Here is a 55,517-nt window from a genome sequence, read left to right as displayed (position 1 = left end):
AAGACGTCGGCGTAGTGGGTTGCATGCTCTATTACCCTGATGGCACGGTGCAGCATGCGGGCGTGGTCCTGGGCATCGGTGGCGTGGCAGGGCACGTGCACGTGCGGCAACCCAGGGGCACCGGTGGTTATATTGGGCGCGCAGGGGTCACCCAGAACTACACTGCCGTAACCGGTGCCTGCATGGTGGTCCGCCGCCAGGTCTTCGAGCAGGTTTCCGGGTTCGATGAAGGGCTGGCCGTTGCCTTCAACGACGTCGACTTCTGCATTCGGGTATCCGTCGCCGGGTACTTCAATGTCTGGACGCCGTTTGCGGAGCTCTATCACCACGAATCCGCAAGTCGTGGTTCCGAAGATACGCCCGAGAAGCGCATGAGGTTCGACAAGGAAGCGAGCACCATGAAGCAGCGCTGGGATCGGCTGCTGCTCCAGGACCCGGCTTACAACCCCAACCTGACGCTTGATGGCGCCGATTTCGGATTGGCTTTCCCGCCAAGGGCAGCTCCGAATGGCGCGTTTGCGCGGGTTGGCGTACCAGTCATCTAAAAAAGGATAGTGAACGAAATGAGTTCCTTGTTCGGAGATCTGGCGACAAGTTTTCGCCGCCCAGACCACTGGTTGTATTCCGCCTGGCTGGGTGTGATCACCAAATACCGCAAGACGGCGCTGGGACTGTTGTGGGTCCTCGTGCCGCCGATCGTCTACATCTGGGGCATTGGCTGGTTCGTGGGAATGATCAATCCGGTGAGCGTGCGACCGTTCATGGCGCACGTGGGCATCGGCTTCATCGCGTTCCGGTTGATCACCAGCGTCATGACTGACTCCACTACGGTGTTCTCGCAGTACCAGTCGTACATCAACGACGGGCACATGCGCCTGACCGACTACCTGCTCGGCGTGGTCGCGCGGGCCACGATCTATTTCGTGCTGGCCATGCCGGTTCTGGCCGTGGCGATGATGCTGTCGCCGGATTTCGACCCTTCCGGGATTCCCGGCTCGTTCGCCGGACTGGCGGTGGTGCTGGTCATCCTGTTCCTGTTCTCGGTGTCGTTCGGGCTGCTGGGCGCCCGCTTCCCGGACTTCGGCGAGATCGTGGGCAGCGCGATGTTGTTCCTGTTCCTGGTGACTCCGATCGTCTGGTATCCGACGTCGGCGCCCGCCGACACCATGCAGGGCGTGCTCATGCGCGCAAACCCCCTACATCACCTGATAGCGCTGATCCGGGCGCCGCTGACGGCGGAAACGATCGAGCCGGTCACCTACTACTACGTGGCGAACATGACGCTGGTAGGGCTGGTACTGGCAGTGACGGCCTATCGAAGCTTCGCGCGACGCGTTCCGGTCTGGATTTGAGAAAGACATGACGACATCCATCAAGGTCAGCGGTCTTTCGCTGGAACTCCCCTATGAATCCCAGGGCGGCGCCGGCACCGCCTCGCATGGGTTGCTGGCGACGTTCGCCTCCGCCAAGCGCCGCTTCAGCACCGTCCTCAACGGCGTGGATTTCCTTGCCAGCGAGGGCGATCGCATCGGCATCATGGGCCTCAACGGCGCGGGCAAGACCACCTTGCTGCGCGTGCTAAACGGCGCCCTCCCGCCCACGCGCGGAAGCGTCGACACCCAGGGCAGCGTGCAGTCGCTGCTCAGCACCACGCTGGGGTTCAACGAATACGCCACGCTCGTGGAGAACATCGTCCTGCGCGGCACCGCAATGGGCCTGCGCTACCGCCAGGTGGATGCGGCAGTTGAGAGCATCCTCGAGTTCGCGGGCCTCGCCGACCGGGCGAACCATCGTCTCTACACCCTCTCTGCAGGCCAGCGCATGCGGCTGGGTTTCGCGATCTCCACGTCCGTGCAGCCCGACATCCTGCTAATGGACGAATGGCTCGGGGCGGGCGACGAGGCCTTCATTGCGCGTGCGAAGGAACGGATGCTGAGCCGGTTCCACGGCAGCCGCATCGTCGTCCTCGCCAGCCACAGCACGACCCTGCTCCGTTCGATGTGCAACAAGGCGCTGGTACTGGATCGCGGTCGCATGCGGTTCTTCGGCGATATCAATGATGGTATCGAGGCATACCGGACCATGGTCGCGGTCGCTGGTGAAGAGGTGAGACGCGGCGCGCTGCGGGATGATCCGCTGCTGTTCGGAAACTCAACCGGGTTGGTGGAGCGGATTCGCATCACCGGAACCGAGATCCAGCTGGAGGGTTGGGCTATCGACGAGGAGGGTAAGGAGATAGGCGCTGTCTGTGTGGAAACCCAGGAAGGACGCGCGATATGCGCGCCAGAGCGGGTCGATCGTGTTGACGTGCGTCTCCATTTGGCGAAGCGAGTTGGCAGCTTCGGGTTCCGCGTTTCATTGCCGCGTTCTGGCGATCGCTCGAGCGAGGATCTGTTGGCTGATCTGAAGGTCTATGTCGGCCGCGCAGACAACCGACTCGGGTCGACATTGCCAGTGGCAGTTGCAGCCGTGATCGATGCGGATTGACAAATGGGTTTGGCGAGGCTTCGTCCAGTGTGCGAGAAGCGCCAATTCTGCCTTTTGAACCGATTGAAATTGAATAGCAAAGAGAGTTGAAGATGTCTGGGATGCCTAGTGAGATGAAGTCGGGACTGTCGGTCTGTCTGGTCACCGAAGAACTGTCGGGCGTAGGAGGTTCCGGTGGCATTGGAGCGGCCTTCTTCGAGCTGGCCGTGCTCCTGGCGTCAAAGGGGGCGCTGGTCGACGTCCTCTATTGTCCGGTTGCGCCACTTCCGAGTGCCGAAATTGAGCAGATCCAGGCGCGCTTCAGCGCCAAGTCGATCAAGTTCGTGATTCTGGACGAGAGCAAGTATGTCGATGGGTCGCCTTCTTACGAGAAGCGCTCCTATGCGATCTGTAGGCACCTTGAGGAGTGCCCCGCTTACGACTACGTACATTTTCACGACTACAAAGGGTTGGGCTTCTTCGCAACGAGTGCGAAGAAGCAGGGTCTTTCCTTTGCCGACTCGACCCTGGTCGTGCAGTTGCACGGCCCGACGCGTTGGACAATGGACGCAAATTCCGCCTTCTTCTGCCATGAAGATCAGCTGGTTATCGACCACCTGGAGCGCGGGGCCATACGCAATGCCGATCATGTGGTTAGCCCGAGCGCCTATCTTGTCGACTGGCTCAATCAGAACGGCTTCGAATTGCCTGCACCCGATAGGGTCCACGTAATCAAGAACGTGTGCACTGAGATTGTGCGCGAGGGTGGTCGACTCGGCCCGGTGCCCGTTCGCAAAGCGGATCAAGTTACGGATCTTGTACTGTTTGCTCGCCACGAGGATCGCAAGGGGTTTGCTACATTCTGCGATGCGCTGGACATTGCAAACGATGTGCTTGCCGGGAAAAACGTAACCGTTTCCTTCATGGGGAAGATGGGTGCAGTGGATGGCCAGCCCTCTGGCGTCTATCTGGTGGATCGCTGCAAACGCTGGACGTTCAACTATCGCACCCGCACCGGGCTGGATCGCTCAGGTGCAGCCCAGTACATCAGGTCGCTTGGTGCTCCCGTAGCGGTCGTTCCCTCCCCATATGAGAACAGTCCGTATACGGTCCTCGAAGCCGTTGTCATCGGTGTTCCCTTGATCGCCTCGAACGGAGGCGGTGGTCCTGAGCTCGTGGAGCCGGGCTATGCGGGGTTGTGCGAGATAACAGCGGATGCGCTGGCAGAAAAGATCGTGTGGGCAGTGCAAACGGGTGAGCTGCAGGCGCCTCTCGCAGGAGAGACGTTGAAGCAGATCGAGGAAGCATGGATTGATTTCCATGTTAGCCATGGCGCCACGGCTCCCAGTTCGAGCCAGGGTGCGAAGCCGAAGGTGGCTTTTGCAATCACTCATTTTGAGCGCGCTGACAAGGTCGTGGATGCGATCATTTCGGCTGCCCGACAAACCTACAAGAATATGGAGATCCTCGTCGTCGACGATGGATCTTCCAAGCCGGAAACGCTGGAAGCGTTGGCGCAGGTAGAAGTTTTTCTCTCCCGGATGGGAGGGCGCCTCATTCGGAGGACGAACGGGTATCTGGGCGCGGCGCGCAACACGGCGCTGGCGGCGACTGACGCGGAGTACATCTGCTTCCTCGATGATGATGACTATGCGTTCCCGGAGCTGATCGAAACATTGGTTGGTGCAGCGCTGGCGACTGGTGCCGATGTCGTCAACTGCATGAATGTATTCATGCCGGAAAGTCGTCGCGCAAAAATGACCGCCACCCGGGATCGAAGCGGCCTCAAAGTTTCGTACGTGCCTAGCGGCGGGCCCTTGTCTGTGGCGGCGACGCAAAACTGCCTTGGTGCCGCGACTGCGCTGATACGTACTGCAGCCCTGCGCGACGTCGGGGGATATACGGAGCTCAAGGGCGTCGGTCATGAGGACTATGAGTTGTTCCTGCGCATGGTGCAGGCGGGCAAGTCGCTTCAGATTGTTCCCAGGCCCCTCTATTTGTATGAAGTAGGGCGGCCCAGCATGCTGTCGAAGACAAGCATGCAGAAGAATTTTCGGCGTTGCTTTGACTCCACGGACCTCTCGAACGATTCGCGCGCGACCAATGACCTTCACTCGCTGACTCTTGGCAAGAAGCTGCAGGTAGATATCCATAACCGTCAGTGGTGGCTCTATTCCCAGCAGAAGACTGCAGAGCTCAGGCATCAGGTTCTGGCCAATCCGCATAAGCCCCGTCAGGAGCTCCTGCCAACCTTGATCAAGCTGGCACAGGCAGAGGGTTGCGTGCGCATGGCGACGGCCTTCGTCGAGGATCTCGGAGCTTCGGGCATGTCCGCGGAGCTGGACGAGCTTGTTCCGGTCATCTCAAGAGTGCAGGTCCAAATTGGACTTGGCGCGGATGCCGCATTGGCGGGGATCAAGTTGGAGGGTGCACTGGGTCGTGCGGAGCGCGCCATGATGGGGCTGAACAGCTACGTCACCAGCACCCCGGCGCTAGGCGCTCGCTTTTTTGAAGTCGCGAACGAAATTCTGGCGGTCACCAACGCCGCACAGCATCGTGAACTCTATGCGTCCCTGCTGAATACCTTGTCGACGGCAAGGATGTCCCGCAGCGTCCGTCCTATGGCCCAAGTCTTCATGACCGCACTCGAGATTGCATCCGGCAGTGCCGTCGACATGGCGCGGATTGGCGAGATGCTGGGCGAAGACGAGCGGTCCTATCTTGCCTTGAACGAAGATGTCGCACGCGCGTTCGATGCAGGCACTGTGAAAAGCGCGCTCGATCACTACCGGGAGTTTGGCGTGTCAGAGCGGCGCCGTGGATTCGAACGCCTGTCTCAGATTGCAGGAATGCTGGGCGGGTGCAATGCCGGTGTCGGCGAGTTTGAGTTGATCGAGATGATGGCGGAGGCTAAGGCTGCATGAGTCAGCTGGTGACCCGATGACTACCTACTTCCTACAGACAGTTCCAGGTTCGGATCATTCCGGTCTGTCGGCACGCGAGCGCCTGAAAATCTCGGTGCACAACACAGGGAACTATTTCTTCGAGGCTGCGCTTGCCCGGCAGCTCCGGAGTTACGACAGCGTGACTGATCTGGAATATCTTCCGGCAGACGCTGAGACGCTCGTATTGTCGATGTCGAACTTCATCAGTCCTGCAACTGATCTGGGCTGGCTCGCCGAGGCAATCGAGAATGGCCCTGCCAAGCGTGTCGTAATGGTCGGCGCGGGCGCACAGGCGCCCTCGTACTCGCATGACGTCGATGTAACTCCGGGAACGATGCGGTTCCTCTCGCTGCTTTCTGACAGGAGCGAATCAATCGGGGTGCGGGGGTACTTCACTGCTGAGGTTCTAGGCAAGCTCGGAATCAAGAATGTCGAGGTCGTTGGTTGTCCCTCGATGTTCTACCAGTGCGATCGTGCGTTTCGGGTCCAGAAGCGCCCATTGGAGGGCCGGGATCCCCGCGTCGCGATTCACTGCACCCCGCTTGGGTACTACCGCGATGCCATATCGCATCTCCTCGGTTTTGGAGTGGAGCATGGGTACGACTATGTTGCGCAAAGCGAGACTGCATTGCTCTTCGACGAGGAAGATCTCGAGCGACGCCGCTACTTCTTCCAATATTTCAAGAGCCCTGATCACAGCGTAGAGGAATGCGAAGCGTGGATGCAGGCGCATGTCCGCTGGTTCTTCGACCTTGAGTCCTGGTTTGACCACATGCGTCGCATGGACTTCGTGGTCGGTTCACGCTTTCACGGAAACATGGCCGCTCTTCAGGCGGGGGTTCCGGCGCTCAACCTGGTGAGCGACTCCCGTACGCGTGAGCTGTGCGAGTTTCTCGGTCTTCCCTTTGAGTTCCTCAAGGACTTCGATGGGCGCAGTAGTGCGCAGGACATCTATGACCGCACGGATTTCTCCTATTTCAACGCCAATTTTTCCCGAAAGTACGATACATATGGTCGGTTTCTCGAAGCAAATGGTCTCGTTCACGGCCTCGGGGGATCAAGCGAGAACTTCGACGATGCCTCTGGGTCAGTGCGCTTGGCCGGAGTCGTCGATGTCCTGAAGGGGGTCGGCGCGGGCGTGCCGATGGATCGTGTCGTCCAGGAGCTGCTTCGACGCATCGAACTGGATCGTAGTGACCGGGTGATGAAATTGGCTGAAAGCGGAAGGTTCGACATTCGTCACGAGGATGGAAGTGGGGTATGAGCCGTGCTGTTCTCGTTACTGGTGGCCTGGGTTATATCGGGTCCCATGCCGTTGTCGCTCTGTGCGAAGCAGGTTACGAACCGGTAATCGTTGACAATCTGTCCAACGCGTCCAGGTCGGCGCTGACACGCATAGAGTCCTTGGGTGGACGCGCGGTCCCCTACTTCGAAATGGATGTCCGCGATACAGCCGGTATGGAGCTCATACTGCGCGAGCATCGCATTTCTGCAGTCATGCATTTCGCGGGAAGCAAGGCGGTAGGGGAGTCGGTTCAAGACCCGATCGCCTACTACGACAACAATGTTTCCGGCACGATTTCGCTAGTTGCGGCGATGAAGGCTGTTGGCATCAACACCCTCATTTTCTCCTCTTCCGCCACTGTCTACTCGGAATCCAACTCGATGCCCGTGGACGAGACTGGGGATCTTTGGGCTTCGAACCCGTACGGCCGTAGCAAGCGGTTTGTCGAAGAAATACTGACTGACCTGCATGCCTCCCAGCCGGGGTGGGGTATTGCCTGCTTGCGGTATTTCAATCCGGTCGGGGCTCACGCCAGCGGCCTCATTGGAGAGGATCCGAGAGGGACGCCGAACAATCTTGTGCCCTACATAGCGCAGGTCGCGGTGGGACGCCGCGCGCGTCTAAGCGTCTTCGGCAATGACTATGAGACGTCGGATGGAACTGGCGTGCGCGATTTCGTGCACGTGTTGGACTTGGTCGAAGGGCATTTAGCGGCGTTGCGCTACGTTGAGAACAACAGCCATTTGATCACCGTCAACCTGGGAACGGGCAAGGGGACTTCGGTGCTCGGGATGTTGCGTCAGTTCGAGCTCGTATCTGGCCAGACAGTGCCCTACGTGGTCGAAGGTCGGCGTCCTGGTGACGTTGCCAAGTGCTGGGCCGATGTATCAAAGGCTCGCGATTTGCTTGGATGGTCGGCCACCCGTTCGGTAGCTGAAATGTGCGCGGACACGTGGCGCTGGCAGCAGATGAACCCGAAAGGCTACAGCCAGTAGCGTTGTTGATCGGAAAAGGCTATTCCACGTTGGAGTCCGCCATATTTTCCGAAGATCGCCCAGTAGACCCAGGCGATCTTGGCGGAGGCGAAATTCGCTTGGTCAACCCGCCTGCGCAGCTTCGGCTCCCCGCCCATTCGTGAGCACACACACCGACTGCCCCAGGTTGCCCATTCCGTGCATCTCCTGACCGGAGTCCCAGCGCACGGTGCGGTCCAGTGCGATATGCGGGATGTGCCCGTCGTGGATCTCCTCGATCTCCAGTCCGAGATGGCTGGCGAATTCGCGGATCATGTCGCGGTCGATGAACTGGTTCAGGACCTTGTCGGGCCGCGTGTCCTTCACCGAGTGCTCGAAGATGAACCAGTGCGAAGGAATGCGGAACTCGAGGAAAGAGAACACGATCTTTCCGCCGGGCTTGAGCACGCGCTTGGCTTCCGCCAGGTAGCGATAGGTCTCCTCGTGCTGAAGGTGGGTGAACACCGAGAAGAACGTGACGAAGTCCGCGCTGGCATCGCGTTCCGGAATGGTGGTGCCGGGGGCCTGGTAGAACTTCCAGTCGCTGCGTCCGCAGGCCTGCTGGGCATAGCGGAACAGTTCCGGCACGACGTCCAGGCCGACGTAGGTGCCGGTCAGGTAGTCCTTGAGCTGGGTCGCCAGTCGGCCACTGCCGCAGCCTGCATCGATCACCGTGTGCTGCGGCTGCAGGCCCTGCTGCTTGAGCAGGCAGAATTCGAGTGCGCCGACCGCTTCGTAATCGCCACCGACGGCCAGCGACATGGCACGCGATTCGTCGTGGGTTTCGAGCAGTTCCTTGCTTTGCTTGAGGTAGCTGCTCAGGAAATGGGGAAGCTTCATCTTGCAGTTGTTTCCAGGTGCGGCGTCGGCGACGCCTTCAGTGGGGTTTGCGGGCCGACAGGGCGTGCGCCGATGCCAGTTCAGTGCGCGCGGCCTCGGAGAGCGCCGTGGCGATGGTTTCCAGTTCGAGCGACGATGGGGACGCCAGCAGCTGGGCAACCGTCATGGCGGCAAACTGCCCGCGCTGCTCCTGCGGCAGTCCTGCGTGGTAGCTCGCCAGGATCCAGTTGAGGGCCCAGATCGGGTGCATGGCGCCGTACACTTCGGTCCGCTTGTCGGTCATCGGCTCGAACAGCGACAACAGGCCCTGGTGGGTCATGTTGAAGTAGTGGTGCGGGTAGCCGTGCAGCGGCTGCAGCAGCGGCGCCACGCACAGCAGCTCGCCGCCCGGCTTGAGCACGCGCATTAGTTCGCGGGCCACCTGGAAGGGGTCCTTCACGTGTTCCAGGACATTCATGCAGACCACGGCGTCGAAACTCGCGTCCTTGAATGGCAGGCGCTCGGCGACGCCGAGCACGTCGGTGCTGTCGTAGGCGACGATCTCGTAGTTGACGACGTTCGCGTAGTACGTGTTGCGCTGCCCGGCGCCACAGTCGAGCACCAGGCCATCCGCGTGCCGTTCGAGCAATGCCAGCGTCGGTGGATCGTATTCGTGGGCGCTGACGTTGTCGGTGGGAATCACGCTGAATTCCTCGCGCAGCGCGTCCGTCAGGCAATCGATCGACTGCAGCGTCTCGCGGTGCGGGATGTCCGGTCCCAGCAATGGGCGCACGCGATGCAGTTTGCGGTGCTTCCACTCGATCGGCAGCGGGACGCGTAGCGACCGCGATTCGGTCGCGTTGAACGCGTCGAAATGGGCGCGTGCCGAGGAGACGGTACCCGCCTTGACGGCTTCGGCGATGTCGGGATTGGCTGCGAGATAGCCCGACTCGTCGAAGTTTTCGACCGTGGCGGGCACCAGCAGGCGGAACTGCTCGGGATTCATGCGGTTCAGTATGCCGGTGCCGAATGCCAGTTCCATGCCGTCCGGATGATCTGGTCGATCTGCGGGAAGCGTGGTTGCCAGCCCAGGACGTCATGGGCGGAGGCGCTGGAGGCCACCAGCACCGGGGGGTCGCCCGCGCGGCGCGGGGCCTGTTCGAACGGAATCTCCCGGCCGGTCACCTCGCGTGCCGCGTGTATGACTTCCATCACGCTGAATCCGGTGCCATTGCCGAGATTGAAGGCGTGCGCGCCTTCGTGCGTGCCCATGTAGTCCAGCGCGCGCAGGTGCGCATCCGCCAGGTCGAGGACATGGACGTAATCGCGAATGCAGGTGCCATCCCGGGTGGGGTAGTCATTGCCGAATATCTTGAGCGCGGGACCGGTTCCCAGCGCCGACCGCAACACATTCGGGATGAGATGGGTCTCGGGCGAATGGGACTCGCCGATGCCCGCATCGTTGGCTGCTCCGGCCGCGTTGAAGTAGCGCAAGGCAACGGACCGGAGTCCATGGGCAATCGCCGCATCGGCAAGCATGCGTTCGACCATGAGCTTGCTGGCGCCGTACGGATTGATGGGGGCCTTGGGGTGTTCCTCGTCGATGACATCGTGGACGGGATTGCCGAAGACCGCGGCGGTGGAGGAAAACACGAGCTTGTCCACGCCGTGTTTCCGCATGGCGCGCAGGAGGTTCAGCGTGCCAGTGACGTTGTTGTCGTAATAGTCGTATGGCGCGGCGACGGATTCGCCCACCAGCGAGCGGGCGCAGAAGTGCATGACGGCATCCACCGGCTTGCGAAACGCCTCATCCAGGGATCCTGGCTGCAGGAGATCGGCTTCAACGAGACCGCCCCAGCGAATGGCTTGCCGGTGGCCAGTGCTGAAATTGTCCAATACGGTGACTTCGTGGCCCGTAGTGGAAAGCGCGTAGGCGGCATGGGCTCCTACATAGCCGCCGCCGCCACAAACCAGGATATGCATGAGCCCATCGGCAAGTTGATCAATCCCGGGATTTTAACTTTCGGATGCGGCGGGATGCGCGCATTGGACTGTGCGGGACCGGTCAATTGGTGATTCGTCGGGATTGCGCTCCGGCATCCACGGCCCGGTCCGGAGCTTGAGGTCGAGTCCGTGGCCGCCGGTGAAGAGGCGGCACCGGACGTCCTGCGCCGTTGTGTGACGGGTTTTTCAGCCGCGCAGGCGCACCACGAGCCCGAACCGTGCGAGCCCCGTGTTGCCGCCCGCGTCGTCGTGCACGCCACCGAGGCCGAATTTCAGCGTGACCGCTTCGTTGGGTTCCCAGTACACGCCACCGAGCAGTTCGCGGCCCTCGGCGTGGTCGAACGCGCCCTGCGCTTCCGCGCCGAGCGCAACATGCGCGCCGACGGCGCGACGCAGGCCGAGCGCTACGCCGAATTCGTCTTCGCCGCCCTGTTCGCGGCTGTAGATGAGGTTGCCGCCCCACTTGTACGCATCGACGCTCTGCTCCAGCGACAGGCGCATTTCGAGGCGGTTGGCAGCGTCGGCCTCGCGGGCGATTTCGTATTCGGCGCTGAGGCCGGCCTTGAGGCCGTCGTGGCGTTCGGGATCGGTAAACAGGACATGCACCGATGGCGCGGTGGCTTCGTAACTCCAGCTGTCGCCGGCGAGTTTTTCGGTGTGGGCATGCAGTTCCAGCGCGACACGCGGGGCTACGCCGACCAGGAGCGCGGGTTCGAAGCCAGCCTGCTCTTCCGCGTCCGACTCCAGCGCGGCTGCGGCGTTGGCGAGGAAGTAGACGTTGCCGGGATGTGTGACCGAGGGGCTCTCGACGATCAGGAAATCCTGGCCGTGGTGGGCAAGGGCGGCGAGGGGGGCGAGAGCGAGGGAGGCTGTGAGGGAAGCTGCGAGGATCGGGCGGCGAACGGACATGGGGCGGCGCTCTGTAGGGGACGTAATTGTCCCATGCTCCGCGACCGCACACGCATCGCTGCTGTCTTAACGCAGCGGCGTGCCGTCCGGCTCGTGTTCGAGCATCCACAGCCCGGCCCAGAGCTTGAGGTCCAGTTCGTAACCCTCTCGCTGCTTCTGCATCAGCCACGCCGGCGCGCGGGTGCGCTGGACTTCGTGCACGACGATGCCCTCGCCGTCCACGCCGCCACCCTCGCCGACCCGGGTGAGCTGGGTGGCGCGGACGAAGGCGATGCGCTCGTTGCTCATGCCCGACGAGGTCGGGCCGACCAGCAGGACTTCGACCTTGGCGGCTTCCCAGCCGGTTTCCTCGATCAGTTCGCGGCGCGCGGCGGATTCGAGCGTGTCGTGGGCGTGGTCGTCGCCGACGAGGCCGGCGGGCATCTCGATCGTGCGCTTGCCCAACGGCACGCGGTACTGCTCGACGAAAAGCACCCGGTCGTCGGGCGTGGCGGCGATGATGATGACGGCCATGCCGTTGCCATGGCTGCGCTCGGCATATTCCCAATGCCCGCGGCGTTTCATCCGCAGCCATTGGCCGTCGTACAGCGTTTCGATCGGGTGGTCTTCGGCTTCGTGGTGTTCTTGGCTCATGTGCCGATGCTACCGCGCCCGGGTGGCATTCACGCGCCGCGCGCCGCGATCACGACACCGCGTAAACGAGCCCGGCCGCTTCGTGCAGGCGACGGCGTGTCATCGGGCCGAAGCGCAGGACCTCACACAGCGTGCCGAGCATCTGCGCATCGGCGGTGCCGCGCGCGAAGTGGCCGTCGTCGAGCGGCGCGTCCAGCGGGGCGTCCAGGGCAATGGTGGTGAGCCGGCGCCACAGCAGCGCCTGTTCACGGTGCTCGCGCAGCTTCGCCGCGACCCCGGCGGCGCCGCGCAGGCGCAGGTACGGCACTTCATCGACGCGAGCCAGCAGTTCGTCGAGCGAGCCGAAGTGGGCGAGCAGCACCGCCGCGGTCTTCGCGCCCACGCTCGGCACGCCGGGAATGTTGTCGACCGCGTCGCCGGTCAATGCGAGGTAGTCGGCGATCTGGTGCGCGTGCACGCCGTGGCGCGCTTTCACGCCGCTTGCGCCCCAGCGCTGGTCGCGGGCGTAGTCCCACTGTTCGTCGTGGTCGCCGAGCAACTGCGAGAGGTCCTTGTCGGCGGAGACGATGATGCTGCGGAAGCCGTGCGCGCGCTGGCGCACCAGGGCAGAGCCGATCAGGTCGTCGGCTTCGTAATCGGTGTGCGCGAGCACGGCAAAACCAAGAGCGATGCACAGGGCCTTGCAATGGGCGAACTGGCGCTTGAGTTCGTCCGGCGCGGCATCGCGGTTGGCCTTGTAGGCCGGGTAGAGCGCGTTGCGGAAGCAGGAATCCAGCGCCTCGTCGAAGGCGATGGCGATGTGCTGCGGCCGTGTGCGGTCGAGCAGTTCCAGCAGGAAGCGCGCGAAGCCGTGCACCGCGTTGGCCGGCCAGCCATCGGCGTCGGTGAAGTCGTTCGGCATCGAATGCCACGCACGAAACACGTACATGCTGGCATCGACGAGATAGAGCGGACGCGGCGCGGCTTCCATCGTATTCACGGCGTCCACTCGCTCAGCAGTGCGCGTGGATCGGGGCGCTCGCGTTCCGGTGCTTCCAGCCTCGGCGTGCCGATGTGGATGAAGCCGACGATGTGCTCGTGCTCGGCCAGGCCGAACCAGCGTCCGACTTCGGCATCGTAGGCGGGCCAACCGGTCAGCCACTGCGCGCCGAAGCCCGCAGCCTGCGCCGCCTGCAGCAAGGCGAAGCAGACGCAGCCGGCACTGAGCAGGCGTTCCTGTTCGGGAATCTTCTCGTCGGGGCCGAGTCGCGCGATCACCGTCACCACCAGCGGCGCGTGCGCGAACCGCATGCGGTCCTTCTCAATAGCGGCTTCGCCCGCGTCGGGGTCGCGTTGCTGTCCGCGCGCGGCCAGGCGATCGCCCAGCACCTGGCGGGCGTCGCCACGGATGGCGAGGAAGCGCCAGGGCGTGCGCTTGCCGTGGTCGGGCACGCGCACCGCCGATTGCAGCAGGCGCAGCAGGGTGGCCGCATCAGGGCCGGGGTCGCCCAGCTGCTTGGCCGGGACCGAGCGCCGTGTGTCGAGTGCGACCAGGTGGGGTGTCACGTCATCGGGGGTGTTTTGGGACATGGGTCACAGATCGAAGGGTTGGGGCGCAAACTGACAAATTCCGACACTATCCTGCGGAAAACTGACGCAAAGTGTCGTCGTGTAAGTGCAAAACCGGGGAAGGTGGTTCACATGTCCGATTATCCTCCTGGCATGACCAAGATCGCACTGGGCGCTTCGGGGAGAAGCGATCCGGCGCGCGTGCTCGAAGAGATCAAGCGCATTTCGGTCGAACTGCTCGGGGCCGTGCCCAACGGCCTGTATTCGCCGGTTGAGTTCACCCTCCAGGATTCCTCGGCACGCGGTGGCGCGACCCGCCACGTCGAGCTGCAGGCGCTGGTGAAGCTGCGCCAGCAATCCTCGGGCTTCGTGATGCGCTATCGCCAGCAGATCGCGCAGGGCTTCGATGACTTCCGCTCGCTGCGCATCCGCAACCGCGGCGACCTGCCGCTGTCGCTGGTGGCGGAAAACCAGCTCGCTTATCACCTTGCCGGCCAGCAGCTCGCCGATGCCATCGAAACGCGGTTCGCGCCCGCGCTGGAAACGATGGGTGCGCGGCTGGACAAGCTGGCCGACGACCTGCAGATGCAGCCCGGTTCGAATCCGATCGGTGCCGGCCGCCTTGCCGGCGCCTTCATCGAAACCTTCCGCGACGCGCAGATGCCCAATGACCTGCAGCCGCTGATGTTCCGTGCCTACGAGCAGGAACTCTCCCGCGTGCTCGGCGATCTGTATTCGCGCGTCAACGCCCTGCTGGCGACGGCGGGCTACGGCCGGCCCGCGCAGGGTCCACGCCCGCTGCCGCCGACGAACGTCGAAGTGGCGCGTCGCGACCAGGAACACGAACTGGTCCAGCAGATCCGCCGCCCGCGCGTGGTCGATCCCGCCATCGCCGCGCAGTTCGCCCAGTTGCGTGCGGAGCTGCATGCCTGGCGCCAGCAGATGCCGGAACAGGCTTCGGCACGCGACCAGCTGCCGCGCCGCGAGTTGCGCACCGAGGAAGTCGCGAGCGTGGTGTCGTTGCTGCAGCCGGAATCGCCCGACGTCTTCGTGCGCGCGCTGGGCGGCGAGTCGGGACAACTGGCGTCAGCGATCCGTGGGCAACTCGCCGAGGGTGCGCGCCGTCTCGGACACAATCCCGACCACACCCGCATGAGCGCGGACCAGGACGACGCCGTCGACCTCGTCGGCATGCTGTTCGAGTCGCTGTTCCAGAGCTACGCCTTGCTCGACCATGCGCGCCGCCTCTATGGCCGCCTGGTGATGCCGTACGTCAAGGTCGCGATGTCGGACCAGGGCGTGTTCGTGCAGCGCGAGCATCCGGCGCGCAAGCTTCTCGACGCCATCACCGAGGCCTGCGAGGGCAACGCCGCTGCCACGCCGCAGGATCGCGAACTGATCGAGCGCTGCGCGGCCATCTCCCAGCGCATCGTGGCCGATTACCAGGAGGACCTTGCAGTGTTCGCGCTGGCCCATGCCGAGCTCGAAACACTGCTCGAACAGCATCGCCGCCGGGTTGAACTGCAGGAAGCGCGCGCGGCCAAGGCCACCTTCGGCCGCGAACGCCTCAACGAGGCGCGTGCCCAGGCCGACAACACCGTGCTTTACCTGTTCAACGAACCGGTGACGGGTCCGGTCGGCGAGTTCCTGGCGCAACCCTGGCGCCACCACCTGGTGCAGACGTTGCTGCGCGATGGTCCCGGCTCGTCCGCATACACCGAAACGCTTGCCTTGGGCGATTCCCTGCTCGAAGCGGACCGCTTGGCGCGTACCGGCCGCGACGGGCGCCGGCTCGCCGATCGCCTGCTGTCGCTGCAGGACGCCATCACCCATTGCCTGGCGAGTTCGGGCCTCGACGAGGACGCGGCCACCCAGCGTCTCGCCGGCCTGATCGGCGCGCTGGCCCTGCCGGATGCGCCGCGCAACCTGCAAGCCGTGCCCGCCCCGGTGACGGACGAGGAAGGCGCGATGGAAGACGCCTCGCTGTGGCTGGCCGGTGGCACCGACACGCTCGACCACGATCCGGAGACCGCCGCGCGCATGCGTCGCCTGTTGCCGGGCGAATGGCTGCGCCTGCTCGATCCGGCGGGCCAGGCCGTGGCTGTGAAGGTCGCGTGGATCAGCCCGATGACCGGGCGCTTCCTGCTGGTGAACCGCCGTGGCCTGCGCGTACTGGTGGCTTCGGCTGCCGAACTCGCGTCGCTGGCCCAGGCCGGACGCCTGCAGGTGGGGGCGGAGCGCGCACCGACCGACGAAGCCATGCGTTACCTGCGCGACCGGCTCGTGCGCGCGGCATAACGCTCGCATCCAGATCGGCTGCGGACCACGAATGGAGCGACATGTCGCTCCATTCGCTTTTTCGGCGCTGGAATCCCGGCACCGCGCGGCTGCACTCACCGGCCTTTGCTACGATGCCGGCGATTCTCGAACGTGGAGCGCGGCATGACGGCAGGAGCGGTGCAGGGGATTACCGTTGCAGTGGCGCGCGAAACCGCGGAGGGCGAGCGCCGCGTCGCCGCCACGCCGGAAACGTGCAAGAAGCTCGTCGCGCTAGGTGCGCAGGTGAAGGTGCAGCGCGGCGCGGGCCTCGGTGCCGGTTTCACCGATGAGACCTACGTAGCCGCGGGTGCGCGCGTCGCCGATGACGTGCCCGCCGCGCTGGGCGACGCCGACCTCGTGCTCTGCGTGCAGCCGCCACCCCCTTCGACCCTGGCGCAACTGAAGCAGGGCGCGGCCCTGGTGGGAACGCTGGCGCCGCAGGCGGATGCCGCACGTGGCGACGCCATCGGCGCGCGCCAACTGGTGGCCTTCCCGCTCGAGCGCCTGCCCCGCACCACGCGGGCGCAGGCGATGGACATCCTCAGCTCGCAGGCGGGCATGGCCGGCTACAAGGCCACCCTCATCGCCGCGCAACTCGCGCCGCGCTTCTTTCCGATGCTGACCACCGCGGCGGGAACGATCCGGCCGTCGAAGGTGCTGATCGTCGGCGCCGGTGTCGCCGGCCTGCAGGCCGTTGCCACGGCCAAGCGCCTGGGCGCGCAGGTGGAAGGCTTCGATGTGAGGCCGGAAACGCGCGAGCAGATCGAATCGCTGGGTGGCAAGTTCCTCGACCTCGGCGTCAGCGCGGCCGGCGAAGGCGGTTACGCCCGCCAGTTGACCGAAGAGGAAAAGGCGCTCCAGCAGCAGCGCCTCGCCGATCACCTCAGGACGGTCGACGTGATCGTCTGCACGGCGGCCGTGCCGGGGCGTCCGGCGCCGAAGATCGTGACCGCGGCGATGGTGGGCGGGATGAAGCCGGGCAGCGTGATCGTCGATCTCGCCGCCGAGACCGGCGGCAACTGCGAGCTGACGCGCCCGGGACAAACCATCGACAGCAACGGCGTCGTCATTGCGGGTCCGCTCAATCTCGCCAGCATGGGCGCGGTGCATGCCAGCGAGATGTATGCACGCAACGTGCTGAACTTCGTCAGCCTGTTCGTGAAGGATGGCGCGATCGCCTTCGACTGGAACGACGAACTGTTGGCGAAGACGGTATGGCCGAGCCCCCCGGAAGCTTCCGCCGCGGCACCGTAGAACGCGTCGCAGCGCGCGGGGCAGGCCAGCGCCCCGGTGTCGCCTGAATTGGCTCCTTCCAGCCACGGGGAATTGGTGCTGTCCTGGCCGCCACGCGCGGGCACGATGGCCTGCGCCAGGTAGAAACTGCCCTTCCTGCTGCCGCTCAAGGAGACATCCCATGCAGGCAAGCACTTCGATTTCGCGCTATCCCGGCCTCGGCCAGGTGTCGTCCATCGCCTGGCCGATGATCCTGTGCGGTGGCCTGGCCATCGCCGCCACGGACTTCATCTATTGCCTGCTGTTCTGGTCGCCGCAAGGCGTGGCACCGGCGCGCCTGCTCCAGGGCATCGCCGCGGGCGCGCTCGGCAAGGCCGCCTTCCATGGCGGGATCGCCACCGCGCTGCTCGGTGCCGGCCTGCAGTGGTTCATCGGCTGCTGCTTCGTGCTCGCCTACGCAATGGTCGCGCCGCACCTGACGTTGCTGCTTCGGTACCCACGGCGCTACGGCGTTGCGTATGGCCTGCTGCTGTACCTCGTCATGAACGCGATCGTCGTGCCGTTGTCGGCGGCGCCGCCACCGCGGCACCCGCAGGTGGCGTGGATGCTGACCAGCATCCCGATGTTCGCCGTGTTCGGGACCATCGCCGCACTGTTCGCGCAGCGTGCGCTACGGCGCGCATGACGGCGGGACAGGGCTGCCCAAGACACCGCAGCCAACAAAGATCTACCCGCCGGGGGTCGCGGCGAGCATCATCATGCGCGCCGTGTCCGGCATGATGCGCACGCGGCCGCTGAGCATTCCGGCATTCGCCACGATGGGGTCCCGATGTCCACTCTGAATACCGCGCAATCCCGCCCGGCTGCATTCCATGTCATCGCCGGCGGCCTCACCCTCGCCACCATCGACCTGGTCTACGCCTGTTCGTTCTGGGCGTGGTTGCGGCACGTGTCGCCGGTTCGCCTGCTGCAGTACATCGCTTCGGGCGCGATAGGACAGGCCTCCTTCGATGGCGGCATCGCGACCGCGCTGCTGGGCGCCGGATTGCACTATTTCATCGCCACCATGATGGTCCTGACCTATTACCTGGCCAGCCGCCGCTACCGCGCGCTGGTGCAGCACCCCGTGCTCTACGGTGTGCCCTATGGCCTCCTGCTCTGGGCGGTGATGACCCATGTGGTGGTACCGCTGTCGCAGGCGCAGCCATCCGCGCATCCGCTGATGCTCGCGATGGTCACCAATTTCCTGATGCACCTGCTGTTTGGCGTGATCTGTGTCCTGTTCGCGCGGCGGGCGCTCGGCCTGCGCTGAGCGCAGCAATGGGAATTGGCTTCCCGCAATCCAAGGACATTGGCGCTTCCGGTCCTTCATGCCGGCACTAGCCTGAACCTGAAGCGTGCGATGGCGCGCGCTGCGGGAGCTGCGCTTGAAGCTGGAATTTCGCCCGTTGCGGCCGGCCGAACGACTCGATCTGACGCGCCCGGACCCCGCGCGTCCGCTCGGCGACGGCCTGCATCTGTTCTATGCCGCCCATCGCGGTTCCCAGTTGAGCCTGCCGACGGGATGGCTGTCGCTATGGCTGCCCCTGCGCGGCGACCTGCAGCTGGAATCGCCCGTGGGGGGCTGGACGTTGCGGCAGGACCTGCTGATCGCGCACGAGGGCGCCCTGCACGCGAGCACGCACGCCACGGCCCGGTGGCTGGCCCTGGCCGGGCCCCACGCCACCTGGCGGGCGCTGCTGCAGGCGGCATCGAACGGCCATTGCAATGAATTGCTGGTGCGGCAATGGCGCTGCCCACGCGAATTGCGCCTGCAGCTGGTGCGCCTCGCCCGGATGCAACGCGACCAGGGCCCTGCCGCCGATTGCGGAGTCGCCCTGCGCGAACTCTGCGCCTGCCTGCTCGACCAGCAACGCGACCTGCAACTGCTGGTCGAACGCTGCAACGGCCGCACACTGCAGCGGCGTGTACTGACCCTGCAGCGCCTGCTGCGCGTGCATCAGTTGATCGAACGCGGCAACGACGGCCATCTCAATCTGGCCCAGTTGGCCCAGCGCGCGAACTACTCGCCCTGGCACCTGATCCGCATGTACCGCGACGTCTTCGGCGAGACCCCGAGCGAGCACATCGGGCGCCTGCGCCTTTCGCGCGCCTGGTCGCTGGTGTGCGACAGCGGACTGCCGGTTTGCGAGATCACCGAGAAACTCGGTTTCGAAAGCGAGAGCGCGTTCTGCCGTGCGTTCAAGACCGCCTACGGCCTCACCACCACGCAGGTGCGGCGCATGCCGGTATCCGGCCTGCGCCAGGCCAACCCACGTCCATCGCATGTCCGGCCACGGGCGCGGATCGGCACGAGGCCGCTGAGCGCGCTGCGCTAGCGGCATCGTGCAGCGGCGGGTCTAGTGGCCGCCGCCGCTGTCCAGCGCCTTGAGCTCGCTCACCAGCGCCGCCACCATGCCGGCGCCGTCGCCGAACAACATGCGCGTGTTGTCGGCATAGAACAGCGCATTCTCGATGCCGGCGAAACCGGTGCCCTTGCCGCGCTTGATGACGATGGTGTTCTTCGAGTTCACGACGTCGAGGATCGGCATGCCGTAGATGGGCGAGGCCGGATCGGTCTTCGCCACCGGATTGACCACGTCGTTGGCGCCGATCACCAGCGATACATCGGTGTTGGCGAATTCGGGATTGATGTCGTCCATGTCGGCGATCAGGTCGTACGGCACGCCCGCCTCGGCCAGCAGCACGTTCATGTGGCCCGGCATGCGGCCGGCAACCGGGTGGATGGCGAACTTCACCTTCACCCCGCGCTCGATCAGCTTCTGCGTGAGCTCCCACACCTTGTGCTGCGCCTGCGCGACGGCCAGGCCGTAACCCGGCACGATCACCACGCGCTCGGCGTAGGCCATCATCGCGGCGACGTCGCCGGCTTCGATCGGTTTCTGTGCGCCGCCGATTTCCTGCATCTGCCCGCCGCCGCCGAAGTTGGAGAACAGCACGCCGCGGATCGGGCGGTTCATCGCCTTCGCCATCAACTGCGTCAACAAGGTACCGGCCGCGCCGACCATGGTGCCGGCGATGATCAGCGCCTGGTTGCCGAGCACGAAGCCCTCGAACGCCACGGCGAGGCCGGTCAGCGCGTTGTAGAGCGAAATCACGACCGGCATGTCGGCGCCGCCGATCGGCAGCGTCATCAGCACGCCCAGCGCGAGTGCGGCGATGAAGAACGCGATGATCGCCGGCACGCCCAGCGAATGCACGACGATGCCGCCGAGCACCACGGCCGCGATGGCGACCGCGGCATTGAACAGCTGCTGGCCCGGGAAGGTGTAACGCTTGTCCATGCGCCCGTCGAGCTTGGCCCATGCGATGACCGAGCCCGACAGCGATACCGCGCCAATCAGTGCGCCAGTCACGCCCAGCACGAGAGTGACCATCGAGGGCGGACGGCCTTCCGACGAAAACCGCAGCAGCTCGACCGCACCGATCGCCGCAGCCGAGCCGCCGCCCATGCCGTTGTACAGCGCGACCATCTGCGGCATGTCGGTCATCGCGACCTTCTTGCCCGAGATCCATGCCAGCGCGGTACCGATCACCAGTGCGGTGATGATCAGCGCCAGGTTGTGCAGGTCCGGCAGGAGGAACGTGGCGAAGGTGGCGATCAGCATGCCCACGCCGGCCCACTGGATGCCACTCCGCGCGGTCAGCGGCGAGGCCATGCGCTTGAGGCCAAGCAGGAACAACGTGGCGGCGATGAAATAGCTGGCCGCGGCAATTCCGGTCAGGAGTGTCATGCCTTGCTCCCTTCGCTACCCGCATCCTTCTTCTGCGACGGCTTGAACATCTCGAGCATGCGCTCGGTGACGACATAACCGCCGGCGGCGTTGCCCGCGCCCAGCAGCACGGCGAGGAAGCCGATCACTTTCTCCAGCGTCGTATCGGCATGCCCCAGCACCACCATCGCGCCGATCAGCACGATGCCGTGGATGAAGTTGGAGCCGGACATCAGCGGTGTGTGCAGGATCACCGGCACCCGCGAGATGATCACGTTGCCGGCGATTGCCGCCAGCATGAAGATGTACAGCGCTACCAGTCCGTCCGTCATGCGTGTGTCCCAGGATCGCGTTCGTTCCCATCATAACGATCCCTGAATGCAACGGCGTCGTGTCAACCGGCGACCGGGTCGCGCGTTTCCCCTCATGCAGGCCGTCATCCACCGCGCATCCCGCGCCCGCCTGCCCGAGGAGACGCACATGAAGGCATGGCTGGGGCAGGCATGGCGGGGGCAGGCTTGGCGAGGAGCGGCACTGGGTCTGGGGCTGCTCGCTGCAAGCACGGCGGCGAGCGCGAGCGACTTCGGCGACCGCGTCGATCACCGCCTGGACCGCAAGGGCGATCGCATCGAGCACCGCCTGGACCACAAGGGGGATCGCATCGAGGGCCGCTTCGATCGGCGCGCCGCGCACGCCGCGACGAACGGACACGACCGCAGGGCGCGTCGCCTGGAACGCGAGGGCGCCCGTATCGATGCCCGCCTGGACCGTCGCGGCACTCTTGCCGATGCGGGCTGGGACCGCCGCGGCGACCGCTTCGACCGCCGCTGGGATCGGTATTCGGACCGCAGACACTGAGCCCGGTGCATGCTTGAGCGCATGACCACTACCGCGGAAATGCCGCACGCGTCCGCTCCCGCCTTCGCGGGAGCCGCGATGACGCTGGAGGAATTCCTGGCCGGCATCGCCGCGCGCGCGTTCCGCTTCGCGGAGATGGGCCTGCGCCATCGCGAGGACGCCCGCGATGCGGTGCAGGACGCGATGACGAAGATGCTCGCCTACCGCGACCGGCCGGCCCCGGAATGGACGCCCCTGTTCTGGAGCGTCCTGCGCAGCCGCATCGTCGATGCGCAGCGCCGTGGATTGTTGCGCTTGCGCTGGTTGTCGCCCCAGCACGACGGCGAGGACGCGGTCGACTGGGCCGACCCGGTCGCGGACCCCGCGCGACGGCAGGAGGGACAGGAGGCCTGGGGCCGGATCGTTGCTGGCCTGCGCAAGCTGCCGCGACGCCAGCGCGAGGCCTTCAGCCTGCGCATCTTCGAAGACCTGGACGTCGCCACCACCGCCCGCGTCATGGGCTGCAGCGAAGGGGCGGTAAAGACGCACCTCTCGCGGGCGCGGGAAGCACTGCAGCAACACCTGGAGGATTTCCGATGAACACCGGCCACGACCAGGACCCTGGAACCACCGGCTTCGACGCGCAACTGCGCCGGCTGCATGCACAGGCCGTCGAACGCGTGTCCCCGCGCACGCTGGTGCAACTGCGTGCGCAGCGCGCGCCGTCGCCCCTGCCATCCCCGCGGCACCGGCACGCCTGGCCACTGGCAACCACCTGTGCGATCGCGCTGGTCGCGGGCGGGCTGCTGCTGCGCCATCCCGGTTCCACCCGGCCGGACGAAGCCGCGCCCGAGCGGGCCGCACCGGCGGCCGCTGCCAGCGACAACGAATCCGGCGACGTCTACGCCACCCTCGACGAATCGCCCGATCTGTACCTGTGGCTCGCATCGAACGACACCGCCAACCTTGTTACGGAGTGATCCCATGAAGCTGCTTCGCCACGCTTTCGCCCTTTCCCTGCTGTGCAGCGCTCCCGTGCTGGCGCAGACGGCGCCGTCGGGTGGCTACGCCAAGCCGAGCGCGCAAACCATGCCGGCCGCGCCCGCCGCGCCCGCCCGCACCTTCCCCGCGTGGGAACAGCTCAGCACCGCCGAACGCGAGATGCTGGTCGCACCGGTGCGCGAGCGCTGGAACAGCAACCCGGAAGCACGCGCACGCATGATGGATCACGCGCAGCGCTGGCAGACCATGACGCCCGAGCAGCGCCAGCGCGCCCACCACGGCATGAAGCGCTGGGCAACCATGTCGCCGGAACAGCGCGAATACACCCGTGCCCTGTTTGCCGAGATGCGCAACATGACGCCGGAACAGCGCCAGGAGCTGCGCGCGAAGTGGAAGGCGATGACGCCAGCCGAGCGCGACGCGTGGATCAAGGCGCACCCGGCGCAGCCGCGCTGATCGCAACGGCATCTCCAGCCGCTTCTGGTCGTAGCGTCAGCGCGAAATGATACCGGCCAGTACCAGCGCAACCAGGATCATCACCAGCTCGAACATTCCGTTGGCGAGCTTGGCCAGCATCCAGGCATGCTGCAGGCCGAGGCGGAAGGCAGAAGCCAGCGGATCGAACCCCATCACCTCGCCCAGGTGCACGGCGATGATCCACCAGTTGGCGAGCGCCACTATCCCCGCGGTTGCGACCACGCCCACCAGCGCGCGCCGTCCACCGGAGGGCCAGCCCGAAAGTCGCAGGATCCAGGCGACATCCAGCGCCCCGAGCACGGCCATCCAGCCGAACTGGCTGCCGTTAGCCCAGGCCAGTACGACCCAGAGCGCGGCGAATCCCGCGCACGCGCCCCCCAGCATCAGCAGCCGGTAGGGCCACGTCAGCCAGCGGGCGATCGGGGAGGGCGGGTGTTCGGGAGCGGGGGGCATGAAGGCGGCAAGGATACCGGCCCGCGGACAAACCCGCAGTGCGGCAGCATTCGAGCCGCACTCGATGAACGTGGACGACGGGCGCTACCCGCCGCGATGCGCGGCAAAGCAGTCCCCGCAGCGCTCGGCACAATGAGATTGTTTTTCGCGGAACCGGTCGTTGCGAAGAATCAGCGGCGAGGGGCCGACCGTTTGCAAGCTCGCCACTGGAACACCGCGTCTTGCGATTCCCGGGCCGCAGGCGCGGCCTGGGCAATATTGTTGCCCGGGATGAGCCACGGGCCGGCACCACGGCGCCGCAACCCGTAAAATTCAACGCCTTGTACCCCCGCGGCTTCGCCCCGATCTTCCTGATATGTATTCCCGCAGCAGCGAACCTGTCCGATTCGAGCGCGATTGCGCCGCCGTCCTCGTGCCGCAGGGCGAAAAGGTAACGCTGCCCGCGGGCAGCGTCGGTTACATCACCCAGGCGCTGGGCGGCAGCTGGACGGTGTTCGTCGAAGGCAACCTGTTCCGCATCGCCGGTCCCGATGCCGACGCGATCGGCAAGGAACCGCCCGAGCCGCTGGAACTTCCCGTCGATGCCGACGACGATGCCGTCGAGCAGATGGTGTGGCGCCAGCTGCGCACCTGCTTCGATCCGGAAATCCCGATCAACGTCGTCGACCTCGGTCTCGTCTACGAGGCCAGCGTCAAGCCGCACCCGGAACAACCCGGCCAGCGCCGGGTCGAGATCCGCATGACCCTGACCGCACCCGCCTGCGGCATGGGCGACATCCTCGTCGCCGACGTGACCGACAAGCTGGAAATGATCCCGACCGTGGCCGAGGCCGATGTCGAACTCGTATTCGACCCGCCGTGGACCCGCAACATGATGTCGGAAGTGGCGCGGCTGGAAACCGGGATGCTGTAGGTAGGCCGCGGTTCGCCTTGGTGGCGAACCCGCTGTCCCGCCCGCGCGGGCCGCGCCCTACCTGATGTTCCGCTGCAACAGCAGCTTCGTATCCAGCTTCGCCGGCACCACCAGCCAATCCAGCGTCGCGCCGCGCAGGCCGCTGCTGGCGACGAGTGCCGCCTGGCAGCGTTCGTTGCATTCGCCGATGGGCATCCCCGGTGGCAACAGGCTCTGCACTTCCAGCTGTGACACCACGTCGCCATTGCGCACCGCCTGCGCGTGGATCGCGGCGAGGATGTGCAGCGCGCGCTTGCTGTCGCCGTCGACCATCGTGGCGAGGGCGTCCAGGGTGTCGATGCGGTTGCTGAGCGTCCAGATGTCGGCCAGTTCCAGCTTGCGTGCCGCGGCGATATGCGTACGCACGGCATTCCATTCGCCGCGCGTGGCGGCGGTTTCGGCCAGCCCGGTTTCGGCGATCGCGATGATCCATTCGTACTGCGTGTTCCGCGCCAGCGGCAGCACGCGCTGGAACATGCGTTCGGCGGTGGCCGGATCGCCGGCGCGGGTGAGGGCGGTGGCGATCCACAGCTCGGTGCTCCAGCGGTCGGGACCGTCCTCCATCTGCGCGCTTTCTTTCTGCGTTTCCAGCAGCCGCTTCATCGCGGCGTTGCGATCGCCGGCGACGAGGTCGACGGTGGCGTTGCCGATCGCAGCCTGCAGGCGCGAGGACGGCGATTCCAACGCGCTGCACTGCTTCCAGCCCGCGCGCGAGCCCGGGATGTCGCCCATGACCAGGTCGAGGTCGGCGCGAATGCAGGCAATCTGGGATGCCGCGCTCGACGGTTGCGTGCCGGGATTTCCCGCGCGGGCGCGCTTTTCCGCCTGGTCCAGCACCTTTCCGGCCAGTGCGAAGCGGCCGCGGTTGGCGAGGATGGTCGCTTCGAAAGACGACAGCCAGACGGCATCGTCGCCTTGCAGCGGAGCATTGCTGAGGCTGGCCATGCGGCGGTCGGCCGAGTTGAAGCGGCCGCGCAGGAAGTCCTCGTTGAGCAGGTCCAGTTCAAGCACGTGCTGCTCGGACGTGTCGCCGGCGGTGAGTGCGGTCGCCAACGCCTGCTCCAGCCGCGCACGGTAGGCGGGCATGTCGCCGCGGCTGTAATGGCGGAAGGCGACCATGCGCAGCATGGCGATTTCCAGCCTGCGGTAACCGCGCTCGCGCGCCTGCACCAGCAACGGGTCCAGGCCGCTCTCGGCGGGCTGGTCGCGGCGATTGCTTTCGGCGAGGAAGCGCGCGTACAGCGCATCCATGTCGTCGCCGGCGAGTTCGAACTGCTTGGCTGCTTCCTCGTAGCGCGTCAGGTCTGCCTTGTCTTCGTACTGGAAGCTGTCGGTCTGCGCGGCCAGCAGCAGGGCATCGCCCAGTTCGTGCTCCCATCCCTTGCCAGCCGCTGCGGCGATGCGCTCGGCGGCCAGCGCGTTTTCGCGCGCGTGCTGCGGATCGCCAAGCGCGAGATAGGCGGCGGCGAGATTCAGGCGCTGGCGCAGGCGGATGCCGGCGGCTTCCTGGTCCCAGTCGGGGCGGTTGAGCAGGGCCAGCGCTTGCGTGGGCTGGTTGGCGACATTGAGCTGGGAGGCCTGCTCGAGCGCGTACGCGCGCTTTTCCGGATGTTTTGCGGCGAGCTCGCCCCAGGCCTTGGCGGCTTCGTTGAACTGTTGCGGGTTGCGGGAGAGCCGCTGCGCATCCAGCACGTCCGCGACATCGGCGGGTACGGGCTGGAGCAGGCGGATCGCGGTTTCGGTCTGTTCGATCGCGGGTGCGGCGAGCGACAGGCGCGAGAGCGCGTAGCCCAGCTGCATGCGCGGCAGGCCGAATTCGGGCGCGAGCCGGGTGACGTCCTGCAGGATCTCGGCGGACTTCACCCAGTCGCGATGTTCCATTGCGTCGATCGCTTCGGCGTAGCGGCGCGCCGTGGCGGTGTCGATCGCGAGCGGCGGCCAGTGCTCCTTCGCACGCGCGGGGACAAGGGCAGCGAGCAGTTCCCGCGACAGCGCATCGGCCATTGCCGGCAGTTCGGCGCGGGCGCCCTGCTTCTCGATGCGCTGCTCGATGCCGCCCTGGTCGAAGCGGGCGCGCAGGAAGACGCGACTGGGGTTGGCGCTGTCGGTGCCGGAACTGAGGAACACGATGCGCGGCGAGCGTCCCGCGGAATCAGCGGCGAGATGCGCCTCGGTCAACAACGTTACTTCGGGGAGGCTGTCGAGCTTCCACTCCAGCCATGTGTGCAGCAGGGTAACGGGCCAGCGCGAGTCCTCCGGCGCGGCTTCATCCTCCACGTCGATCAGGGCGATCGCGAGCTGCGGCGCGGCTGCCGTCGGATGCGGAGGCTGATGGCCCCGCCACCACGCGGCGCCACCGATCAGCACCAGCCCAACGGCTGCAGCGGCCACCCAGCGCCACCAGCTCCGGCGTGAAACGGACGACGGGATCACCCCGCTCGCAGCCGGAGTGACCCCCGATACGGGCTGTTCGGCCGCCGGTGCCGGCGACTCCTTAGTAATAGCGTCCCTTGTCTGCGCGCCCGGGGCGGCTTCCACGACGGCTTCGATCGGACCTTGCGGCTCGAACACATAGCCGCTCTTGGCCACCGTGCGGATCCAATGCTTGCGCGATTCCCCCAGCGCCTTGCGCAGCATCCAGACGCTCTGCGAGAGGTTGGCGTCCTCGACGATCACCCCGGGCCACACGCGCGCGAACAGTTCGGCGCGGGTGTGCAGCACCTGGGGTTCGGCGAGGAAAACGAGCAGCAGGTCGAACATGCGCTGTGGCAGTTCGGCCTCCTGTTCAGGACGTATCACCCGGCGATAGCGCAGGTCGATCTGAACATCGTGCACCTGCAGGCGCCGCGTCCCGGCGGGCCAGGGGTGCTGTGTCGGGTCAGCCAAGCGCGTGTTCTCGAACCCTCGGGAGGCGGAATCCTATCGCCCTGACGCGCCGGCTCGTGTTGCAGTGCAGCGAAAAATGAACAGGCTTACGCCAAATTCGGCAAATTGCCGATGCCGGCCAGCCACGGCGGCGTTTGGCGGCGTTGGCCAGAAGCGTCGTTTGCGCGGCCCAAGCCCCGGATTTGGTTACAGAACAGTTAATCCGGGCGACTCCGGCCACGGTTCGAGGCCGATTTGAGAACTTTTTGAGGTTCCGGACGAGGTCTCTATGACCTTTGGCACCCTTTCATCGTCCCTGTCGAACGGAGGCCCACCGATCGGCCGCCCTCTGCCCCCGGACGCAAGTCCGGGGGCAGGGTGCAGTAAAGGCCTACCGGGCTCGTGCATCGCCCGGCGGGGTCGCCCGGTGATTTCCCGCGCCAGGTTCGCGCGTACCGGCCACCCACTCGTTTCACACCCAATTCGTTTCAACGGAACCGCGCCAGCGGAGCGGGGGCAGGAGACCCCGGCAAGGAGCATCGTTTCAGGGACGAAACACCCCCGGCGCCAGCCGGGGCCTTCCGGGGTCGGGCTGCACGTGGGGATGCAGCGACCCGGAATACCGCAGCGACACGCGGGAAGGACGAGCGGCGCCAGGGGGCCGTCGCGCGTCATCCGTGAAGGTCGGTCCGAAGTCGCAGCGGTCCAGTCCATGGAGCGTGGTTGGTCCTTCGTCAGGGAAGGCGAGGGTGTTTCGCATGTCGGTGGCAACGCGCGGGGAAGTGGTCGCGGGCTACCCAGGCAGCAGTGTTGTTGAGTCTCCATCCGCAGCGATGGAATCCATGCAAACCAGTCCAGAGGGAATCAACTGATGTCCGTCGTGTCCCACCCCCGCATGCGCCTGCATGCGCTGGCCGCCGCTACCGCGGTCGCCGTTTCCGCCCTGGCCGCTCCGGCTTTCGCCGCCGAGCGCCTGAACCTGTCCGGCCTCGAATCCGGCGCCCAGTACGACCGCTTCATCGTGAAGTACCGCGGAGGCTCCGCCGAAGGCGCTGACGTCAGCAAGGCCAAGGCCGCGCTGGTGCGCGCAACCAAGGCCGGCGTCGCCGGCAAGGGCCTCGCCCTGGGCCATCTGCGCCGCATGTCGCTGGGTGCCGACGTGGTGAAGTCGGATCGCAAGCTCGACCGCGCCGAAGCCGAAAGCCTGATGCGCGAGATCGCCGCCGACCCGAACGTCGAATACGTCGAACTCGACAAGCTCAACAAGCCGTACCTGACCCCGAACGACACCAACTACAGCCAGCAGTGGGGTTACTCGGGCACCTACGGCATCAAGGCCAACCAGGCGTGGGACGTGACCAACGGCGCCGGCAGCGTCGTGGCCGTGCTCGACACGGGCATCACCAACCACAGCGACCTCAACGCCAACATCCTCCCGGGCTACGACTTCATCGTCGACACCACCGTGTCGAACGACGGCAACGGCCGCGACAGCGATCCGAGCGATCCGGGCGACTGGACCACGGCCGGCCAGTGCGGCACCGGCTCGCAGGCATCCAATTCGAGCTGGCACGGCACCCACGTCGCGGGCACGATCGCCGCGGTGACCAACAACGCCAAGGGCGTTGCCGGCGTCGCCTACGGCGCCAAGATCGTCCCGGCACGCGTGCTGGGTACCTGCGGTGGCTACGACTCCGACATCGCCGACGCGATGATCTGGGCATCGGGCGGCACCGTCACCGGCGTCCCGGCCAATGCCAACCCGGCCGAAGTGATCAACCTCAGCCTCGGCGGCACCGGCGCGTGCAGCTCCACCACGCAGGCCGCGATCAACAGCGCGGTGTCGCGTGGCACCACGCTGGCCATCGCCGCCGGCAACGACAACACCAACGTGTCCAATGCCTCGCCGGCCAACTGCGCCAACGTCATCGCGGTGGGTTCGATCACCAGCACCGGCGCACGTTCGAGCTTCTCCAACTACGGCGCCGGCGTGGACATCGCCGCACCGGGCTCGACCATCATGTCGACGATGAACGCTGGTACGACCACGCCGGGCGCCGAGACCTACGTCAACTACAGCGGCACCTCGATGGCGACCCCGCACGTCGCCGGTGTCATTGCCCTGATCCAGGCCGTGGCCACCACGCCGAAGACCCCGGCCGAAGTCGAAGCGCTGATCAAGGCCAACGTGACCGCGTTCCCGTCGACCCCGTCGCAGCCGATCGGCGCCGGCATCCTCAACGCCAAGGCCGTGGTCGACGCGACCAACGGTGGTGGCGGCGGTGGCGCCGGGACGCTGACCAAGGGCGTCGCCGCGACCGGCCTGTCGGCTGCGGCCGGCGCCTATGTGAAGTACACGATGGTAGTGCCGGCCGGCGCGACCAACCTGACCTTCACCACCTCCGGCGGCACGGGTGATGCGGACATGTACGTGAAGTTCGGCAGCGAGCCGACCGACACCGTGTACGACTGCCGTCCGTTCAAGACCGGCAATGCGGAAACCTGCACCTTCGCCGCACCGTCGGCCGGTACGTACTACGTCAACCTCAAGGCGTACTCGGCGTTCTCGGGCGTGAGCCTGGTCGGTGACTACGCCACGGGTGGCGGTGGCACGCAGACCTACACCAACACGAGCGACTACACGATCAGCGACAACGCGACCGTGGACAGCCCGATCACGGTGTCCGGTCGCACCGGCAACGGCCTGAGCAGCACCCAGGTCGCGGTGAACATCGTGCACACCTACATCGGCGACCTGAAGGTCGACCTGGTGGCTCCGGATGGTTCGATCTACACGTTGCACAACCACACCGGCAGCAGCACCGACAACATCAACCAGACCTACACGGTCAACCTGTCGACCGAAGCGCTGAACGGCACGTGGAAGCTGCGCGTGAACGACAACGCCGCGGGCGACACGGGTTACATCAACAGCTGGAGCGTCACCTTCTGATCGCCTCGCGCGACCAGACGCAGCATCAGGACCCCGGCCATGGCCGGGGTCTTTTTTTGTCCTGCCCCGTGCGTGCGGTGCGAGCGGGTGTTGCAGCGCAGCAGCCCGTGTCCGGCACCCCGCGGATCGGGGGCGAACGGGGGCCTGCATCGGGCTTCACAGTATTCAAAGGTCCCCGCCCCTAGCGTCGCCCGGTCGCTGACGCTTGGGCCCGTCGCGATCCCCCGTTTCGACCTGCGTCATCGGACGACCGGTGCGCATGGCGGTTACGGAGGGCAAACGGAAGTTGCGCGGCCGCACTGCGGCCATCTACTCACTGCTCGGGGGTACATCGTGAACAACTCAGTACGCATGAATGCGCTTGCTGTCGCTACGCTGTGGGCGCTCGCAACGGGATCGGCCGCGGCTGCCGGCCGCGTGGACACCAGTGGCCTGCAGTCCGGGGAAAGCTTCGATCAGTTCATCGTGAAATACCGCGACGGCAGCGCGCCGCGCAGCGATGCCGCGACGTTGCAGCGATCCCTGGACACGGCCGCCAACGGCGCCGCCAACGGCCGTGCGCTTGGCCTGAAGCAGGCGCGCCGCCTCGCCGTCGGCGCCGACGTGGTGCGCGCGGGCCGCAAGCTGGATCGCGTCGAGGCCGAAAAGCTGATGCGCCATCTGGCCGCGGATCCGGCGGTCGAGTACGTCGAAGTCGACCGCCTGTTGCAGGCGGTGCTGACGCCCAACGACCCGCAATATCCGCAGCAATGGGGTTACCAGGACGCCGACGCCGGCATCCGCGCCAACGAGGCGTGGGACAGCGCCACCGGCACCGGCGTCGTGGTCGCCATCCTCGACACCGGCATCACCAGCCACAGCGAACTCAATGCCAACGTCATCGCCGGCTACGACTTCGTCAGCGACGCGACCGCCGCGCGCGACGGCAACGGCCGCGACTCCAACCCCGCCGACCAGGGCGACTGGTACAGCGCGGGCGAATGCGGGCAGATCAGCGGTTCCAATTCCAGTTGGCATGGCACGCACGTGGCCGGCACGGTGGCGGCGGCTACCAACAACGGTGTCGGCGTTGCTGGCGTGGCGTTCAACGCGAAGATCGAGCCGGTGCGCGTGCTGGGCAAGTGCGGCGGCAGCATTTCCGATATCGCCGATGCGATCGTCTGGGCTTCGGGCGGCACCGTCAGCGGCATCCCCGCCAACGCCAATCCCGCGGAAGTGATCAACCTCAGCCTCGGCGGCAGCGGCACGTGCAGCGCGACCATGCAGTCGGCGATCGACGGCGCGGTCAGCCGCGGCACGACCCTGGCGATCGCGGCCGGCAACAGCAACGCCAACACCTCCGGGTTCACGCCGGCCAACTGCAACAACGTGATCGCGGTGGCCTCGATCACCGACACCGGCCAGCGGTCGAGCTTCTCCAACTACGGCGCGCTGATCGACATCGCCGCACCCGGATCGTCGATCGTCTCCACCCTCAACGCCGGCACGACCACGCCGGGCGCCGAAAGCTATGCCACCTACAGCGGCACCTCGATGGCGACGCCGCACGTCGCCGGCGTGATCGCGCTGTTGCAATCGGTGTCGCCTACGCCGAAGACGCCGGCCCAGGTCGAGAGCCTGATCAAGGCGAATTTCCGTCCGTTCCCGGTGACGCCGAGCCAAACCATCGGTCCGGGCATCCTCGATGCGAAGAAGGTCGTCGATGCGGCCGGCGGCGGTGGCGGCAACGTCGCGCCGACCGCGAACTTCAGCTTCACCACCAGCGGCCTGACCGCGAACTTCACTGACAGTTCCACTGACAGCGACGGCACCATCGCCTCGCGCAGCTGGAACTTCGGCGACGGCACGACGTCGACCGCGACCAACCCCAGCAAGACCTATGCGGCGGCGGGTACCTACAGCGTTGCGCTGACCGTCACCGACAACGGTGGCGCCACCAACACCAGGACCCAGTCGGTCACCGTAGGCACCACCGGCAGCGTGCTGCAGAACGGCGTGCCGGTCACCGGCATCAGCGGCGCATCGGGCAGCCAGCAGTTCTGGACGATGGCCGTGCCGGCCGGCGCCAGCGGTTTGAAGTTCACCATCGCCGGCGGCACCGGCGATGCCGACATGTACGTGCGCTTCGGTTCGGCGCCCACCACCACCGTCTACGACTGCCGTCCTTTCCTCAGCGGCAACAACGAGACCTGCAACATCGCCACCGCCCAGGCCGGCACGTACCACGTGATGCTGCGCGGCTACACCGCATATACCGGTGTCAGTCTCACTGGCAGCTACACCGTCGGCGGTGGCGGGCAGACGTATACCAACGACACCGACTTCACCATCAACGACAACGCCACGGTCGACAGTCCCATCACGGTGTCGGGCCGCAGCGGCAATGGCTCGAGCAGCACGCCGGTGGCCGTGGACATCCGCCACACCTACATCGGCGACCTGAAGGTCGACCTGGTGGCGCCGGATGGCACGCTCTACAACATCCACAACCACACCGGCGGCAGCGCGGACAACATCATCAAGACGGTCAACCTGAACCTGTCGAGCGAGGCGCTCAACGGCACCTGGAAGCTGCGCGTCAACGACAACGCCAGCCTCGACACCGGCTTCATCAACAGCTGGAGCATTACGTTCTGAGGCTGCTGTCTTACCTGCGAGCAAGAAAAACCCGGCTTCGGCCGGGGTCTTTTGCCTTTGCTCGTCATCCCAGCGAAAGCTGGGATCCAGCTTGTTTTTTGCTTTCGCTGTTGCCTTGAATAAGCAAAGGCAACAGAAAAATGGATCCCGGCTTGCGCCGGGATGACGGCAAAATCAAATCGGCTCGAAGCGGTTTGCCGCCACGTTCTTGCGTACTTTCGCGGATCCCACACGTGGACGTTCGTTACGTTCTGAGGCTGCTGTCTTACCAGCGAGCAAAAAAAGACCCCGGCTTCGGCCGGGGTCTTTGCTTTTGCTCGTCATCCCAGCGAAAGCTGGGATCCAGCCTGTTTTTGCTTCCGCTGTTGCCTTGAACAAGCAAAGGCAACAGCAAAATGGATCCCGGCTTGCGCCGGGATGGCGGCAAAAATCAAATCGGCTCGAAGCGGTTGGCCGCCACGTTCTTGCGCACCTTCTGCGGATCCCACACGCGGCCGTTCATGGCGATATACACGCCGGGCGGCAGCGATTGCACCGCACCCACCGCGCAGCCCACGTTGAACTCCGCATCCGAGCCGCGGAAGCGGGCCGGGCTGAGCGCGCCGGTGAGGACGATGGTCTTGTCGGTGAGCGAGGCCAGCACCTTCGCGGTTTCGACCATCGTGTCGGTGCCGTGCGTGACCAGCACGTGCTTCGCCGGTTGCGCGGCGATGGCGGCACGGATCAGTTCGCGGTCGTCGGCGGTGATGTGCAGCGAGTCCTTGCGGATGATCGGGATCACGCTGAACTGGAACGCCACGCCCAGCTCGCGCAGGATGCTGCCGATCTGCGGTTCGCCGATCTGGTAGTCGGACTTGTCGTCGAAGTAGATCTTGTCGATCGTGCCGCCGGTGGTGACGACGCAGAGCTGGTCCATGGGTCTTGGGAGTGCGCAATGGGGACGCCCATTGTAGGGGCCGCCGGCCCGCGGCCAAACCGCAGCAACGACACCGTTGAAGCCGCGCCGGCGGCTGGTGTGGGCGAACTACAAGGCCTTTGTTCCTGGCCCTGACACCCGTCCAGCGGCGTGCCGGTCGCCCTACGCCTTCTTCTTCGCGAACCGTGCGCGCAGGCCGGGAATGCTCGCCGCGAACACGACCGCCAGCGCCAGCACGATCTCGACCGTGGCGAACAGCCGTTCCGGGGGGCGCGTCCACGCGACCATGACGCCGTGGCTGAACCACGCCAGCGCGAGCACGCCAGCCCAGAAGCCGGCCAGTCGCCAACCGCGCAGCGCCGCCATCGCCAGTGCCGCGGGGGGCAGCGCGAATACCGCCAGCGCCACCCATGGGCCCGGCGTTCCCCCGAACCACACCAGGTACAGGCCGGTGAGTGCGATCAGGGCGACGATCAGCACACGCCGCGACAGGTTGCCACTGAAGACGCTCATGCCAGCTTTCCTGCGATGGTGGCGAGGCGGCGGCCAAGCGCGCGGGCCAGCGTGGCCTCCTCGTCGCTGGGCTGCGGATCGTCCTGCAATCCCGCGTAGTGGCTGGCGCCATAGGGCGTGCCGCCACTGCGCGTCGTGTTGAGCGCCGCTTCGGTGTATGGAATCCCGACCAGGACGCAGCCGTGGTGCAGCAGCGGTACCTGCATCGTCAGCAGGGTGGCTTCGTTGCCGCCGTGCAGGGTAGAGGTCGAGGTGAACACCGCCGCGGCCTTGCCGACCAGCGTGCCGCTGGCCCACTCGCTGCCGAGGCCATCGATGAAGTGCTTCATCGGCGCGGCCATGTTGCCGAAACGGGTGGGGCTGCCGATCGCCAGGCCCACGCATTCGGCCAGGTCCTGCTTCTCGACATAGGGCGCGCCTTCGTCCGGGACCGGTGGCGCCGCCTGCTGTGTCACCGCGGCCACCGGCGGCACGCTGCGAACGCGCGCGCGCATGCCGTCCACTTCCTCCACGCCGCGCGCGATCAGGCGCGCCAGGCGTGCCACCGAACCACCGCGGCTGTAGTAGAGGACGAGGATGTCGGGCATTGCGGCGTTCCTTCGGGAGTCGGAGAAGGGTACGCGCTGCGCATGCCGCGCGCACGCAACGCGCGCTGGGGCAGCCGGTGCTGCTCATGCGGCGACGCCATCGCATCGGTTACCCTCCGCCGGATGGAGCCGCTTGATTCCCTCAATCGCTGGACCGACCGGATGCGCGATCCGGCGCGGGCAAAGGCGTTCTTCCGGTTCCTGGGCAAGCGTTTCCTCGACGACACCCTGTTCCAGGCAGCGGGTGCGCTTTCCTACACGACCGTGTTCGCGCTCGTGCCCCTGTCGATGGTGGTGTTCGGCGTGCTGTCGGCGTTCCCGGTGTTCGGCGTATGGAGTGACCGGCTCAGCGACTACATCTTCGCCAACTTCGTGCCTTCCGCCGCGCGTTCGGTGGAGACCTACCTCAAGCAGTTTTCCGCCAACGCCGGCCAGCTCACCGCGGCGGGCGTGATCGCCCTGGTGGTGTCGTTGCTGATCACGCTCAACGGCATCGAAACCGCCTTCAACCGCATCTGGCGCGTCAAGGCGGCACGGCCCAAGGTCGGCCGCTTCCTCGTGTACTGGACGGTGTTCACCCTCGGCTCGCTCGTGGCCGCCGCGAGCCTGGCGGTCTCGGCCAAGTTCTTCGCGATGTCGGTGTTCCAGACCACCGCGGGCGGCGTCCTGCAGGCGTTCCTGTTGCGCCTGGCGCCGATGACGATCGAGCTGATCGCGATCGCGGCGATCTACAGGATGGTCCCGCACCGCACGATCCAGTGGCGGCATGCCTTTGCCGGTGCGTTGCTGGCGACCCTCGCCTTCGAGGTCGTGAAGTGGGGCCTTGGCCTCTATCTCGCCAGCTTCGGTTCCTACTCCAAGATCTACGGCACCCTGGCCGCGGTGCCGATCTTCCTGCTGTGGATCTACCTCAGCTGGGTGGCGGTGTTGCTGGGCGCATCACTGGCGTCGTCGCTTTCGGCGTTCCGCTACCAGCCCGCATCCATGCGGTTGCCGGTGGGTTACGAGATCTACGGCCTGATCCGCCTGCTCGCGCGCTTCAACGAGGCGCGCACGCAAGGGCGCGGCCTGCACAGCGATCAGATCCAGCGCCTGGAGCCCATGCTCACCGACAGCCTGGTGCAGCAGATGCTCGCGCAGCTGTGCGAGATCAACGTGGTGCGCCGCGCCGAAGATGGCGAATGGCTGCTCGCGCGCGACCTCGACGAACTGACCATGGCCGAACTCTACGAGGCCTGCCAGCTGCGCATTCCCATCGCCGAGGCGCACCTGCCGTGCCGCGAGGACTCGCTGGGCCACGCCGCGGTGGCCGTGATGGACGAGTTGCGCCTGCCGTTGCGCGACCTGCTCAAGCGCCGCGTTTCCACCATCCATGCCGATCACAAGGATTGAATCGATGCGCCTGCATCATGTCGCCATGTTGCCGCTGATGTCCGTGCTGCTCCTGGCCGCCTGCAAACCCACGGCGGAATCGCCGCAACCGCAGCCGGCCGCGCCGCCGCCCGCGCCCACCGCCGCGAAGCCGGCCGCGGCGACCGCGGAGGCCGCGCCGGCCGACGCCGAATTCCCGGTGCTGAAACTCACCACTCTCGATGGCCAGCCCTACGATCTCGCCGACCACCATGGCAAGTGGGTCGTGGTGAATTACTGGGCCACGTGGTGCAAGCCCTGCGTCAAGGAAATGCCCGACCTGTCCGCGCTGGATGCGATGCGCGAGCACATCGAGGTGATCGGGCTGGCCTACGACGATTCCGATCCCAAGGACATCAAGGCCTTCCTCCGCGATCATCCGGTCGTCTATCCGATCGCTATAGTGGATCCCTACGATCCACCCAAGTCCTTCGCCACGCCGCGTGGCCTGCCCACGACCTATCTCATCGCGCCCGATGGCAAGCTGGCGAAGAAGTTCATGGGCCCGATCACTGCCGCCGAGATCGAAGGCGCGATTGGCGCCGCCGGCGGACCGAAGCCGAAGGCCGGCTGAGGACGATGCCATGACAGCCGCGCGCTTCTTCGTCGGTGGCAGGGTGCAGGGCGTGTGGTTCCGCGCCAGCGCGCGCGAACAGGCGATCGCGTTGAACCTGCGCGGCTTCGCGCGCAACCTGCCGGACGGGCGCGTGGAAGTGCTGGCCATCGGCGCGGACGATGCGGTCGAGCAACTCGCACAATGGCTGCATTACGGTCCGTCGCGGGCGCAGGTGGACGAACTCGAGCGCATGGACGCCGAGGACGACGCTGCCATCGAGGGCTTCGAGATCCATTAGGCTTGCCGGCGCGTGATCCACGCTTTGGAGCAGCGGCCATGGCCATCCACGTAGTGCGGCTGGGCAGCGAGCGCGCCCGCAACGAGGGCCTGCGCATCGGCACGGTCCGGCGTCCGCCGCGCGGCGTACCGAAGGAGAAGTTCGCCTCGGAGAACTGGTACGACGTGTGGTTCCCGAACCTCGCGCCCAGCCTGGAAACGATGAAACAGGCGCAGGCTGCGGAAACGCCGGCGCAATGGAACGCCTTCGTCCGCAAATACCGCGCCGAGATGGCGACACCGGAAAACAGCCACGCCATCGCGCTGCTCGCCGCGTTATCGCAGCACACCAATTTCTCGGTCGGTTGCTACTGCGAGGACGAGGCGCATTGCCATCGCTCGATCCTGCGCGCGCTGCTCGCCGCGCAGGGTGCGAAGTTCGCCTAGCCGGCGGACGTGGAGGCCACGGCCTTTCCGCGTACCTCGAGCATGAAGTAGGTCACTCCGGCCAACAGCAGTGGCGCCAGGAAATAGATCGCGCGGTACGCCAGCAACGCGGCGAGCACCTGCGTCGGCGGGATGCGATGCCCGAACGCGGCCACGAACACGGCTTCGATCACCCCGATGCCCGCCGGTATGTGCGTCAAGGCTGTCGCCACCGCGGCAAACAGCAGGGCACCGAGCACGGTCGGGTAATCGGCCGATGGCGGCAGCATGATGAAGATGATCGCCGCCATCAGCGACCAGTTCACCATCGCCAGTGCGAACTGCGTCAATGCCAGCGGCACCGACGGCAGGCGGAAGTGGTGGCCGCGCACATGGAATACACGGCCATGCAGGCGATGGCAGGCGAACACGTACAGCAGCGCCGCGGTCACCATGACCAGGCCTGCCGCCTCTAGCACGCTGGCATCGGATACCAGCCGCGGTGGCAATGCCACGCGTCCGCTTGCGAACAGCGCGCCTGCCAATAGCAGGTAACCCAGCCAGTTGGTGGCGGCGCTGAATGCGACGATGCGGCTGATCGTGCCGATACCCAGCCCTGCGTGCGAATACATGCGGAAGCGCGCGCCGGTGCCGCCGATCAGGGCACCGATGTTGAGCGCAAAGGCGTAGGCGATGCCCGTGATGAGCATCACCCGCCCCGTGGACAGCGAATGGTGCGCGTAGCGTCGTGCCGCGAGGTCGTAGCCGCAGTAGGTGAGATAGCTCGCCACCGTCAGCAGCGCGGCAACGGCGAGCGTGCCGGCGTCGTAGCCCGCCATGGACTCGGCCACGTGCTTCCAGTCGATCGTGCGCGCCGCTTGCGCCAGCAGGGCGAGCACGGCCAGCGGGAACAGCCACAGAGCGATGCGCCATAACCGATGCAGCAGGGGATGGCGGTATCTCATGGCGGCGCAGTCCCGGCACCCGCCTCGTCGGGCGGTCTGGCCAGCGCGACCCTGGGGGTGTGCGCCGGCAACCACCCGGCCCAGTCTGGGAAGCGGCGCAGCACATGGAACAGCAGCGGCCGCGTCAGCACCTGCCAGAAGCGCCCGCGCGGCACCTGCGCCGGGTCGACGGATTGGCAATGGTGCTGCAGCAGGTTCTGGAGGTTGCCGCGCAACTCGGCGACGAAGGACGGGTCGCGGATGAAGACGTTGGCTTCCAGGTTCAACGACAGGCTGAGCGGATCGAGGTTGCTGGAGCCGACCGTGGCCCAGTCGTCGTCGACCAGGGCCACCTTGCCGTGGAACGGCCGCTCGCAGTATTCGTGCAGTTGCACGCCCGCTTCGACCAGGTGCCGGTACAAGCTGCGGGCCGCCACCAGTGCCACCTGCATGTCCGGCTCGCCCTGGAAGATCAGCGTCACCTTCACCCCGCGCCGCGCCGCATGGCGCAGGTCGCGAAGGAAGCCATAGCCGGGAAAGAAATACGCATTGGCGAGCAGGATCTCACGCCGCGCGGCGCGGATGGCACGCCGGTATTCGCGTTCGATCGAACCGCGCCGACGATGGTTGTCGCGCGGCACGAACATTATGTCGGCGGCGCCCGCCTGTGCGGTGGACCCGGCCTGGCGCGCGGGGCGCCAGGCATTGCCCACTCCCTGCGAAGCGAGCGCCGCGCGCAGGAAATCGTGGATATCGGCAACCGCCGGGCCTTCCACTTCCACTGCGTAGTCCTGCTTGGCCTCCGCGCCGAAATCGCGCACGTGGTCGGCGGAGAAATTGATCCCGCCCACCAGCGCGATGCGAGCATCGGCGACCAGCAGCTTGCGATGCATGCGCCGGAACACATGCAGGCGCACGCCAAGCCAGCGTGGATGCGGATCGAATAGGCGCAAGTGGACGCCGGCCTCGGTGAAGCCGGCGAGGAATTCCGGCGAGAAATGCGGCGAGCCATAGCCATCGACGGTGAGTTCCACGCGCACGCCGCGCCGCGCCGCGGCGATGAGTCGACGGTGCAGCTCCAGGCCGATCTTGTCTTCGAACAGGATGAAGGTTTCGACCAGGATCTCGCGCTGCGCGGCATGGATCAGGGCGAAGGCACGCGCGAAGAATTCCTCGCCGTTCTCCAGCAGCGCCACGCGGTTGCCGCCGCGCCATGGGAACTCGCTGGCGCCGAAGTTCCTCATGGCGCGCCCCTCACCATTCGATCCTGGCCAGCAGCGGGGCGTGGTCGGACAGGTGCGACCAGGGGTGTGTCGACAGCACCCGCGGTTCGACGCCGCGGACGTTGCGCGCATAGATGCGGTCGACGGGCAGCAGCGGCCAGCGCGCGGGAAACGTCCTGGCCAGCGCGCCGCGGTGCTGCATGAATACTTCCTGCAACCCGCACTTCGCCACCAGTGAATGCCCGCGCCGGCGCCAGTCGTTGAAGTCGCCGGCGACGACCAGGGGCGCATCGTCGGGCACTTCGGCCGCGACGATGTCGCAGAGCAGGGACAACTGTTGCCGGCGATGCGACTCGAGCAGGCCCAGGTGCACGCAGATCGTGTGGACTTCCACGTTGGTGCCGGGCAGCGCGAGCACGCAGTGCAGCAGGCCGCGCTCCTCGCTGCCATGGATGGAGATGTCGCGGTTCTCGTGGCGCACGATCGGGAATTTCGACAGCAGCGCGTTGCCGTGGTGGCCGTGCGGATACACCGCGTTGCGGCCATAGGCGAACTGCGGCCACAGCGTGTCGGCGAGGAATTCGTACTGCGGCCCTTCCGGCCAATCCAGGCGTTTCTGCGCGTGGCGCGCGTGTTCGCCCAGCACTTCCTGCAGGAACACGACGTCCGCCGATACCGAACGTATCGCCTCGCGCAACTCTGGCAGCACGAAGCGGCGCTTGAACAGGTTGAAACCCATGTGGGCGTTCAGGGTCAGGACGTTGAACGCGGGCATGCGGCGATTGTGCGCAGGGGAGAGGACGGGCGGGTGAAGTCGTTTCGTAAGGTCGAACCGCCGGCACGAACCGTCGGCACGAACCGGCCAGGGGTCAGTCGTTAATCGGCTTCAGCATGCCGAAGCGTTCCTTCCTGGGCTTTCCCGCCAGCGGTTCGAAGCTGATCTTCGCCGGCGGCACCTTGGTATCGGGCAGTCGTGCCAGCAGGTCACGGATCAGCGCCAGGCGGCCACGCTTCTGGCTGTTGAAGTCGACCAGCGTCCACGGCGCATGCGGCGTGTGCGTGGCCTTGAGCATGGCCTCGCGCGCACGTGTGTAATCGTTATAGTGCCGGCGCGCCTCGACGTCGATCTGCGACAGCTTCCAGCGCTTCAGCGGGTCCCTCAGGCGCTCGGCGAAGCGTTCCTCCTGCTCGTCCTGGTCGCAGCACAGCCAGTACTTGAACAGCAGGATGCCGTCGTCGGTGAGCATCTTCTCGAACGCAGGCGCCTGTTGCAGGAAGGCCTTGACCTGGGCGTCGCTGGCAAAGCCCATCACCTTCTCGACGCCGGCGCGGTTGTACCAGCTGCGGTCGAACAGCACGATCTCGCCGGCGGCGGGCAGGTGCTGGACGTAGCGCTGGAAGTACCACTGCGAGCTCTCGCGCTCGGTCGGCTTGGGCAGCGCGACCGCGCGACACTGGCGCGGAGGCATGCGTGCGGTGATGGCATTGATCGCGCCGCCCTTGCCGGCGGTGTCGCGGCCTTCGACCACCACCACCACGCGCCGGCCGCAATGCTGCAGCCAGCGCGCCATGCCGACCAATTCCTCCTGCAGCAGGGCCAACTGCTCCTCGTATTCCTCGCGCTTGAGCTTGGCCATTACCTGCTCCTGCTGCGTGGGGTCCGTGTGGTCGACGTCCGGGCGGGCGACGGCTGCATGCTGCGCGCGACTTCGAGCAGCGCGCCCTGCTGCTTCGTGTTCAACCCGCGGTACGCGGCGAGCAGGTCGTGCTCGCCCTTGGTGCGCGCGGGGTCGAGCGTGCTGGCGAGTTCGCCGAGCAAGGCGCCGGCGGGAACCCCGAACGTGCGGGCGAGCGCATCGAGCTGTTCCTTGCCGGGCAGCTTCTCGCCCTGCAGCCAGGCGCTGACCGTGGCGACGCCGGCGCGCGGGATGGCCGTGGCGATGTCGGCGGGGCTCAGTCCGCGCGCCTTGGCGAGCAGGCGCAGGGTGGTGGATAGCGGCATGTCGATCACTCCTTACTCCTTCAGGCGTGGGCGCAGGGTGGCCAGGTTGCAGGGCCGGGTGCGCGCATCCAGTTGCGCGCGGATGATCTTGTCCCACGCGGTGCGGCAGGCCGAGGTGGAACCCGGCAACGCAAACACGAAGGTGCCGTTGGCGAGGCCGGCGAAGGCGCGCGACTGCAACGTGCTGGTACCGATCTCCTCGAAACTCAGCGCGCGGAACAGCTCGCCGAAGCCGGGCATTTCCTTGTCCAGCAGCGGCAGCAATGCCTCGGGCGTGGAGTCGCGTCCGGTGAAGCCGGTGCCGCCGGTGACCAGCACGCCGTCGATGCCATCGTCGGCAATCCACTGCGACACCTTCGCGCGCAGCTGGTAGCGGTCGTCGCGCAGCAGCGCGCGTTCGGCGAGTTGGTGACCCGCTTCGGCGAGGGCGGCGATGAGGTAGTCGCCGGAAGTATCTTCGGCCAGCGTGCGCGTGTCCGACACGGTGAGCACGCACAGGCGGAGCGGAATGAAGTCGCGTTCTGCGGTCATGCGGGCAGTGTAGGACGGGCCGCGGGAACATACGAGGGCGCGCCGCGGGGACCTACGAGGGCGAAACGTTCCAACGCGTCGCAACGCGCGGGAGTCCCGACGCTCCAGTGCAACAGGCGCCCTCAGCCTCCGGCCATGGTGCGGACGGCCGCGATGAAATCGCCGGCGAAGCCCGGCATGTCGAACAGACCGCTGTCCTGCCGGCGCTGCGCCAGCTCCTCGCGCAGCACCGACAGCGCCTGCGGATCGCGTCCCAATGCGGTCGCCCGCGCGACGAAGGCCGCGTCGCTGTCGACGTTCATCGTCGGCATGCCCAGGTGATGGTTGAGGCTGCCGGCTACGCGCGCGGCAAAGGTCTCGCCGGGGCGCGTCAGTACGGGGCACCCCGCCCACAGGGCATCCGACGCCGTGGTGTGGGCGTTGTAGGGCTCCGTGTCGAGGAACAAGTCGGCGTGCTGCAGCCGCGCCATGTATTCGGCGTGCGGCTGCTTCGGCATGAACACCAGCCGTCGCGGGTCCACGTCCTGTGCCTTGGCGAACTCGCGCAGGCGCTCGTCCGCACGGCCTGGCCCCGACAGCAGCCACAGCACGCTGCCGGGCACGCCGCGCAGCACGGCGAGGGCGCGGCCCATGCTGCGCGGATTGAGTTTGTAGCTGTTGTTGAAGCAGCAGAACACCATGCCGTCGCCGCGCTCGGGCAGGCCGCAGTCGCGGCGCGATGGCGGCGGTGGCAGCGCGCGCGCGGTGTCGGTGGGCTGGAAGCAGCGCGGCAGGCGCACGACGCGCTCGCTGTAGTGCGCGGCGAGTGCCGCCGGCAGGGCGAAGCTGTCGGCGAGCACGTAGTCGATCCACGGCGCACCGGACGTGCCGGGATACGCGAGCCAGTTGACCTGTACGGGCGCCGGACGCATTGCCAGTACTTCCGGCGCGCCGCCGCCGCCCCAGCCGCGCAGGTCGAACAGGACGTCGATGCCGGCTTCGCGGATGTGTTGCGCCACCTGCGCGTGCGGTAGGCCGGCCACGTCATGCAGCCGGGTCGCGGCGCGCAAGCGCTGCCGCACCAGGCTGCCGTCGTCGCGATTCAGTGCGAACAGGTGTACGTCGATGGCGTCCATCGCGTGCAGCGCCTCGAACAGCGCGACGGTCAGGAGGCCGGTCGGGTGCGCGCCGAAGCCGTTGGAGAGGAAGCCGGCCCGCAGCCGGCCCGCGCTTGCGCGTGCGGCAACAGCGGGCAACGCGCGGACCGATCGTGCGACCACCGAGGCGCGCAGGCGCGCGCATTGCAGCTGCTCGGCGGCGGTCGAATCCTCGCTGAGGAACGCGAACGGTTCGATCATCGCGCGCTCCTCCCGTACCGCGGCGCGCACCTGCGTCGCCAAGGCATCGAGGTCGCGCCAGTCGCACAGCTTGCGGCGCCACGCCAGCAGGTAGGCGGCGATCTGCGGCTCGTCCGGCGCCAGCGTATGGGCGCGGGCATAGGCATCGGACGCCGCTTCGGCTTCGCCGACTTCCTCGAGTACATGCCCGAGCCAGACCGCTATGCCCGGATGGTGGGGCGCGTTCGCGGCGGCGGCGCGCAGGCTGGTGGCAGCTTCCGCGAGCTGCTGCTGCATCCATTGCGCGCGGCCAAGGCGTGCGAGCGCCTCGGGATGGCCCGGCTGCAAGGCCAGCGCGCGCCGTGCCGCGGCTTCACCGGCGCGGGCATCGCCGGCATCGAGTTCGTATTCGCACAGCATGATCCACGCCAGCGCGTTGTTCGGTTCGCGTTGCACGGCCAGGCGCGCCTGGCTGCGGGGATCGAGTGTGTTCAACCGACGTCGCTCCTGCTCAGGCCTGCGTGCGCAGGCTGTACCACTGGGTTTCGTCCTCATCCCAGCCGGCGGCACGATAGAGCGCGCGCGCCGCCGTGTTGTCGCGCATGGTTTCCAGCATCAGTCCGGCCGCGCCCTGTTCCCTGGCGAAGCGTGCGGCGCCAGCGAGCAACGCGTTCGCCACGCCGCGCCGGCGCGCATCCGCGTCGACGAAGAGGTCGTTGAGGATCCAGATGCGCGCCATGCGCACCGACGAGAACATCGGGTAGAGCTGGGTGAAGCCGGCAGTGCGGCCATCGAGTTCGGCGACCAGGATCGCCGATTCGTTCCGCTGCAGGCGCTCGTGCAGGAAGTCGCGTGCGCGCTGCACATCGCTCGACTGCGTGTAGTAGCGGCGGTAGGCGTCGAACAACGGGGCGACGGCGTCGACGTCGTCAAGCGTGGCGCGGCGCAGGGTGATGCCCATGGATTCCTCGCAAAGCGGCGGGGTGCGACGCGCATCGTAGCGGGGAAGCGGCATGCGTCGCATGGCCGCCTGCTCGTACGCAGGTGTCACGCGCCGTGCGTGAGCCGTGCCAATTCGTCGGCCTGGTTCTCGTGCTGCAACCGCTCCACCAGTGCATCGAGGTTGCCTTCGATGACGTTCGGCAGGTCGTACAGGGTGAGCCCTTCGACGCGGTGGTCGGTGATGCGACCCTGCGGGAAGTTGTAGGTGCGGATGCGCTGGCTGCGGTCGCCGCTGCCAACCTGCAGCTTGCGGGTCTCCGCCTGCGCGGCCGCGGCCTTGGCCGCCTGCGCCTCGGCGATGATCGCGGACAGCCGCTTCATCGCCTTGTCGCGGTTGGCGTGCTGGCTGCGCTCGGTCTGGCTTTCCACGACTATGCCGGTGGGCACGTGGGTGATGCGGATCGCCGATTCGGTCTTGTTGACGTGCTGGCCGCCGGCGCCGCTGGAGCGGAACGTGTCCACCTTCAGGTCTGCGGGATTGATCTCGACCGGCTCGCCTTCGCTCTCCACTGGGATGATCGCCACCGTCGCCGCGGACGTGTGGATGCGGCCCTGCGATTCGGTTTCCGGCACGCGCTGCACGCGATGCGTGCCGGATTCGAACTTGAGCCGCGAATACGCGCCACGGCCTTCGACGCGCGCGATGATTTCCTTGTAGCCGCCGTGTTCGCCCTGGCTCGCGGATTCGACCTCGACCTTCCAGCCCTGCCGCTCGGCATAGCGCGAATACATACGGAACAGGTCGCCGGCGAAAATCGCGGCTTCGTCGCCGCCCGTGCCGGCGCGCACTTCCAGGTAGATGTCGCCTTCGTCGCGCGCGTCCTTCGGGATCAGGTGGGCGAGCAGTTCGGCATCGAGCCGCTCCAGGCGTTCCGTCGCGCTGGCGATTTCCTCTTCGGCCAGTTCGCGCATCTCCGCGTCGCCGCGCATGGCCTCGGCCGCGGCGAGATCGCGCCGGGCCTGCGTCTCGGCGTGCAGCGCATGCGCGACCGGTTCCAGTTGCGCGAATTCGCGCGAGAGTCGCCGGAACTGGTTGGCATCGCCGATCACGCCGGGATCAGCGAGCAGGCGTTCGAGTTCGTCGCGCCGTTCGGCCAGGGCTTCGAGTTTGCGACGCAGGGTCGGGGTCATTGAGCAACGATTGAAGAGGAGTGGGAACGAAGCCGGAGTGGGAACAGTGGCATTCGAGGGAGAATATCTGTTCGTCATCCCGGCGAAAGCCGGGATCCATTTTGACTTTGCTCTTTGTTCTTCGACCCAGAACAAAGGCAACAGCAAAATGGATCCCGGCTTTCGCCGGGATGACGGCTTCAAGGTCGCTAGCTGTCCGCGACTTTTTCGTCGCCCTTATCGACAGCCGGGAACAGCTTGTTCGCCGCGCGCGCGAGCTCGGCATTGCCGGTCAGCGCCGCTTCGCGCAGGGCGATAGTCGGGGCATGCAGCAGCTTGTTGGTCAGCGTGTGGGCCAGGAAATCGAGCACGGCTTCCGGGTTCTCGCCTGCGGCGAGTTGCTGTTTCGCCTTGGCCAGCACGTCGGACCTGGCGGCCTCGCCGTGCGCGCGCAGGCGCTTGAGCGGCTCGGTGCGGGTGCTGGCGCCGAGGGTTTCGACATAGCGCGCGACCTGCAGTTCGACGATGGCTTCGGCCTCGTTGGCGGCTTCGCGACGGCTGCGGCGGTTGTCCTCGATCGCGCGTTCGAGGTCGTCGACGGTGTAGAGGAAGATGTCCTTCAATTCCGCCACGTCGCTGGCGATGTCACGCGGCACCGCGAGGTCGAGCAGCAGCATCGGCCGGTGCCTGCGCGTGGCCAGCGCGGCGGCGACCTGCGCCTTGTGCAGAATCGGATCGCGTGCGGCCGTGGCGGAAATCACCACGTCGGCTTCGCACAGGTGGCGGTCGAGTTCGGACAGCGCCAGCGCATAGCCGCCATGGCGGGTGGCGAGGTCCTGCGCATGCGCGAGGGTGCGGTTGGCGATGAGCAGCCGCCGGGTCTTGGCCTGCACGAGGTGGCGCGCTGCCAGTTCGATGGTTTCGCCGGCGCCGATCAGCAGCACCGTGGAATCGGCGAGCCGCGCGAAGGATTCCTGCGCCAGGCGCACGGCGGTGGACGCGACCGACACCGGGTTCGCGCCGATGCGCGTGTCGGTGCGGGCACGCTTGGCCGTGGCGAAGGCGTGCTGGAACAAACGGTCCAGCTGGTTGCCGAGGCTGCCCGAGGCGCGCGCGGTCGCCCACGCGTCCTTGACCTGGCCGAGGATCTGCGGCTCGCCCAGCACCAGCGAGTCCAGGCCTGTCGCCACCCGGAACAGGTGGCGCACGGCGTCCGCATCGGCATGGCGATACAGGTAGGCGTGGAGGTCGCCGGCGTCGTCGGGATGCGTGGCGAGCCAGTCGGCGAGCGCGCTGCCGTCGTCGTCGGTGACGGCATAGAGTTCGGTGCGGTTGCAGGTCGAGAGCAGTGCGACTTCGTGCACCGAAGTCAGGCCGCGCAGGGCATCGAGCGCCGCCGGGATCGAATCGCCGGAAAACGCCACCCGTTCGCGCAGGCTGACCGGCGCGGTCTGGTGGTTGATGCCGAGGACGAAGAGGCTCATCGGAGCGCGGGACTCATGCGCGGCACAGGGCCGTTCAGGGGCTTGCGTTAAGCTGGTTCGAGAAGGCCGTCATTCTACCGGCCGGTGCTCTGCAGGTCCCGCCTTGTCGAATCCACACCGGTTGATGCTGCGTTCCGTCCATGCGCTGGCTCGCGCCCTGCTGCTCACGTTGGCGTTGGCAGGTCCGGCGGCTGCTGGCCGGGATCGGCCTGCCGATAATCCGCCTGCCGATGACAGCGTGCGCGCGCTGGAGCCCACGCTCGCGGGCGAATTCGCCCTGCAGTCCGGCAAGCTCGACGAGGCGGCGAAGGCCTACCTGGAAGCCGCCAAGGCCGGCAACGACCCCGTCCTGGCCGAGCGTGCGACCCGCATCGCCCTGCTCGCCAAGGACAACAAGAGCGCCGCCGAAGCCCTGGAGCTGTGGCGCAAGCTGGGTGGCGACGCGCAGGCCCAGTCCGCCGCCGAGGCGACCCTGGCGCTGCGCCGCGGCGATGAACGCGCGGCCCGGCGCCAGCTGAATTCGCTGCTGCAGACGGACCCGGACACCGGCTGGCAGCAGGTGGTCGGCGTCCTCGGTATCGGTGCGCGCGACCCCGAGCAGTCCGCGCGCATGCTGGATCGACTGCTGGATGACGGCCGTATCCCGAACAAGCTGCAGGCGTGGCTCGCGTTCGGCGGCCTGGCGCAGAAGCTCGATCAGGACAAACTGGCCGAGCGCATCGTCGATGAAGTCGTCAAGCGTTTCCCTGGCGAACCGCGCGTGGCCTTGCTGCGCGCCAGCCAGCTGCGCCAGGCGGGCAAGGAGGACGAGGCGCGCAAGGCATTGGCGGCCCTCGATCCGGCGCTGCTGGCAGTGCCCGAGCTGCGCATGGCCGTTGCCGCCGAATACGACGAACTGGGCGATTTCCACGCCGCCGCCGATGCGCTCGCCCAAGGACCGCAGGACGACCAGACCTACTCGCTGCGTGCCTCGTTGCTGGCCCGCGCCGAAGACAAGTCCGCATTGACCGCGCTGTACGAGGAACTGCGCCGCGACGCCGCCAAGCCGGATCCGAGCCGCAGGCTGCTGCTCGGGCAGATGGCGGAATTCCTCGACCGCAATGAAGAGGCGCTTGACTGGTACCGGGGCGTGCCCGGTGGCACGCAACGCTGGCCGGCGAAACTGCGCGCCGCCAATGTGCTGTACGAGCTCAAGCGCGGCCCGGAGGCCTACAAGGCCTTGCGCGACCTGCAGTCCGACGCCGCAGCGCCGGACGACGCGCGCCGCGACGGTTACATCCTCGAAGCCGATCTGCACAACCGGGACAAGGATGGCGCGGGGGAACTCGATGCCTTCGCACGCGGGCTGGCTGCATTTCCCGACGACCCCGACATCCTGTATGCGCGTGCGCTCGGCTGGGAACGCCGGGACGACATCCCGCGCGCCGAGGCCGACTTCCGCAAGATCCTGGTCGCCGATCCCGACAGCACCGCCGCGCTGAACGCGCTCGGCTACACGCTTGCCGACCGCACTGCGCGCTACCAGGAGGCGCTGGAGCTGATTGATCGCGCGCGCACCGCCGAGCCGGGCAATGCCGCCATCATCGACAGCTATGGCTGGGTGCTCTACCGCCTTGGACGCAAGGGCGAGGCGCTGACCGAGCTGCGCCGCGCGTTGGCCCTGCAGAAAGACCCGGAAATCGCCACGCACGTGGGCGAAGTGCTGTGGGACATGGGCAAGCACGACGAGGCGCGCAAGTACTTTGACGAGGCGCGCAAGCTGGACCCGGAAAACCGCGCCCTGCAGCGCGCCCTGCAGAAGATCGGCGAATGAGCGGGCGTTTGGTTCGCTCGGCCGCGCTGTCCGCCTGGGCGGTGCTGGCGCTGGCGGCCTGCGTTTCGCAGCCGGCGCGCCAGGTGGTCCCGGTCACTCCGGCGCAGGCGCAGGCCAATGACACCCGGCGTGGCGCGGTAGTCGACTGGGACCTGTCCGGACGAATCGCCGTGTCCAACGGCGAACGCGGCGGCAGCGGGCGCATCGACTGGCAGCAACGTGCGGGCGGTTACACGATTTCGCTGGGGGCGCCGGTCACGCGGCAAAGCTGGCGGCTCAGCGGCGACGAGCTCGGTGCGCGGCTGGAAGGCATTGCCGGCGGCCCGCGTGAAGGCGCGGATGTCGAGGAATTGCTGCGCTCGGCCACCGGCTGGAACATCCCGGTGCGGGCGATGCAGAACTGGGTTCGCGGTGTCGGTGGCGCCGTCCACGAATACGGGCCGACCAAGCTCGCCTACGACGCGTCCGGCCTGCCGGTGAAGCTGGAGCAGGCCGGGTGGTCGGTCGAGTACCAGGATTGGTATCCGGCAGGACCCGACCGTCCGCAGCTGCCCAGGCGGATCGTGGCCCGCAACGGGAAGGCCAGCGTCAAGCTCGTCGTCGACGAGTGGGGTCTGGCCCCGCAGTAGGCGGCGCGGCAGTAAGGAGCGCCGCAGTAAGGAGGCATGGGCGCCTGGTGCCGCCGGAACTGCATTACCCTTTGCGCCCGCTCCCGCCCGCGCAGCTCCCGGATGCCCGTGCCCCACGCCCCCCATGCCTGGACCGTCTGGCCTGCGCCGGCCAAGCTCAACCTGTTCCTGCGCATCACCGGCCGCCGTGCGGATGGCTATCACGAGCTGCAGACGCTGTTCCGGCTCCTGGACTGGGGCGATTCGATCCGGCTCCGGGTTCGCGACGACGGCCGGGTCGTCCGCCATGGACAATCCGTGGCCGGAGTCGCCGAGCGCGATGATCTCGCGGTTCGTGCCGCTATCTGCTTGCAAAATGCGGCTAATAGCACGAAAGGTGTCGATATCATCGTTGAAAAGCGCATTCCAAGCGGGGGCGGGTTCGGCGGCGGTTCGTCGGATGCGGCGACCGTGCTGGTCGCCCTGGATTGGCTCTGGGGCGTCGGACTGGGGGCTGCGCGACTGGCGGAGCTCGGACTGACCCTGGGGGCCGACGTCCCGGTCTTCGTCCACGGCCACGACGCCTGGGCAGAGGGGGTGGGGGAGCGCCTGAAACCGGTGGACCTGGCTCCGGCCTGGTACCTGCTGGCGGATCCTGGTGTCCATGCGCCGACTGCCGCGCTTTTCCAAGCGCCTGATTTGACGCGGAATGCAGCGCCCGCGACAATGTCGGACTTCGTTTCGGGAACTGGACTCGGGAACGCTTTCGAGCCGGTTCTGCGCGCGCGCGAACCGGCCGTGGAGGCGGTGTTCGCGGCGCTGGCGCAGGTCGGCACGCCGCGATTGACCGGGTCGGGCAGTGGTTGCTTCGTCGAATTCGCCAGCCGCGAATCGGCGGAAGCGGCACTGGCCGCGCTGCCGTCGGGCCTCAAGGCCTGGGTGGCGGCGGGAGCGGCAAGGTCGCCGCTGCTGGATGCGCTCGACGCGATGGCTTCCGGTTCAGGCGAACCGTAGCCGCAGGTTTCACCGCAGGGGCGTCGCCAAGTGGTTAAGGCACCGGGTTTTGATCCCGGCATTCGTAGGTTCGAATCCTTCCGCCCCTGCCATTCGCAACAGACGCTGTAGTAGCTCCATCACGTTGTTCCCCCACCACCGCCACGGTCAGAGCGAAGCGGAGAGATTCACGTGCAGAACGATCGCAACCTGCTGGTTTTCAGCGGCAACGCCAACCGCCCCCTTGCCGAGGCCGTGTGCAAGGAGCTCGGCATCCGCATGGGCAAGGCCCTGGTGAGCCGTTTCTCGGATGGCGAAGTCCAGGTCGAGATCGAGGAGAACGTGCGCCGGCAGGAAGTTTTCGTCATCCAGTCGACGAACGCGCCCAGCGCCGAGAACCTGGTGGAACTGCTGGTCCTGATCGACGCGCTCAAGCGCGCATCGGTGTCCAGCATCACCGCCGTGGTGCCGTACTTCGGTTATGCGCGCCAGGACCGTCGTCCGCGGTCGGCACGCGTGCCGATCACGGCGAAGGTGGTGGCGAAGATGTTCTCGTCGGTAGGCGCCGACCGCGTGCTGACGGTCGACCTGCATGCCGACCAGATCCAGGGTTTCTTCGACATCCCGGTCGACAACGTGTACGCCTCGCCGCTGCTGCTCGCCGACATCTGGCGCGCGCACGGCACGGACAACCTGATCGTGGTCTCGCCGGACGTCGGTGGCGTGGTGCGCGCGCGAGCGATCGCGAAGCGCCTCGATGACGCGGAACTCGCGATCATCGACAAGCGTCGTCCGCGTGCCAACGTCGCCACGGTGATGAACATCATCGGTGACGTCGAAGGCAAGACCTGCGTGCTGGTCGACGACATCGTCGATACCGCGGGCACCTTGTGCGCAGCCGCTGGCGCGCTCAAGGCGCGCGGTGCGTTGAAGGTCGCCGCCTACTGCACCCATCCGGTGCTGTCGGGCGCGGCGATCGACAACATCACGAAGTCGCAGCTCGACGAGCTGGTGGTGACCGACACCATCCCGCTCAGCGCAGCCGCGAAGGCCTGTGGCCGCATCCGCCAGCTCAGCGTTGCCGAGCTGCTGGCGGAAACGATCCGCCGCATCGCCTTCGGTGAATCCGTCAGTTCGCTGTACGTCGATTGACGTCGGCGGATTGACCCGGGCTTCGGCCCAACCCACTCATCTGGTCGCGGATGAGTGGCATCGCCGCCGCGAGGCGGTTTCATTGCAAAGCAAAGTGAGTAACGACAATGTCTGAACACAAGATCTCGGCCACTGGCCGCGAAGCCGCAGGGAAGGGTGCGAGCCGCCGCCTGCGTCGCGCCGCCAGCATCCCGGCCATCCTCTACGGCGGCAACGCCGCCCCCCAGAGCATCCAGCTCGAGCACGAGAAGACCTGGCTCGCCAGCCAGAACGAGTGGTTCTACTCGTCGATCCTCAGCCTCGAACTCGACGGCAAGGTGCAGAAGGTGCTGCTGCGTGACATGCAGCGCCATCCGTACAAGCAGATCATCATGCACCTCGACTTCCAGCGCGTGGACGAGAACCAGGCCCTGCGCGCGAAGGTGCCGCTGCACTTCCTCAACCAGGAGACCTCGCCGGCCGGCAAGGCCGCGGGCGTCGTGATCACCCACGAGCTCAACGAAGTCGAAGTCAGCTGCCTGCCGAAGGACCTGCCGGAGTTCGTCGAGATCGACCTGAGCGCGCTCACGGTCGGCGGCATCGTGCACCTGTCGGAGCTGAAGCTGCCGAAGGGCGTCGAGCTCCCCGTGCTGAAGCTGGGCAAGGAACACGACGTCGCCGTCGTGATCGCCAAGCACGGCAGGGAAGAAGTCGCGGAAGCCGCTGCTCCGGAATCTGCCGAAGTGCCGGCCGCCAAGGTCGCGAAGAAGGAAGAGAAGTAATCACGGCTGCCCGGCGCGCCCTGCGGCGCGCCGGCGCAGTAGTGGTCACTCGCTTCATCGATGGCAGGCTTGCGCCTCATCGTCGGGCTGGGCAATCCCGGTCCCGAACACTCCCGGACCCGGCACAACGCCGGGTTCTGGTTTGTGGACGCCCTCGCGGAGAAATTCGGCGGCCGCTTCGGCCTCGAATCCAAGCTGTTCGGCGAAACCGCGAAGATCGAAATCGCCGGGCAGAACCTGTGGTTGCTGAAGCCGGCCACCTTCATGAACCTTTCCGGCAAGTCGGTCACCGCCGCCCTGCGATACTGGAAGATCGAGCCGGAAGAGGCCCTCGTCGCGCACGACGAACTCGACCTGCCGGCCGGTACGCCGCGGCTGAAGTTCGACGGCGGCGCCGGTGGCCAGAACGGCATCCGCGACATCATGCGGCTGCTGGGTCACGGCAAGTTCGGGCGCCTGCGCATCGGGATCGGCCATCCCGGACACAAGGATCGCGTCACTCCGTGGGTGCTGGGCAAGCCCGGCCGCGATGACGAGGCGGCGATCCTGCGCGCCATCGACGACGCCATGGATGTATTGCCGTTGGCGGTGGCTGGCGACTTCAACGAGGCGATGAAGCGGCTCAATACCGCGAAGGCGTGAGTCGGGAATGGGGAATCGGGAAACGCCGGCAACGCGATTCCCGATTCCCGATTCTCCATTCCGGATACAGACACCATGGGCATCAAATGCGGCATCGTCGGCCTGCCCAACGTCGGCAAGTCGACCCTGTTCAACGCGCTCACCAAGGCGGGCATCGCCGCGGCCAATTTCCCGTTCTGCACGATCGAGCCGAACGTCGGCGTGGTGCCGGTGCCGGATCCGCGCCTCAACGCGCTGAGCGACATCGTCAAGCCGCAGAAGGTGATTCCGACCGCGGTCGAATTCGTCGATATCGCCGGCCTGGTGGCGGGTGCGGCGAGCGGTGAAGGCCTGGGCAACAAATTCCTCGCGCATATTCGCGAAGTCGATGCGATCACCCACGTGGTGCGCTGCTTCGAGCACTCCGACGTCATCCACGTCAACAACAAGGTCGATCCGATCGCCGATATCGAGACCATCGACACCGAGTTGGCGCTCGCCGACCTCGAGTCGGTGGAAAGGGCGTTGCAGCGCGCCGAGCGCACCGCCAAGACCGGCGACAAGGACGCGAAGGTGCGCGTGGAAGTGCTCGGTCGCATCCGCGCCGGCCTCGATGCCGGCAAGCCCGCGCGCGCGCTGGGCCTGTCCGATGACGACAGGGCCCAGGTTCGCGACCTCTTCCTGCTGACGCTCAAGCCGGTGATGTACGTGGCGAACGTCCTGGAGGATGGCTTCGAAGGAAACCCGCACCTGGACGTCGTGCGCGCCCGCGCGGTGGGCGAGGGCGCCGAAGTGGTGCCGGTCTCGGCGGCCATCGAGGAAGAGCTCAGCCAGCTCGACGACGCCGACCGCGATGCGTTCCTGCACGACCTGGGCCTCGACGAGCCGGGCCTGAATCGCGTGATCCGTGCCGCCTACAAGCTGCTGGGCCTGCAGACCTACTTCACCGCCGGCGTGAAGGAAGTCCGCGCCTGGACCGTGAAGGCCGGTTCTACCGCCCCGCAGGCCGCGGCGGTGATCCATACCGACTTCGAGAAGGGCTTCATCCGCGCCGAAACCATCGCGTACGACGACTTCATCAAGTACAAGGGCGAATCCGGCGCCCGCGATGCCGGCCGCCTGCGCCTGGAAGGCAAGGAGTACCGCGTCCAGGAAGGCGACGTCCTGCACTTCCGCTTCAACGTCTGACTCCGGCCACGGCCGGCAAAAAAGAATTGCCGGAATGCGTTGACTTCCGCGGGCTTGCTCACCAAAATAGCGGGCTCTTTGGAGGGATACCCAAGCGGCCAACGGGGGCAGACTGTAAATCTGCTGGCTTACGCCTTCGGTGGTTCGAATCCACCTCCCTCCACCAGCTTTCCAGTTCAGCGGAGGGTTGGAGGAAACAGATGCTTCATCCGGTTGCCTTACCAGCGGCCGGCGCTTCAAGGCAGTACGTTCCAAACCGGGTTTGTTGGAGAATGCTTCAGTCCGGCGCGGGAGTAGTTCAATGGTAGAACTGTAGCCTTCCAAGCTACTAGCGCGGGTTCGATTCCCGTCTCCCGCTCCATTGAAGTAACTCGGTGTACTGTCTGCAAAATCTGCTCACGTAGCTCAGTCGGTAGAGCACCTCCTTGGTAAGGAGGAGGTCGATGGTTCGATTCCATTCGTGAGCACCATCTTTCGAGTCCGGCCTTGGCCGGGCTCAAAACCGAACCCCGCACTGCGGGGTTTCGTCACGTCCCCACCCAGCAGCACAACGAGAAGCGACAGCCATGGCAAAGGGTAAGTTCGAGCGCACCAAGCCCCACGTAAACGTCGGCACGATCGGCCACGTGGACCACGGCAAGACCACGCTGACGGCAGCGCTGACCAAGGTGGGCGCGGAGCGTTTCGGCGGCGAGTTCAAGGCCTATGACGCGATCGACGCGGCGCCGGAAGAAAAGGCGCGCGGCATCACGATCTCGACCGCACACGTGGAATACGAATCGGCCAACCGCCACTACGCGCACGTTGACTGCCCGGGCCACGCCGACTACGTGAAGAACATGATCACCGGTGCGGCGCAGATGGACGGCGCGATCCTGGTGTGCTCGGCCGCTGACGGCCCGATGCCGCAGACGCGCGAGCACATCCTGCTGTCGCGCCAGGTCGGCGTGCCGTACATCGTC

General features: G+C 66.5%; 54 protein-coding genes, 4 tRNA genes and 2 pseudogenes (1 of these 60 running past the window's edge). 36 read left to right on the top strand and 24 right to left on the bottom strand.

The genetic code is table 11. The features are described 5' to 3' along the window. The 6 genes from ACYVGE_RS09410 to galE (ACYVGE_RS09385) form a co-directional block, all read left to right on the top strand. A protein-coding gene (locus tag ACYVGE_RS09410; RefSeq protein WP_460729272.1) for a glycosyltransferase family 2 protein crosses the window boundary here: on the top strand, window positions 1–545 show its 3' portion. Its footprint begins 1,756 nt before the window's first position; the window shows 545 of its 2,301 coding nt (coding positions 1,757–2,301); its start codon lies beyond the left edge, outside the window; the stop codon is at window positions 543–545. Between the two features lie 18 nt (window positions 546–563). Further along, complete coding sequence (locus ACYVGE_RS09405) at window positions 564–1,352, top strand: ABC transporter permease (protein ID WP_460729270.1); 789 nt, start codon at window positions 564–566, stop codon at window positions 1,350–1,352. A gap of 7 nt (window positions 1,353–1,359) precedes the next feature. Next, complete coding sequence (locus ACYVGE_RS09400; RefSeq protein ID WP_460729268.1) at window positions 1,360–2,487, top strand: ABC transporter ATP-binding protein; 1,128 nt, start codon at window positions 1,360–1,362, stop codon at window positions 2,485–2,487. A gap of 113 nt (window positions 2,488–2,600) precedes the next feature. Beyond that, window positions 2,601–5,390, top strand: a complete 2,790-nt coding sequence (locus ACYVGE_RS09395) for a glycosyltransferase (protein ID WP_460729266.1) — start codon at window positions 2,601–2,603, stop codon at window positions 5,388–5,390. 16 nt (window positions 5,391–5,406) lie between these two features. Continuing rightward, the gene (locus tag ACYVGE_RS09390; protein ID WP_460729265.1) at window positions 5,407–6,675 is read left to right on the top strand and encodes a polysaccharide pyruvyl transferase family protein; all 1,269 of its coding nucleotides are present in this window, start codon (window positions 5,407–5,409) and stop codon (window positions 6,673–6,675) included. Continuing rightward, a complete protein-coding gene (gene galE, locus ACYVGE_RS09385; protein ID WP_460729263.1) occupies window positions 6,672–7,691 on the top strand; it encodes a UDP-glucose 4-epimerase GalE in 1,020 nt (339 codons plus the stop codon). Before ACYVGE_RS09390 ends, galE (ACYVGE_RS09385) begins: the two co-directional genes overlap by 4 nt. Window positions 7,692–7,793: 102 nt before the next feature. Here galE (ACYVGE_RS09385) and ACYVGE_RS09380 read toward each other — a convergent pair whose 3' ends face one another. The 7 genes from ACYVGE_RS09380 to ACYVGE_RS09350 form a co-directional block, all read right to left on the bottom strand. Further along, a complete protein-coding gene (locus ACYVGE_RS09380; RefSeq protein ID WP_460729262.1) occupies window positions 7,794–8,549 on the bottom strand; it encodes a class I SAM-dependent methyltransferase in 756 nt (251 codons plus the stop codon). 37 nt (window positions 8,550–8,586) lie between these two features. Beyond that, entirely contained in the window at window positions 8,587–9,570 is a 984-nt protein-coding gene (locus tag ACYVGE_RS09375; protein WP_460729260.1) for a class I SAM-dependent methyltransferase, read from the bottom strand. After that, the gene (galE, locus tag ACYVGE_RS09370; protein ID WP_460729258.1) at window positions 9,540–10,511 is read right to left on the bottom strand and encodes a UDP-glucose 4-epimerase GalE; all 972 of its coding nucleotides are present in this window, start codon (window positions 10,509–10,511) and stop codon (window positions 9,540–9,542) included. The genes ACYVGE_RS09375 and galE (ACYVGE_RS09370) overlap by 31 nt, the downstream gene beginning before the upstream one ends. Before the next feature lie 207 nt (window positions 10,512–10,718). Continuing rightward, window positions 10,719–11,441 carry a hypothetical protein gene (locus tag ACYVGE_RS09365; RefSeq protein ID WP_460729256.1) on the bottom strand — a complete coding sequence of 241 codons (723 nt, stop codon included), beginning with the start codon at window positions 11,439–11,441 and terminating at the stop codon, window positions 10,719–10,721. 66 nt (window positions 11,442–11,507) lie between these two features. Next, window positions 11,508–12,074: an NUDIX hydrolase gene (locus ACYVGE_RS09360; protein WP_460729254.1), complete on the bottom strand. Its 567-nt coding sequence runs from the start codon at window positions 12,072–12,074 to the stop codon at window positions 11,508–11,510. Between the two features lie 49 nt (window positions 12,075–12,123). After that, on the bottom strand, window positions 12,124–13,044 hold the full coding sequence (locus tag ACYVGE_RS09355; protein WP_460730552.1) for a 5'-3' exonuclease: 921 nt from the start codon (window positions 13,042–13,044) through the stop codon (window positions 12,124–12,126). Between the two features lie 5 nt (window positions 13,045–13,049). Continuing rightward, window positions 13,050–13,643 carry a nitroreductase family protein gene (locus tag ACYVGE_RS09350; protein WP_460729252.1) on the bottom strand — a complete coding sequence of 198 codons (594 nt, stop codon included), beginning with the start codon at window positions 13,641–13,643 and terminating at the stop codon, window positions 13,050–13,052. A gap of 111 nt (window positions 13,644–13,754) precedes the next feature. Between ACYVGE_RS09350 and ACYVGE_RS09345 the strand changes: the two genes are divergently transcribed. From ACYVGE_RS09345 to ACYVGE_RS09325, 5 genes are all read left to right on the top strand, one after another. Next, complete coding sequence (locus tag ACYVGE_RS09345) at window positions 13,755–15,920, top strand: DUF1631 family protein (RefSeq protein WP_460729250.1); 2,166 nt, start codon at window positions 13,755–13,757, stop codon at window positions 15,918–15,920. Window positions 15,921–16,064: 144 nt separating this feature from the next. Beyond that, on the top strand, window positions 16,065–17,195 hold the full coding sequence (locus ACYVGE_RS09340) for an NAD(P) transhydrogenase subunit alpha (RefSeq protein WP_460729248.1): 1,131 nt from the start codon (window positions 16,065–16,067) through the stop codon (window positions 17,193–17,195). A gap of 160 nt (window positions 17,196–17,355) precedes the next feature. Continuing rightward, window positions 17,356–17,859 carry a hypothetical protein gene (locus tag ACYVGE_RS09335; RefSeq protein WP_460729246.1) on the top strand — a complete coding sequence of 168 codons (504 nt, stop codon included), beginning with the start codon at window positions 17,356–17,358 and terminating at the stop codon, window positions 17,857–17,859. A gap of 144 nt (window positions 17,860–18,003) precedes the next feature. Further along, entirely contained in the window at window positions 18,004–18,486 is a 483-nt protein-coding gene (locus tag ACYVGE_RS09330; protein WP_460729244.1) for a hypothetical protein, read from the top strand. A 115-nt stretch (window positions 18,487–18,601) separates the two neighbouring features. Continuing rightward, window positions 18,602–19,552 carry a helix-turn-helix transcriptional regulator gene (locus ACYVGE_RS09325; protein ID WP_460729242.1) on the top strand — a complete coding sequence of 317 codons (951 nt, stop codon included), beginning with the start codon at window positions 18,602–18,604 and terminating at the stop codon, window positions 19,550–19,552. A gap of 21 nt (window positions 19,553–19,573) precedes the next feature. Here ACYVGE_RS09325 and ACYVGE_RS09320 read toward each other — a convergent pair whose 3' ends face one another. Continuing rightward, window positions 19,574–20,968 carry an NAD(P)(+) transhydrogenase (Re/Si-specific) subunit beta gene (locus ACYVGE_RS09320; protein WP_460729240.1) on the bottom strand — a complete coding sequence of 465 codons (1,395 nt, stop codon included), beginning with the start codon at window positions 20,966–20,968 and terminating at the stop codon, window positions 19,574–19,576. Next, window positions 20,965–21,279 carry an NAD(P) transhydrogenase subunit alpha part 2 gene (locus tag ACYVGE_RS09315; RefSeq protein ID WP_310053957.1) on the bottom strand — a complete coding sequence of 105 codons (315 nt, stop codon included), beginning with the start codon at window positions 21,277–21,279 and terminating at the stop codon, window positions 20,965–20,967. Before ACYVGE_RS09315 ends, ACYVGE_RS09320 begins: the two co-directional genes overlap by 4 nt. Window positions 21,280–21,427: 148 nt before the next feature. Between ACYVGE_RS09315 and ACYVGE_RS09310 the strand changes: the two genes are divergently transcribed. The 4 genes from ACYVGE_RS09310 to ACYVGE_RS09295 are packed head-to-tail and all read left to right on the top strand — an operon-like array spanning window position 21,428 to window position 23,242. Then, complete coding sequence (locus tag ACYVGE_RS09310) at window positions 21,428–21,805, top strand: hypothetical protein (protein ID WP_460729238.1); 378 nt, start codon at window positions 21,428–21,430, stop codon at window positions 21,803–21,805. Between the two features lie 9 nt (window positions 21,806–21,814). Next, window positions 21,815–22,384 (top strand): RNA polymerase sigma factor, encoded by a 570-nt coding sequence (locus ACYVGE_RS09305; RefSeq protein ID WP_460729236.1) that lies wholly within the window; start codon window positions 21,815–21,817, stop codon window positions 22,382–22,384. Continuing rightward, entirely contained in the window at window positions 22,381–22,764 is a 384-nt protein-coding gene (locus ACYVGE_RS09300) for a hypothetical protein (protein ID WP_460729234.1), read from the top strand. Before ACYVGE_RS09305 ends, ACYVGE_RS09300 begins: the two co-directional genes overlap by 4 nt. A 4-nt stretch (window positions 22,765–22,768) precedes the next feature. Continuing rightward, window positions 22,769–23,242 (top strand): DUF3106 domain-containing protein, encoded by a 474-nt coding sequence (locus ACYVGE_RS09295; RefSeq protein ID WP_460729233.1) that lies wholly within the window; start codon window positions 22,769–22,771, stop codon window positions 23,240–23,242. A 36-nt stretch (window positions 23,243–23,278) separates the two neighbouring features. On the opposite strand, the gene ACYVGE_RS09290 is transcribed toward ACYVGE_RS09295, so the two are convergent. Next, window positions 23,279–23,716 (bottom strand): hypothetical protein, encoded by a 438-nt coding sequence (locus ACYVGE_RS09290; protein WP_460729231.1) that lies wholly within the window; start codon window positions 23,714–23,716, stop codon window positions 23,279–23,281. A gap of 355 nt (window positions 23,717–24,071) precedes the next feature. Here ACYVGE_RS09290 and sufT point away from each other — a divergent pair, with 355 nt between their 5' ends. Then, on the top strand, window positions 24,072–24,629 hold the full coding sequence (gene sufT / locus ACYVGE_RS09285; RefSeq protein WP_457096556.1) for a putative Fe-S cluster assembly protein SufT: 558 nt from the start codon (window positions 24,072–24,074) through the stop codon (window positions 24,627–24,629). A 57-nt stretch (window positions 24,630–24,686) separates the two neighbouring features. On the opposite strand, the gene ACYVGE_RS09280 is transcribed toward sufT, so the two are convergent. Further along, the gene (locus ACYVGE_RS09280; protein WP_460729229.1) at window positions 24,687–27,554 is read right to left on the bottom strand and encodes a winged helix-turn-helix domain-containing protein; all 2,868 of its coding nucleotides are present in this window, start codon (window positions 27,552–27,554) and stop codon (window positions 24,687–24,689) included. 850 nt (window positions 27,555–28,404) lie between these two features. On the opposite strand from ACYVGE_RS09280, the pseudogene ACYVGE_RS09275 reads away from it, so the two are divergent. The 4 genes and pseudogenes from ACYVGE_RS09275 to ACYVGE_RS09260 all read left to right on the top strand — a co-directional run. After that, window positions 28,405–30,126, top strand: a pseudogene (locus ACYVGE_RS09275) (S8 family peptidase); the annotation flags it as partial. After that, window positions 30,106–30,486: a proprotein convertase P-domain-containing protein gene (locus ACYVGE_RS09270; RefSeq protein ID WP_460730551.1), complete on the top strand. Its 381-nt coding sequence runs from the start codon at window positions 30,106–30,108 to the stop codon at window positions 30,484–30,486. The pseudogene ACYVGE_RS09275 and the gene ACYVGE_RS09270, both read left to right, overlap by 21 nt. Window positions 30,487–30,837: 351 nt before the next feature. Next, window positions 30,838–32,439 (top strand): annotated as a pseudogene (locus tag ACYVGE_RS09265) (S8 family serine peptidase); the annotation flags it as partial. Between the two features lie 93 nt (window positions 32,440–32,532). Beyond that, a complete protein-coding gene (locus tag ACYVGE_RS09260) occupies window positions 32,533–33,123 on the top strand; it encodes a proprotein convertase P-domain-containing protein (RefSeq protein ID WP_460730550.1) in 591 nt (196 codons plus the stop codon). Between the two features lie 430 nt (window positions 33,124–33,553). Here ACYVGE_RS09260 and ACYVGE_RS09255 read toward each other — a convergent pair whose 3' ends face one another. The 3 genes from ACYVGE_RS09255 to wrbA form a co-directional block, all read right to left on the bottom strand. Further along, window positions 33,554–34,039, bottom strand: coding sequence for an asparaginase domain-containing protein (locus ACYVGE_RS09255; RefSeq protein WP_457096558.1), 486 nt, complete (start codon window positions 34,037–34,039; stop codon window positions 33,554–33,556). 162 nt (window positions 34,040–34,201) lie between these two features. Further along, window positions 34,202–34,552, bottom strand: a complete 351-nt coding sequence (locus ACYVGE_RS09250; RefSeq protein WP_460729227.1) for a DUF2069 domain-containing protein — start codon at window positions 34,550–34,552, stop codon at window positions 34,202–34,204. Further along, a complete protein-coding gene (gene wrbA / locus ACYVGE_RS09245) occupies window positions 34,549–35,139 on the bottom strand; it encodes an NAD(P)H:quinone oxidoreductase (RefSeq protein ID WP_460729225.1) in 591 nt (196 codons plus the stop codon). The genes ACYVGE_RS09250 and wrbA overlap by 4 nt, the downstream gene beginning before the upstream one ends. A gap of 123 nt (window positions 35,140–35,262) precedes the next feature. On the opposite strand from wrbA, the gene ACYVGE_RS09240 reads away from it, so the two are divergent. Genes ACYVGE_RS09240 through ACYVGE_RS09225 form a run of 4 tightly spaced genes read left to right on the top strand, consistent with a single transcriptional unit; the run spans window position 35,263 to window position 37,828 of the window. Then, the gene (locus ACYVGE_RS09240; protein ID WP_460729223.1) at window positions 35,263–36,531 is read left to right on the top strand and encodes a YihY family inner membrane protein; all 1,269 of its coding nucleotides are present in this window, start codon (window positions 35,263–35,265) and stop codon (window positions 36,529–36,531) included. A gap of 4 nt (window positions 36,532–36,535) precedes the next feature. Then, window positions 36,536–37,123: a TlpA family protein disulfide reductase gene (locus ACYVGE_RS09235; RefSeq protein ID WP_460729221.1), complete on the top strand. Its 588-nt coding sequence runs from the start codon at window positions 36,536–36,538 to the stop codon at window positions 37,121–37,123. 10 nt (window positions 37,124–37,133) lie between these two features. After that, window positions 37,134–37,403 (top strand): acylphosphatase, encoded by a 270-nt coding sequence (locus ACYVGE_RS09230; RefSeq protein ID WP_310053934.1) that lies wholly within the window; start codon window positions 37,134–37,136, stop codon window positions 37,401–37,403. A 38-nt stretch (window positions 37,404–37,441) separates the two neighbouring features. Further along, complete coding sequence (locus ACYVGE_RS09225) at window positions 37,442–37,828, top strand: DUF488 domain-containing protein (protein WP_460729219.1); 387 nt, start codon at window positions 37,442–37,444, stop codon at window positions 37,826–37,828. Here the strand turns inward: ACYVGE_RS09225 and ACYVGE_RS09220 are convergent. The 10 genes from ACYVGE_RS09220 to hemA all read right to left on the bottom strand — a co-directional run bounded on the left by ACYVGE_RS09220 (window position 37,825) and on the right by hemA (window position 47,419). Beyond that, complete coding sequence (locus ACYVGE_RS09220; protein WP_460729217.1) at window positions 37,825–38,772, bottom strand: lysylphosphatidylglycerol synthase transmembrane domain-containing protein; 948 nt, start codon at window positions 38,770–38,772, stop codon at window positions 37,825–37,827. The two genes, ACYVGE_RS09225 and ACYVGE_RS09220, sit on opposite strands and share 4 nt — an antisense overlap. Next, window positions 38,769–39,995, bottom strand: coding sequence for a cardiolipin synthase ClsB (gene clsB, locus ACYVGE_RS09215; protein ID WP_460729215.1), 1,227 nt, complete (start codon window positions 39,993–39,995; stop codon window positions 38,769–38,771). The genes ACYVGE_RS09220 and clsB overlap by 4 nt, the downstream gene beginning before the upstream one ends. Before the next feature lie 10 nt (window positions 39,996–40,005). After that, a complete protein-coding gene (locus tag ACYVGE_RS09210; protein ID WP_460729213.1) occupies window positions 40,006–40,749 on the bottom strand; it encodes an endonuclease/exonuclease/phosphatase family protein in 744 nt (247 codons plus the stop codon). Between the two features lie 94 nt (window positions 40,750–40,843). Beyond that, window positions 40,844–41,611, bottom strand: coding sequence for a polyphosphate kinase 2 (gene ppk2 / locus ACYVGE_RS09205; protein WP_460729211.1), 768 nt, complete (start codon window positions 41,609–41,611; stop codon window positions 40,844–40,846). Further along, window positions 41,611–41,976, bottom strand: a complete 366-nt coding sequence (locus ACYVGE_RS09200; RefSeq protein WP_460729209.1) for a helix-turn-helix domain-containing protein — start codon at window positions 41,974–41,976, stop codon at window positions 41,611–41,613. The genes ppk2 and ACYVGE_RS09200 overlap by 1 nt, the downstream gene beginning before the upstream one ends. A gap of 12 nt (window positions 41,977–41,988) precedes the next feature. Next, entirely contained in the window at window positions 41,989–42,507 is a 519-nt protein-coding gene (gene moaB, locus ACYVGE_RS09195) for a molybdenum cofactor biosynthesis protein B (protein WP_460729207.1), read from the bottom strand. Window positions 42,508–42,629: 122 nt separating this feature from the next. Next, window positions 42,630–44,318 carry an O-linked N-acetylglucosamine transferase, SPINDLY family protein gene (locus tag ACYVGE_RS09190; RefSeq protein WP_460729205.1) on the bottom strand — a complete coding sequence of 563 codons (1,689 nt, stop codon included), beginning with the start codon at window positions 44,316–44,318 and terminating at the stop codon, window positions 42,630–42,632. Window positions 44,319–44,334: 16 nt separating this feature from the next. Beyond that, window positions 44,335–44,847, bottom strand: coding sequence for a GNAT family N-acetyltransferase (locus tag ACYVGE_RS09185; RefSeq protein WP_460729203.1), 513 nt, complete (start codon window positions 44,845–44,847; stop codon window positions 44,335–44,337). Between the two features lie 23 nt (window positions 44,848–44,870). Further along, window positions 44,871–45,956 carry a peptide chain release factor 1 gene (prfA, locus tag ACYVGE_RS09180; RefSeq protein ID WP_460729201.1) on the bottom strand — a complete coding sequence of 362 codons (1,086 nt, stop codon included), beginning with the start codon at window positions 45,954–45,956 and terminating at the stop codon, window positions 44,871–44,873. A 188-nt stretch (window positions 45,957–46,144) separates the two neighbouring features. Continuing rightward, window positions 46,145–47,419, bottom strand: a complete 1,275-nt coding sequence (gene hemA, locus ACYVGE_RS09175; protein WP_460729199.1) for a glutamyl-tRNA reductase — start codon at window positions 47,417–47,419, stop codon at window positions 46,145–46,147. 124 nt (window positions 47,420–47,543) lie between these two features. Here hemA and ACYVGE_RS09170 point away from each other — a divergent pair, with 124 nt between their 5' ends. The 12 genes from ACYVGE_RS09170 to ACYVGE_RS09115 form a co-directional block, all read left to right on the top strand. Further along, window positions 47,544–49,232 carry a tetratricopeptide repeat protein gene (locus tag ACYVGE_RS09170; RefSeq protein WP_460729197.1) on the top strand — a complete coding sequence of 563 codons (1,689 nt, stop codon included), beginning with the start codon at window positions 47,544–47,546 and terminating at the stop codon, window positions 49,230–49,232. Then, window positions 49,229–49,861, top strand: a complete 633-nt coding sequence (gene lolB, locus ACYVGE_RS09165; RefSeq protein WP_460729195.1) for a lipoprotein insertase outer membrane protein LolB — start codon at window positions 49,229–49,231, stop codon at window positions 49,859–49,861. The genes ACYVGE_RS09170 and lolB overlap by 4 nt, the downstream gene beginning before the upstream one ends. A 102-nt stretch (window positions 49,862–49,963) precedes the next feature. Next, complete coding sequence (gene ispE, locus ACYVGE_RS09160) at window positions 49,964–50,854, top strand: 4-(cytidine 5'-diphospho)-2-C-methyl-D-erythritol kinase (RefSeq protein WP_460729193.1); 891 nt, start codon at window positions 49,964–49,966, stop codon at window positions 50,852–50,854. 16 nt (window positions 50,855–50,870) lie between these two features. Then, window positions 50,871–50,946: transfer RNA gene (locus tag ACYVGE_RS09155), tRNA-Gln, on the top strand. Window positions 50,947–51,025: 79 nt separating this feature from the next. Beyond that, window positions 51,026–51,985, top strand: a complete 960-nt coding sequence (locus tag ACYVGE_RS09150; RefSeq protein WP_310053910.1) for a ribose-phosphate diphosphokinase — start codon at window positions 51,026–51,028, stop codon at window positions 51,983–51,985. 107 nt (window positions 51,986–52,092) lie between these two features. Further along, entirely contained in the window at window positions 52,093–52,746 is a 654-nt protein-coding gene (locus ACYVGE_RS09145) for a 50S ribosomal protein L25/general stress protein Ctc (protein ID WP_460729190.1), read from the top strand. 60 nt (window positions 52,747–52,806) lie between these two features. Beyond that, window positions 52,807–53,388 (top strand): aminoacyl-tRNA hydrolase, encoded by a 582-nt coding sequence (gene pth / locus ACYVGE_RS09140; protein WP_460729188.1) that lies wholly within the window; start codon window positions 52,807–52,809, stop codon window positions 53,386–53,388. Between the two features lie 75 nt (window positions 53,389–53,463). After that, window positions 53,464–54,555, top strand: coding sequence for a redox-regulated ATPase YchF (ychF, locus tag ACYVGE_RS09135; RefSeq protein ID WP_460729186.1), 1,092 nt, complete (start codon window positions 53,464–53,466; stop codon window positions 54,553–54,555). Between the two features lie 80 nt (window positions 54,556–54,635). Next, a tRNA-Tyr gene (locus tag ACYVGE_RS09130) sits at window positions 54,636–54,721 on the top strand. A 121-nt stretch (window positions 54,722–54,842) separates the two neighbouring features. Beyond that, window positions 54,843–54,916, top strand: a tRNA-Gly gene (locus ACYVGE_RS09125). 33 nt (window positions 54,917–54,949) lie between these two features. Then, a tRNA-Thr gene (locus ACYVGE_RS09120) sits at window positions 54,950–55,025 on the top strand. Window positions 55,026–55,121: 96 nt separating this feature from the next. Continuing rightward, window positions 55,122–55,517, top strand: a 396-nt coding sequence (locus tag ACYVGE_RS09115) for a GTP-binding protein (protein ID WP_460729176.1), incomplete at its 3' end; no start/stop codon positions are given.

It is taken from the genome of Lysobacter rhizosphaerae, from assembly GCF_054779795.1.
Note: the sequence above shows the minus strand (reverse complement) of the source record. Positions and strands in the feature narration are given on the sequence as shown.

Coding starts and splice junctions, on each gene's coding strand:
- ACYVGE_RS09405 (WP_460729270.1), top strand. CDS start 564: ATGAGTTCCTTGTTCGGAGATCTGGCGACAAGTTTTCGCCGCCCAGAC.
- ACYVGE_RS09400 (WP_460729268.1), top strand. CDS start 1,360: ATGACGACATCCATCAAGGTCAGCGGTCTTTCGCTGGAACTCCCCTAT.
- ACYVGE_RS09395 (WP_460729266.1), top strand. CDS start 2,601: ATGAAGTCGGGACTGTCGGTCTGTCTGGTCACCGAAGAACTGTCGGGC.
- ACYVGE_RS09390 (WP_460729265.1), top strand. CDS start 5,407: ATGACTACCTACTTCCTACAGACAGTTCCAGGTTCGGATCATTCCGGT.
- galE (WP_460729263.1), top strand. CDS start 6,672: ATGAGCCGTGCTGTTCTCGTTACTGGTGGCCTGGGTTATATCGGGTCC.
- ACYVGE_RS09380 (WP_460729262.1), bottom strand. CDS start 8,549: ATGAAGCTTCCCCATTTCCTGAGCAGCTACCTCAAGCAAAGCAAGGAA.
- ACYVGE_RS09375 (WP_460729260.1), bottom strand. CDS start 9,570: ATGGAACTGGCATTCGGCACCGGCATACTGAACCGCATGAATCCCGAG.
- galE (WP_460729258.1), bottom strand. CDS start 10,511: ATGCATATCCTGGTTTGTGGCGGCGGCGGCTATGTAGGAGCCCATGCC.
- ACYVGE_RS09365 (WP_460729256.1), bottom strand. CDS start 11,441: ATGTCCGTTCGCCGCCCGATCCTCGCAGCTTCCCTCACAGCCTCCCTC.
- ACYVGE_RS09360 (WP_460729254.1), bottom strand. CDS start 12,074: ATGAGCCAAGAACACCACGAAGCCGAAGACCACCCGATCGAAACGCTG.
- ACYVGE_RS09355 (WP_460730552.1), bottom strand. CDS start 13,044: ATGGAAGCCGCGCCGCGTCCGCTCTATCTCGTCGATGCCAGCATGTAC.
- ACYVGE_RS09350 (WP_460729252.1), bottom strand. CDS start 13,643: ATGTCCCAAAACACCCCCGATGACGTGACACCCCACCTGGTCGCACTC.
- ACYVGE_RS09345 (WP_460729250.1), top strand. CDS start 13,755: ATGTCCGATTATCCTCCTGGCATGACCAAGATCGCACTGGGCGCTTCG.
- ACYVGE_RS09340 (WP_460729248.1), top strand. CDS start 16,065: ATGACGGCAGGAGCGGTGCAGGGGATTACCGTTGCAGTGGCGCGCGAA.
- ACYVGE_RS09335 (WP_460729246.1), top strand. CDS start 17,356: ATGCAGGCAAGCACTTCGATTTCGCGCTATCCCGGCCTCGGCCAGGTG.
- ACYVGE_RS09330 (WP_460729244.1), top strand. CDS start 18,004: ATGTCCACTCTGAATACCGCGCAATCCCGCCCGGCTGCATTCCATGTC.
- ACYVGE_RS09320 (WP_460729240.1), bottom strand. CDS start 20,968: ATGACACTCCTGACCGGAATTGCCGCGGCCAGCTATTTCATCGCCGCC.
- ACYVGE_RS09315 (WP_310053957.1), bottom strand. CDS start 21,279: ATGACGGACGGACTGGTAGCGCTGTACATCTTCATGCTGGCGGCAATC.
- ACYVGE_RS09310 (WP_460729238.1), top strand. CDS start 21,428: ATGAAGGCATGGCTGGGGCAGGCATGGCGGGGGCAGGCTTGGCGAGGA.
- ACYVGE_RS09305 (WP_460729236.1), top strand. CDS start 21,815: ATGCTTGAGCGCATGACCACTACCGCGGAAATGCCGCACGCGTCCGCT.
- ACYVGE_RS09300 (WP_460729234.1), top strand. CDS start 22,381: ATGAACACCGGCCACGACCAGGACCCTGGAACCACCGGCTTCGACGCG.
- ACYVGE_RS09295 (WP_460729233.1), top strand. CDS start 22,769: ATGAAGCTGCTTCGCCACGCTTTCGCCCTTTCCCTGCTGTGCAGCGCT.
- ACYVGE_RS09290 (WP_460729231.1), bottom strand. CDS start 23,716: ATGCCCCCCGCTCCCGAACACCCGCCCTCCCCGATCGCCCGCTGGCTG.
- sufT (WP_457096556.1), top strand. CDS start 24,072: ATGTATTCCCGCAGCAGCGAACCTGTCCGATTCGAGCGCGATTGCGCC.
- ACYVGE_RS09260 (WP_460730550.1), top strand. CDS start 32,533: ATGGCCGTGCCGGCCGGCGCCAGCGGTTTGAAGTTCACCATCGCCGGC.
- ACYVGE_RS09255 (WP_457096558.1), bottom strand. CDS start 34,039: ATGGACCAGCTCTGCGTCGTCACCACCGGCGGCACGATCGACAAGATC.
- ACYVGE_RS09250 (WP_460729227.1), bottom strand. CDS start 34,552: ATGAGCGTCTTCAGTGGCAACCTGTCGCGGCGTGTGCTGATCGTCGCC.
- wrbA (WP_460729225.1), bottom strand. CDS start 35,139: ATGCCCGACATCCTCGTCCTCTACTACAGCCGCGGTGGTTCGGTGGCA.
- ACYVGE_RS09240 (WP_460729223.1), top strand. CDS start 35,263: ATGGAGCCGCTTGATTCCCTCAATCGCTGGACCGACCGGATGCGCGAT.
- ACYVGE_RS09235 (WP_460729221.1), top strand. CDS start 36,536: ATGCGCCTGCATCATGTCGCCATGTTGCCGCTGATGTCCGTGCTGCTC.
- ACYVGE_RS09230 (WP_310053934.1), top strand. CDS start 37,134: ATGACAGCCGCGCGCTTCTTCGTCGGTGGCAGGGTGCAGGGCGTGTGG.
- ACYVGE_RS09225 (WP_460729219.1), top strand. CDS start 37,442: ATGGCCATCCACGTAGTGCGGCTGGGCAGCGAGCGCGCCCGCAACGAG.
- ACYVGE_RS09220 (WP_460729217.1), bottom strand. CDS start 38,772: ATGAGATACCGCCATCCCCTGCTGCATCGGTTATGGCGCATCGCTCTG.
- clsB (WP_460729215.1), bottom strand. CDS start 39,995: ATGAGGAACTTCGGCGCCAGCGAGTTCCCATGGCGCGGCGGCAACCGC.
- ACYVGE_RS09210 (WP_460729213.1), bottom strand. CDS start 40,749: ATGCCCGCGTTCAACGTCCTGACCCTGAACGCCCACATGGGTTTCAAC.
- ppk2 (WP_460729211.1), bottom strand. CDS start 41,611: ATGGCCAAGCTCAAGCGCGAGGAATACGAGGAGCAGTTGGCCCTGCTG.
- ACYVGE_RS09200 (WP_460729209.1), bottom strand. CDS start 41,976: ATGCCGCTATCCACCACCCTGCGCCTGCTCGCCAAGGCGCGCGGACTG.
- moaB (WP_460729207.1), bottom strand. CDS start 42,507: ATGACCGCAGAACGCGACTTCATTCCGCTCCGCCTGTGCGTGCTCACC.
- ACYVGE_RS09185 (WP_460729203.1), bottom strand. CDS start 44,847: ATGCGACGCATGCCGCTTCCCCGCTACGATGCGCGTCGCACCCCGCCG.
- prfA (WP_460729201.1), bottom strand. CDS start 45,956: ATGACCCCGACCCTGCGTCGCAAACTCGAAGCCCTGGCCGAACGGCGC.
- hemA (WP_460729199.1), bottom strand. CDS start 47,419: ATGAGCCTCTTCGTCCTCGGCATCAACCACCAGACCGCGCCGGTCAGC.
- ACYVGE_RS09170 (WP_460729197.1), top strand. CDS start 47,544: ATGCTGCGTTCCGTCCATGCGCTGGCTCGCGCCCTGCTGCTCACGTTG.
- lolB (WP_460729195.1), top strand. CDS start 49,229: ATGAGCGGGCGTTTGGTTCGCTCGGCCGCGCTGTCCGCCTGGGCGGTG.
- ispE (WP_460729193.1), top strand. CDS start 49,964: ATGCCCGTGCCCCACGCCCCCCATGCCTGGACCGTCTGGCCTGCGCCG.
- ACYVGE_RS09145 (WP_460729190.1), top strand. CDS start 52,093: ATGTCTGAACACAAGATCTCGGCCACTGGCCGCGAAGCCGCAGGGAAG.
- pth (WP_460729188.1), top strand. CDS start 52,807: ATGGCAGGCTTGCGCCTCATCGTCGGGCTGGGCAATCCCGGTCCCGAA.
- ychF (WP_460729186.1), top strand. CDS start 53,464: ATGGGCATCAAATGCGGCATCGTCGGCCTGCCCAACGTCGGCAAGTCG.